The 56,639-nt window shown below is 43.7% G+C and carries 57 protein-coding genes, 1 tRNA gene, 1 pseudogene and 1 riboswitch (1 of these 60 running past the window's edge); of the genes and pseudogenes, 31 read left to right on the plus strand and 28 right to left on the minus strand.

The window, feature by feature from the left end:
* Positions 1-53 precede the first annotated feature (53 nt).
* Positions 54-302, minus strand: a pseudogene (locus tag AB6C75_RS08715) (peptide-methionine (S)-S-oxide reductase); the annotation flags it as partial.
* Positions 303-514: 212 nt separating this feature from the next.
* Between AB6C75_RS08715 and AB6C75_RS08720 the strand changes: the two are divergent.
* From AB6C75_RS08720 to AB6C75_RS08730, 3 genes are read left to right on the plus strand one after another with little or no spacing between them, the layout of a single operon-like run.
* Positions 515-2,227, plus strand: coding sequence for an autotransporter assembly complex family protein (locus AB6C75_RS08720; protein ID WP_372107577.1), 1,713 nt, complete (start codon positions 515-517; stop codon positions 2,225-2,227).
* Positions 2,224-5,982 carry a translocation/assembly module TamB domain-containing protein gene (locus AB6C75_RS08725; RefSeq protein WP_372107578.1) on the plus strand — a complete coding sequence of 1,253 codons (3,759 nt, stop codon included), beginning with the start codon at positions 2,224-2,226 and terminating at the stop codon, positions 5,980-5,982. The genes AB6C75_RS08720 and AB6C75_RS08725 overlap by 4 nt, the downstream gene beginning before the upstream one ends.
* A gap of 48 nt (positions 5,983-6,030) precedes the next feature.
* Positions 6,031-6,384: a gamma-glutamylcyclotransferase gene (locus tag AB6C75_RS08730; RefSeq protein ID WP_372048558.1), complete on the plus strand. Its 354-nt coding sequence runs from the start codon at positions 6,031-6,033 to the stop codon at positions 6,382-6,384.
* Positions 6,385-6,490: 106 nt separating this feature from the next.
* On the opposite strand, the gene fbp is transcribed toward AB6C75_RS08730, so the two are convergent.
* A complete protein-coding gene (gene fbp, locus AB6C75_RS08735; protein WP_009847754.1) occupies positions 6,491-7,501 on the minus strand; it encodes a class 1 fructose-bisphosphatase in 1,011 nt (336 codons plus the stop codon).
* Between the two features lie 268 nt (positions 7,502-7,769).
* Here fbp and mpl point away from each other — a divergent pair, with 268 nt between their 5' ends.
* From mpl to thiQ, 5 genes are all read left to right on the plus strand, one after another.
* The gene (gene mpl / locus AB6C75_RS08740) at positions 7,770-9,128 is read left to right on the plus strand and encodes a UDP-N-acetylmuramate:L-alanyl-gamma-D-glutamyl-meso-diaminopimelate ligase (protein WP_372067245.1); all 1,359 of its coding nucleotides are present in this window, start codon (positions 7,770-7,772) and stop codon (positions 9,126-9,128) included.
* A gap of 37 nt (positions 9,129-9,165) precedes the next feature.
* Positions 9,166-9,789 carry a flavin prenyltransferase UbiX gene (locus tag AB6C75_RS08745; RefSeq protein WP_009847752.1) on the plus strand — a complete coding sequence of 208 codons (624 nt, stop codon included), beginning with the start codon at positions 9,166-9,168 and terminating at the stop codon, positions 9,787-9,789.
* A 43-nt stretch (positions 9,790-9,832) separates the two neighbouring features.
* A riboswitch (TPP riboswitch) is annotated at positions 9,833-9,952 on the plus strand.
* Between the two features lie 53 nt (positions 9,953-10,005).
* Entirely contained in the window at positions 10,006-10,998 is a 993-nt protein-coding gene (thiB, locus tag AB6C75_RS08750) for a thiamine ABC transporter substrate binding subunit (protein ID WP_009847751.1), read from the plus strand.
* 125 nt (positions 10,999-11,123) lie between these two features.
* The gene (gene thiP / locus AB6C75_RS08755; RefSeq protein WP_372107579.1) at positions 11,124-12,737 is read left to right on the plus strand and encodes a thiamine/thiamine pyrophosphate ABC transporter permease ThiP; all 1,614 of its coding nucleotides are present in this window, start codon (positions 11,124-11,126) and stop codon (positions 12,735-12,737) included.
* Positions 12,737-13,441 (plus strand): thiamine ABC transporter ATP-binding protein, encoded by a 705-nt coding sequence (thiQ, locus tag AB6C75_RS08760; RefSeq protein ID WP_372048564.1) that lies wholly within the window; start codon positions 12,737-12,739, stop codon positions 13,439-13,441. The genes thiP and thiQ overlap by 1 nt, the downstream gene beginning before the upstream one ends.
* 143 nt (positions 13,442-13,584) lie before the next feature.
* Here the strand turns inward: thiQ and yjgA are convergent, their stop codons facing one another.
* On the minus strand, positions 13,585-14,109 hold the full coding sequence (gene yjgA, locus AB6C75_RS08765; RefSeq protein ID WP_009847748.1) for a ribosome biogenesis factor YjgA: 525 nt from the start codon (positions 14,107-14,109) through the stop codon (positions 13,585-13,587).
* Between the two features lie 118 nt (positions 14,110-14,227).
* Here yjgA and pmbA point away from each other — a divergent pair, with 118 nt between their 5' ends.
* Positions 14,228-15,571 (plus strand): metalloprotease PmbA, encoded by a 1,344-nt coding sequence (pmbA, locus tag AB6C75_RS08770; RefSeq protein WP_372107580.1) that lies wholly within the window; start codon positions 14,228-14,230, stop codon positions 15,569-15,571.
* A 97-nt stretch (positions 15,572-15,668) separates the two neighbouring features.
* Here pmbA and mgtE read toward each other — a convergent pair whose 3' ends face one another.
* The 12 genes from mgtE to AB6C75_RS08830 form a co-directional block, all read right to left on the minus strand.
* Positions 15,669-17,024 carry a magnesium transporter gene (gene mgtE / locus AB6C75_RS08775; protein WP_012604872.1) on the minus strand — a complete coding sequence of 452 codons (1,356 nt, stop codon included), beginning with the start codon at positions 17,022-17,024 and terminating at the stop codon, positions 15,669-15,671.
* Positions 17,025-17,172: 148 nt separating this feature from the next.
* Positions 17,173-17,448, minus strand: coding sequence for an HPr family phosphocarrier protein (locus AB6C75_RS08780; RefSeq protein ID WP_009847745.1), 276 nt, complete (start codon positions 17,446-17,448; stop codon positions 17,173-17,175).
* Between the two features lie 2 nt (positions 17,449-17,450).
* Positions 17,451-18,320 carry an RNase adapter RapZ gene (gene rapZ, locus AB6C75_RS08785; RefSeq protein WP_017097544.1) on the minus strand — a complete coding sequence of 290 codons (870 nt, stop codon included), beginning with the start codon at positions 18,318-18,320 and terminating at the stop codon, positions 17,451-17,453.
* Positions 18,321-18,324: 4 nt separating this feature from the next.
* Complete coding sequence (ptsN, locus tag AB6C75_RS08790) at positions 18,325-18,783, minus strand: PTS IIA-like nitrogen regulatory protein PtsN (protein ID WP_009847743.1); 459 nt, start codon at positions 18,781-18,783, stop codon at positions 18,325-18,327.
* Between the two features lies 1 nt (position 18,784).
* The gene (gene hpf, locus AB6C75_RS08795) at positions 18,785-19,072 is read right to left on the minus strand and encodes a ribosome hibernation promoting factor (protein WP_009847742.1); all 288 of its coding nucleotides are present in this window, start codon (positions 19,070-19,072) and stop codon (positions 18,785-18,787) included.
* A 90-nt stretch (positions 19,073-19,162) separates the two neighbouring features.
* Positions 19,163-20,623, minus strand: coding sequence for an RNA polymerase factor sigma-54 (locus AB6C75_RS08800; RefSeq protein ID WP_009847741.1), 1,461 nt, complete (start codon positions 20,621-20,623; stop codon positions 19,163-19,165).
* A gap of 54 nt (positions 20,624-20,677) precedes the next feature.
* On the minus strand, positions 20,678-21,403 hold the full coding sequence (lptB, locus tag AB6C75_RS08805; protein WP_009847740.1) for an LPS export ABC transporter ATP-binding protein: 726 nt from the start codon (positions 21,401-21,403) through the stop codon (positions 20,678-20,680).
* A 2-nt stretch (positions 21,404-21,405) separates the two neighbouring features.
* On the minus strand, positions 21,406-21,900 hold the full coding sequence (gene lptA, locus AB6C75_RS08810) for a lipopolysaccharide transport periplasmic protein LptA (RefSeq protein WP_009847739.1): 495 nt from the start codon (positions 21,898-21,900) through the stop codon (positions 21,406-21,408).
* Positions 21,881-22,444 carry an LPS export ABC transporter periplasmic protein LptC gene (lptC, locus tag AB6C75_RS08815; protein WP_139685427.1) on the minus strand — a complete coding sequence of 188 codons (564 nt, stop codon included), beginning with the start codon at positions 22,442-22,444 and terminating at the stop codon, positions 21,881-21,883. Before lptC ends, lptA begins: the two co-directional genes overlap by 20 nt.
* Complete coding sequence (gene kdsC, locus AB6C75_RS08820; protein WP_135384607.1) at positions 22,441-22,998, minus strand: 3-deoxy-manno-octulosonate-8-phosphatase KdsC; 558 nt, start codon at positions 22,996-22,998, stop codon at positions 22,441-22,443. Before kdsC ends, lptC begins: the two co-directional genes overlap by 4 nt.
* Positions 22,998-23,969, minus strand: a complete 972-nt coding sequence (kdsD, locus tag AB6C75_RS08825) for an arabinose-5-phosphate isomerase KdsD (RefSeq protein WP_009847736.1) — start codon at positions 23,967-23,969, stop codon at positions 22,998-23,000. The genes kdsC and kdsD overlap by 1 nt, the downstream gene beginning before the upstream one ends.
* A gap of 34 nt (positions 23,970-24,003) precedes the next feature.
* On the minus strand, positions 24,004-24,969 hold the full coding sequence (locus tag AB6C75_RS08830; RefSeq protein WP_009847735.1) for a calcium/sodium antiporter: 966 nt from the start codon (positions 24,967-24,969) through the stop codon (positions 24,004-24,006).
* Positions 24,970-25,232: 263 nt separating this feature from the next.
* On the opposite strand from AB6C75_RS08830, the gene mlaF reads away from it, so the two are divergent.
* The 8 genes from mlaF to AB6C75_RS08870 all read left to right on the plus strand — a co-directional run bounded on the left by mlaF (position 25,233) and on the right by AB6C75_RS08870 (position 30,710).
* Positions 25,233-26,039 carry a phospholipid ABC transporter ATP-binding protein MlaF gene (mlaF, locus tag AB6C75_RS08835; RefSeq protein ID WP_372107581.1) on the plus strand — a complete coding sequence of 269 codons (807 nt, stop codon included), beginning with the start codon at positions 25,233-25,235 and terminating at the stop codon, positions 26,037-26,039.
* Positions 26,029-26,808: a lipid asymmetry maintenance ABC transporter permease subunit MlaE gene (mlaE, locus tag AB6C75_RS08840; RefSeq protein WP_009847733.1), complete on the plus strand. Its 780-nt coding sequence runs from the start codon at positions 26,029-26,031 to the stop codon at positions 26,806-26,808. Before mlaF ends, mlaE begins: the two co-directional genes overlap by 11 nt.
* 2 nt (positions 26,809-26,810) lie before the next feature.
* Complete coding sequence (gene mlaD / locus AB6C75_RS08845) at positions 26,811-27,302, plus strand: outer membrane lipid asymmetry maintenance protein MlaD (protein ID WP_009847732.1); 492 nt, start codon at positions 26,811-26,813, stop codon at positions 27,300-27,302.
* A gap of 4 nt (positions 27,303-27,306) precedes the next feature.
* Positions 27,307-27,984 (plus strand): phospholipid-binding protein MlaC, encoded by a 678-nt coding sequence (locus AB6C75_RS08850; RefSeq protein ID WP_009847731.1) that lies wholly within the window; start codon positions 27,307-27,309, stop codon positions 27,982-27,984.
* Positions 27,984-28,292: a lipid asymmetry maintenance protein MlaB gene (locus tag AB6C75_RS08855; RefSeq protein WP_372107582.1), complete on the plus strand. Its 309-nt coding sequence runs from the start codon at positions 27,984-27,986 to the stop codon at positions 28,290-28,292. The genes AB6C75_RS08850 and AB6C75_RS08855 overlap by 1 nt, the downstream gene beginning before the upstream one ends.
* A gap of 13 nt (positions 28,293-28,305) precedes the next feature.
* Positions 28,306-28,560, plus strand: a complete 255-nt coding sequence (gene ibaG, locus AB6C75_RS08860; protein ID WP_004738686.1) for a BolA family iron metabolism protein IbaG — start codon at positions 28,306-28,308, stop codon at positions 28,558-28,560.
* A gap of 8 nt (positions 28,561-28,568) precedes the next feature.
* Entirely contained in the window at positions 28,569-29,834 is a 1,266-nt protein-coding gene (murA, locus tag AB6C75_RS08865) for a UDP-N-acetylglucosamine 1-carboxyvinyltransferase (protein WP_371709901.1), read from the plus strand.
* A gap of 150 nt (positions 29,835-29,984) precedes the next feature.
* On the plus strand, positions 29,985-30,710 hold the full coding sequence (locus AB6C75_RS08870; protein ID WP_004735318.1) for a 1-acylglycerol-3-phosphate O-acyltransferase: 726 nt from the start codon (positions 29,985-29,987) through the stop codon (positions 30,708-30,710).
* Between the two features lie 124 nt (positions 30,711-30,834).
* Here the strand turns inward: AB6C75_RS08870 and AB6C75_RS08875 are convergent, their stop codons facing one another.
* The 5 genes from AB6C75_RS08875 to arcA all read right to left on the minus strand — a co-directional run bounded on the left by AB6C75_RS08875 (position 30,835) and on the right by arcA (position 35,432).
* Complete coding sequence (locus tag AB6C75_RS08875; RefSeq protein ID WP_004735319.1) at positions 30,835-31,224, minus strand: RidA family protein; 390 nt, start codon at positions 31,222-31,224, stop codon at positions 30,835-30,837.
* A 135-nt stretch (positions 31,225-31,359) separates the two neighbouring features.
* Positions 31,360-31,821, minus strand: coding sequence for an aspartate carbamoyltransferase regulatory subunit (pyrI, locus tag AB6C75_RS08880; RefSeq protein ID WP_372107583.1), 462 nt, complete (start codon positions 31,819-31,821; stop codon positions 31,360-31,362).
* A gap of 12 nt (positions 31,822-31,833) precedes the next feature.
* Positions 31,834-32,763 carry an aspartate carbamoyltransferase gene (pyrB, locus tag AB6C75_RS08885; RefSeq protein ID WP_372107584.1) on the minus strand — a complete coding sequence of 310 codons (930 nt, stop codon included), beginning with the start codon at positions 32,761-32,763 and terminating at the stop codon, positions 31,834-31,836.
* Between the two features lie 287 nt (positions 32,764-33,050).
* Entirely contained in the window at positions 33,051-34,055 is a 1,005-nt protein-coding gene (locus AB6C75_RS08890; RefSeq protein ID WP_004735322.1) for an ornithine carbamoyltransferase, read from the minus strand.
* 156 nt (positions 34,056-34,211) lie between these two features.
* A complete protein-coding gene (gene arcA, locus AB6C75_RS08895) occupies positions 34,212-35,432 on the minus strand; it encodes an arginine deiminase (RefSeq protein WP_009847726.1) in 1,221 nt (406 codons plus the stop codon).
* A gap of 577 nt (positions 35,433-36,009) precedes the next feature.
* Here arcA and rraB point away from each other — a divergent pair.
* Both rraB and AB6C75_RS08905 read left to right on the plus strand, forming a co-directional pair.
* Complete coding sequence (gene rraB, locus AB6C75_RS08900; protein ID WP_004735324.1) at positions 36,010-36,426, plus strand: ribonuclease E inhibitor RraB; 417 nt, start codon at positions 36,010-36,012, stop codon at positions 36,424-36,426.
* Between the two features lie 124 nt (positions 36,427-36,550).
* The gene (locus AB6C75_RS08905; RefSeq protein WP_102249063.1) at positions 36,551-37,348 is read left to right on the plus strand and encodes a glycosyl hydrolase 2 galactose-binding domain-containing protein; all 798 of its coding nucleotides are present in this window, start codon (positions 36,551-36,553) and stop codon (positions 37,346-37,348) included.
* A gap of 88 nt (positions 37,349-37,436) precedes the next feature.
* Here the strand turns inward: AB6C75_RS08905 and AB6C75_RS08910 are convergent, their stop codons facing one another.
* The 5 genes from AB6C75_RS08910 to pepA all read right to left on the minus strand — a co-directional run bounded on the left by AB6C75_RS08910 (position 37,437) and on the right by pepA (position 43,658).
* A complete protein-coding gene (locus AB6C75_RS08910) occupies positions 37,437-37,931 on the minus strand; it encodes a GNAT family N-acetyltransferase (RefSeq protein WP_102280901.1) in 495 nt (164 codons plus the stop codon).
* Between the two features lie 48 nt (positions 37,932-37,979).
* Positions 37,980-38,384 (minus strand): DUF2061 domain-containing protein, encoded by a 405-nt coding sequence (locus tag AB6C75_RS08915; RefSeq protein ID WP_371709898.1) that lies wholly within the window; start codon positions 38,382-38,384, stop codon positions 37,980-37,982.
* 220 nt (positions 38,385-38,604) lie between these two features.
* The gene (locus AB6C75_RS08920) at positions 38,605-41,478 is read right to left on the minus strand and encodes a valine--tRNA ligase (protein WP_372107585.1); all 2,874 of its coding nucleotides are present in this window, start codon (positions 41,476-41,478) and stop codon (positions 38,605-38,607) included.
* A 103-nt stretch (positions 41,479-41,581) separates the two neighbouring features.
* Positions 41,582-42,031, minus strand: a complete 450-nt coding sequence (locus AB6C75_RS08925; RefSeq protein WP_102504218.1) for a DNA polymerase III subunit chi — start codon at positions 42,029-42,031, stop codon at positions 41,582-41,584.
* Positions 42,032-42,137: 106 nt separating this feature from the next.
* Positions 42,138-43,658: a leucyl aminopeptidase gene (gene pepA, locus AB6C75_RS08930; protein WP_102504219.1), complete on the minus strand. Its 1,521-nt coding sequence runs from the start codon at positions 43,656-43,658 to the stop codon at positions 42,138-42,140.
* Between the two features lie 191 nt (positions 43,659-43,849).
* On the opposite strand from pepA, the gene lptF reads away from it, so the two are divergent.
* Together lptF and lptG are read left to right on the plus strand one after the other, a co-directional pair.
* Positions 43,850-44,950, plus strand: a complete 1,101-nt coding sequence (lptF, locus tag AB6C75_RS08935; protein ID WP_009847716.1) for an LPS export ABC transporter permease LptF — start codon at positions 43,850-43,852, stop codon at positions 44,948-44,950.
* Positions 44,951-44,953: 3 nt separating this feature from the next.
* Positions 44,954-46,024 carry an LPS export ABC transporter permease LptG gene (gene lptG / locus AB6C75_RS08940; RefSeq protein ID WP_017097528.1) on the plus strand — a complete coding sequence of 357 codons (1,071 nt, stop codon included), beginning with the start codon at positions 44,954-44,956 and terminating at the stop codon, positions 46,022-46,024.
* A 63-nt stretch (positions 46,025-46,087) separates the two neighbouring features.
* Here the strand turns inward: lptG and AB6C75_RS08945 are convergent, their stop codons facing one another.
* Entirely contained in the window at positions 46,088-46,564 is a 477-nt protein-coding gene (locus AB6C75_RS08945; RefSeq protein ID WP_017097527.1) for an RDD family protein, read from the minus strand.
* A 195-nt stretch (positions 46,565-46,759) separates the two neighbouring features.
* Here AB6C75_RS08945 and AB6C75_RS08950 point away from each other — a divergent pair.
* The 7 genes from AB6C75_RS08950 to AB6C75_RS08980 all read left to right on the plus strand — a co-directional run bounded on the left by AB6C75_RS08950 (position 46,760) and on the right by AB6C75_RS08980 (position 51,970).
* Positions 46,760-46,844, plus strand: a tRNA-Leu gene (locus AB6C75_RS08950).
* Positions 46,845-47,361: 517 nt separating this feature from the next.
* Positions 47,362-47,682 (plus strand): hypothetical protein, encoded by a 321-nt coding sequence (locus tag AB6C75_RS08955; protein WP_102459214.1) that lies wholly within the window; start codon positions 47,362-47,364, stop codon positions 47,680-47,682.
* Positions 47,683-48,056: 374 nt separating this feature from the next.
* On the plus strand, positions 48,057-49,103 hold the full coding sequence (locus AB6C75_RS08960; RefSeq protein ID WP_198597149.1) for a hypothetical protein: 1,047 nt from the start codon (positions 48,057-48,059) through the stop codon (positions 49,101-49,103).
* 75 nt (positions 49,104-49,178) lie between these two features.
* A complete protein-coding gene (locus AB6C75_RS08965; RefSeq protein WP_372107586.1) occupies positions 49,179-50,414 on the plus strand; it encodes a tyrosine-type recombinase/integrase in 1,236 nt (411 codons plus the stop codon).
* 92 nt (positions 50,415-50,506) lie between these two features.
* Positions 50,507-50,890, plus strand: coding sequence for a hypothetical protein (locus AB6C75_RS08970; RefSeq protein ID WP_372010500.1), 384 nt, complete (start codon positions 50,507-50,509; stop codon positions 50,888-50,890).
* Between the two features lie 45 nt (positions 50,891-50,935).
* Positions 50,936-51,436, plus strand: coding sequence for a hypothetical protein (locus AB6C75_RS08975; RefSeq protein ID WP_372107587.1), 501 nt, complete (start codon positions 50,936-50,938; stop codon positions 51,434-51,436).
* 102 nt (positions 51,437-51,538) lie between these two features.
* A complete protein-coding gene (locus tag AB6C75_RS08980) occupies positions 51,539-51,970 on the plus strand; it encodes a DUF2787 family protein (protein ID WP_372107588.1) in 432 nt (143 codons plus the stop codon).
* Between the two features lie 689 nt (positions 51,971-52,659).
* On the opposite strand, the gene AB6C75_RS08985 is transcribed toward AB6C75_RS08980, so the two are convergent.
* Positions 52,660-53,541 carry a helix-turn-helix transcriptional regulator gene (locus AB6C75_RS08985; protein WP_372107595.1) on the minus strand — a complete coding sequence of 294 codons (882 nt, stop codon included), beginning with the start codon at positions 53,539-53,541 and terminating at the stop codon, positions 52,660-52,662.
* Between the two features lie 267 nt (positions 53,542-53,808).
* Between AB6C75_RS08985 and AB6C75_RS08990 the strand changes: the two genes are divergently transcribed.
* Both AB6C75_RS08990 and AB6C75_RS08995 read left to right on the plus strand, forming a co-directional pair.
* Entirely contained in the window at positions 53,809-54,075 is a 267-nt protein-coding gene (locus AB6C75_RS08990; protein ID WP_372107589.1) for a hypothetical protein, read from the plus strand.
* A 172-nt stretch (positions 54,076-54,247) separates the two neighbouring features.
* Positions 54,248-54,472 (plus strand): hypothetical protein, encoded by a 225-nt coding sequence (locus AB6C75_RS08995; protein WP_016797467.1) that lies wholly within the window; start codon positions 54,248-54,250, stop codon positions 54,470-54,472.
* A gap of 115 nt (positions 54,473-54,587) precedes the next feature.
* On the opposite strand, the gene AB6C75_RS09000 is transcribed toward AB6C75_RS08995, so the two are convergent.
* Positions 54,588-55,892, minus strand: a complete 1,305-nt coding sequence (locus AB6C75_RS09000; protein ID WP_372107590.1) for a hypothetical protein — start codon at positions 55,890-55,892, stop codon at positions 54,588-54,590.
* 257 nt (positions 55,893-56,149) lie between these two features.
* On the opposite strand from AB6C75_RS09000, the gene AB6C75_RS09005 reads away from it, so the two are divergent.
* A protein-coding gene (locus AB6C75_RS09005) for a tyrosine-type recombinase/integrase (RefSeq protein WP_372107591.1) crosses the window boundary here: on the plus strand, positions 56,150-56,639 show its start. 662 nt of this gene lie beyond the right edge of the window; the window shows 490 of its 1,152 coding nt (coding positions 1-490); its start codon is at positions 56,150-56,152; its stop codon lies beyond the right edge, outside the window.

Here is a 56,639-nt window from a genome sequence, read left to right on the forward strand (position 1 = left end):
TAGTAAGACTCGCTACACTGTGCGATCTAAACACCTTAAATGATAGGTGTTGGCTCATAAGTGGGGTTAATCGTGTATCCACCAGCGTAGCCAACAGATGTTGAAATAACGCCGTTCAACTGCCAGAACAAACGCTCAGCTCCCCAGAAGCATCCCATACCAAGTAGGACTTCTTGTTGAGAACCCGTAGGTGTATTGAGCAAGTCAGTTTGATTGACGAAATGGCGCTCAGTGATTCGGATTGGGTCAGCATTTCCCGGTAATGCGGTTGCTGCGGAAACCAGTTGTTGTTTGTTTAGCATGTTATATTCCTTTTCGCATACGTTTACCGCGTTAGTTAACATTAGATCTAGGTTTATATTAACTGGAGGCTCATATTAACGGCTGGTTAATATTGATTAAGTCTTTACATTAGACCGTGTTATTACCAGATTTGTTACAGACTCAATGCCTTTTTAGCGGTATGATTTCTTTTCACTTATTAACGTATTGATAACTTCTTCACCAATTAAACATGATAAGAAAAACTTTACCAGTTCTGATTGGCACTCTACTGTCATCGACATTCGCTTTCGCTGACGTTTCCCTTGATATTAAAGGGTTGGATGGCGCGCTTGCAGATAATGTGGATGCTTATCTGAGTGCGATTCCTGAAGAAGAGTATTCGGTCTCATTAAGATTTCAATCTCGCTTGGAGTCGATGATCAAAGAAGCGTTGAATGCATTAGGCTACTACCAACCTAATATCACATTTACTCATTCTGAAGATGATACCGAATTGACTGTTACGGTTGAGCCGGGAGAGCCCGTTGTTATTTATGCTTCAGATATTGTTCTGACTGGTGAAGCCAAAGATGATCCTGATTTTTTGGCCTTGATAGCTAAGAGCAAGTTGTCTAAAGGTTCGATTTTGAATCATGGTAATTATGACTCTTTAAAATCATCGATCCGCAACCTTGGATTAGCGAAAGGTTACTTCGATGGAGCGTATGATCTTAGCAAACTAGAAGTCGCTCCTGAATTAAACCGCGCTTATGTCCGCCTTCATTATAACAGTGGTATTCGTTATCACTTTGGCTCTACTCAGGTTACTGGTAGCCAAATAGAAGAAGAGAAGGTGCAGTCACTTAAACCATTTGAAGATGGCGAACCTTACTCGATAACCAAAGTTGGCGAATACAACCAAAACCTTTCCAATACGGATTGGTTCTCTTCAGTCTTTGTTGAGCCTGATTTAAGTCAATTGGGTGAAGGTCGAGAAATTCCGATGAAGGTAAGCCTTGCTCCGCAAGCGCGGAACCAAATTGAAACGGGTATCGGTGTATCAACAGACTTGGGTGTAAAAGGTACCCTTAAATGGAAGAAACCTTGGGTTAACGAGAAAGGTCATAGTTTTAATAGTAGTTTATCGATCTCAAAGCCCGAGCAGACGATTACCGCGGCTTATAAAATCCCTTTGGATGACGTGCTTAATGACTACTATCAAATTAAGTACGGTATGAAGAACTTGGATAACCGAGATACCAAAAGTTTGGAGTCAAACTTAGCCTTAGAAAGGTACTGGCGTCTAGACAATGGTTGGCAACGCACGGTATTCATTCGATACCTAGTCGAAAACTATAAACAAGGTTTACAAGACGATTTGGCGCAGTTTGTGTTGCCAGGTGTCTCTTTCTCACGCACTCGAACCCGAGGCGGTTCAATGCCGATGTGGGGCGATAAACAAACCATCATGGTTGAAGCGGCTGATGATACCTTGTTATCTGAAACCCAAGTCGTACGTTTTCAAGGGCAAACCGCATGGATTCGAAGCATTGGTAATAACCACCGAGGTTTAACCCGCCTTCAATTCGGCGGAAACTTTGCGGACGAATTTGATAAGTTATCTCCTTCTTTAAGATTTTTTGCGGGTGGTGATAATAGCATCCGTGGTTATGGCTATGAGTCTATCTCTCCTCGAGATGAAAGTGGCGCACTAACGGGGGCGAAATTCATTGCAACCAGTTCGTTTGAATACCAATATCGCTTAGTTGGGAATTGGTGGGGAGCGGCTTTCTACGATATTGGTGATGCATTCAATGACACGCCAGAGTGGAAACATGGTACTGGTGTCGGGATTCGTTGGGCGTCCCCCGTCGGTCCTGTGAGTTTAGATTTTGCTTGGGGTCTAGATGCGAAAAAAGGTGACGAGTTCCAACTGCACTTTAGTTTAGGGCCTGAATTATGATCAAAGTGGTGGGTAAGTGTATCAAGTGGGCGTCGATTTCATTGACGTCGATTTTGCTATTGTTAATCGCCCTACTAGGTTTTGTTTTGTTCACCAATTCGGGGTTGAATACTGTGTTGTGGGGCGCCGAAAAAGCATTGCCACAACTGAAAGTGGAAAGTACTAAAGGCGCTCTTTTCCCAAGCTTTACGCTTAACAATGTTCAGTTTAAAGATGATAGCCTACATATCGATACCAAGGTTGAAAATTTGGCATTGGCTATCAATCCGCGCTGTCTGCTCGACCCTCAAGTGTGTGTTGACCGCTTAGCGATTCAAGGGCTGGATTTCGCACTTACTGAATTGCCACTAGCTTCTACAGAAGAGGCAGAACCTACTCCGCCCGTAACATCGGTAAAAACACCACTACCAATCGTCATTAATCGAATCGCTTTATCTGATATCAAACTGAATATCTTAGGTCATGAAATTGAATGGGGTTTGTTCTCTACTGCCCTGAGTATGCAGGGGGAAAAGCTGACAGTATCGCCAACTTTATTCAATGATCTTAAGGTTAAACTTGCAGAGTCTACTGAAGATCCACAATCAGAAATAGTCGAGCCAGATACTGCAACTAAGACAGCTATCGAGTTGCCTGAAGTTTGGATTCCTTTGCAGGTTGTACTTGAGCGTTTTGATCTCAACCGTTTCACTCTAGAACAAGAAGCGCCAATTGTTGTGAATCACCTCGGGTTAGAAGCTCGCGCGGGTAAACACACGGTTGACGTTTCCAGTCTCGAACTCGATATGCCACAAGCAAGCGCGAACCTAACGACGAAGGTTGAGCTCAAGGGCGGCTATCCGCTAGAGCTTTCTTTGGGTGCGTTGGTGAAAGAAACCGATCTTGCTGGTCAGAAACTGTCTCTGAAAGCACAAGGCAGCGTGGCTAAGTTAAGCCTAGAGTCTCAGTTCTCCGAATTGATTGAGGCAAAGTTGTCTGGGGATATTCAACCCTTAGAACCGACTCTGCCATTTGACCTTCTTTTAGAGGGAGGTAAAGCGCAATGGCCTTTGACAGGTAAAAGTGACTACCAAGCTGCAATTGAGAAATTCAAAGCCGATGGTTCATTAGATGGTTTTAATGTGCAGCTTAAAGCTGAAGCCGATGGTAAGGAGATACCTGCCTTAACAATAGATCTACAAGGTAAAGGCACCACGGAACAGATTGAACTTGAACGCTTGAAACTGAATACCTTGGGTGGCGAACTAAATGGTGTAGTTAAAGCTAACTGGAAGAAGCTCGTTAATTGGCAAGCCGATGTGACGCTCAAAGACATACAACCGGGTCTGCAGTGGCCAGAAGCCGAGGGTAACGTTAGCGGAAGCATCGTCACTTCGGGTGAACTGACACAAGCGGGTGGTTGGGCGATTGAACTGCCTAAGCTCGATATTGAGGGGATCCTACGTGAATACCCTCTGGATATCGAAGGGCAGTTGTCAGCGTCAGATCGCAGCGCGAGCGGTGAACCTAAACTGAAAACCAGTGGTTTGAGCTTGGCTCACGGTGTTAATTCGATTAAGGCTCAAGGGCAACTGGATAAGCAATGGGGCATGGGCGTTGCGATTAATTTCCCACAGTTAGATATGAGTGTTCCAGAGCTGACGGGTAAAGTTGTGGGTAATATCCAGCTTAGTGGCCCAACGAAAGAGCCAAAGGTCGATCTCGCGCTTAATGTTGATAAGGTCGATTGGAATAACGAAGCAACACTAGAATCCTTATCGCTTAATGGCTCGGTGGTTCCCCTGCCATTGCCTGAAGCTCAAGCCAATCTTGTATTAAAAGCTAAGAACTTGAGTTATCAAGAACAAAATGTGGAAAGCATTGATTTAACCGTGAATGGCGGTGAGAAGCAGCATACCGTAACACTTGATGTGATATCCGACATCGTGTCGACCAGTTTGGCTATCTCTGGAGAATTGATTCAGAAGCCTTCTCTTATTTGGGATGGGTCGTTAGACAGAGTCAGAATTACCACTCAACAGGGACCTTGGGTATTAGACCAACCCGTTGCGATTAAGGCGGATGTCGATAAGCAGTATGCCGACGTTCAAGCGCACTGTTGGAAGCAATCGGGTTCGAGCGTGTGTCTGGATGAGGATATCCGCGCTGGAAAGTCAGGTGAGGCCAAACTGGGCGTTAACCAATTCGACTTTGAGCAGATCCAAGCCCTCATGCCTAAAGAAACGCAATTACAGGGTTTAGTCAATGCGACCGCTCATGCCAAATGGTCGGAACAAGGTGAACCTGAGGTGACGGTAAGCGTCGATATGCCGAAAGGTCAGGCTGTTCAACAAGTTGGTGAGCCAATCACACTCGGTTGGGAAAGAGTTGCATTGAATGCACAGTTGAAAGACAACCAACTGAACGCCGACTTTAAACTGGATGTTTCCGACAATGGTGACCTGTCTGGCACGGTGTCGTTACCAGACATTCTCGCAGAAGACAAAATGGTCGATGCGGCAATTAAGCTGACAACCTTCCATCTGGACTTCTTACAGCCAATCCTCGGCGAATACAGCCTGTTGAAGGCCGATCTTGAGAGTGACCTACAGGTAAAAGGCTCTTTGATGCATCCTCAAGTCTTTGGTCAATTCTCTGTTGATGGTATTCAAGTCAAAGGCGATGTCACACCTGTCGATATTAAAGATGGTCGTATTGACCTCGATTTTGACGGCTACAGCGCGAAGTTAGAGGCCAATGTTGAAACACCCGATGGTCACCTTGATATCGAAGGCTCCGGGGATTGGCAGGATCTTAAAGCATGGCACTCTAACGTTAGAGTTTTTGCTGATGAGTTGATGGTTGATATTCCGCCTATGGTTAAGGTGAAGGTCGTGCCTGACATGACCATTGATGTCACGCCAGAGCTTGCAAAAATTACGGGTGATATCGCATTACCGTGGGGGCGTATCGTTGTCGAAGACTTACCACCGTCAGCGGTCGGTGTCTCTTCTGATCAAGTGATCTTGAATAAAGATCTTGAGCCAGAGAGCGAAGACACGATTCCATTCAATGTGATGACCAATATTAATATCTCCATTGGCGATGACTTTAAACTGTCTGCTTTTGGTCTTGAAGGTGATTTGGTCGGCAAGCTCAACGTGGCTCAAAAAGACCAAGGTCCTTTTATCACAGGTGAGGTAAATATCGTCGATGGTACTTACCAATCCTTTGGACAAGATCTCTTGATCAAAGAAGGTAAGATTCTAATGAATGGGCCTCCGGATCAGCCATATGTAGCGATCAATGCGATACGTAACCCTGATAATACTCAGGATGATGTGACAGCTGGTATTCGAGTGACAGGCCCGGCGACAGAGCCGACCATCGAAATTTATTCTGATCCTGCGATGCCGCAAGCCAACGCGTTGTCTTATATTTTGCGTGGTCAAGATATTGATGGTGAGTCGAATGGTTCAATGACAACGACCTTAATAGGCTTAAGCTTAGCGAAGAGCGGTAAGGTTGTCGGCGAAATTGGTGAGGCTTTTGGCGTGCAGGACTTGCAACTGGATACTGCAGGCTCAGGAGATGACTCCCAGGTTACGGTCAGCGGCTACATTCTCCCTGGTTTACAGGTGAAGTATGGCGTAGGTATCTTTAACTCGTTAGGTGAGTTTACTGTTCGTTATCGATTGATGCAGGATCTCTATGTTGAAGCCGTATCGGGGCTAGACAGTGCCGTGGATCTTCTCTATCAATTTGAATTCGAGTAACACTTGAGTCGTGATTGATTAGCGGATGACGAATGCTGAGGAGGGGTTATGCAGCAACTTGTTTTTGTTTATGGAACCTTGAGGCAAGGTCAGTCCAACCACCACTATTTGCAGCAGTGTGAGTGCTTAGGAAGGTTTGACACCCCTGAGGAATTCGCTCTTTTTGATTTAGGTGCCTATCCGGCGATGATTTCTGGAAAGAAAAATGTCGTTGGCGAGGTCTATATCATTAACGACGAAGTTTTGGCTTCGCTCGATCGGCTAGAAGATGTTCCTGTTGAGTATCGTCGCGAACAAATAGAGACTATATTTGGATTAGCATGGGTATATTTGTATCAGCTTGATCTAACAGCTAATAAAGAAATACTTTCGGGTGACTGGTGTAAGCGGGACAATTCGTAATAGTTATCTATCCGTAACATCTATGTATTCTGAGTTGTCGAACAAAAAGCCAGCATGTAAATGCTGGCTTTTTTAATGGCGTTAATTTGAGAAATAAGCGAGATGATTAGTCTCGGTTAAGTTCAAGGAACTCTTCTACTTTTTTCACCATGTTCTTAGAACCGACAAAGAAAGGCACACGTTGGTGCAGTTCTGTTGGTTTTATATCCATGATGCGTTGGGCGCCATCGGAGGCAATACCGCCAGCTTGCTCCATGATGAAGGCTATTGGGTTGCACTCGTACAGCAGACGCAGTTTACCCTGAGGGTGGCTTTGCGTACTCGGGTATAAGTAGATACCGCCTTTCAGAAGATTACGGTGGAAATCTGATACTAGAGAACCGATGTAACGTGATGTGTAAGGGCGGTTGTCGCTTGGCTCATTTTCTTGGCAGTACTTGATGTACTTTTTAACACCCGTAGGGAAGCGAATATAGTTACCTTCGTTGATGGAATAAATCTTACCTTCATCAGGGATCATCATGTTTTCATGAGACAGACAGAAGGTGCCCAGAGATGGGTCGTAGGTGAAGCCATTTACACCTGCACCAGTTGTGTAAACAAGCATAGTTGAAGAGCCGTAAATTACGTACCCCGCGGCTACTTGCTTGTGTCCTGGCTGTAGGAAGTCTTCTTGTGTTGGTGGGGTACCAACAGGCGATACTCGACGATAGATAGAGAAGATTGTACCAACAGATACATTGACATCGATGTTTGAAGAACCATCAAGTGGGTCCATCAGAACGACGTATTTTGCGTTTTTGTTGAGCTCTTTATTGAAGGCGACAGCTTCGTCTTCTTCTTCACTTGCAACACCACAAACTTGATCACGAGCTTCTAGAGCCGCTTTAAACTTGTCGTTCGCGTAAAGGTCTAGCTTTTGCTGTTCTTCACCTTGAACGTTGTCTGTACCAACAGCGCCAGTGATGTCGACTAGACCAGCCTTGTTGATCTCACGGTTAACAATTTTTGCAGCAAGTCGAATAGACGACAAAAGGGATGATAGATCACCGCTTGCATGGGGGAAGTCACTCTGTTTCTCAACAATGAACTCACCAAGGGTGCGCATCTCAGACATGTTATTTCCTTAAACTTCTCTCAATATTAGGGGGATTTGAGCACTATAGAATTTGCCTCTTACTCGGGCTTTATTCATCTAGACGCCTACTTAAATTCTAAAGGTTAGATCTTTTTAATGGTAATGAACTAAGCGACGCAGATCTCACTTACTATGTCGACTAAATTTGTTTTGCATTGCTACTCGCTTTTAATCGTCATTTAATGATAATGAGTGCAGTAGTTTGATTTAGACATGGTTCATTTAGCCAAGCGTTTGGAAGCAATTTATGCATATTCATATCTTAGGAATTTGTGGCACCTTCATGGGAGGTGCTGCGGTATTGGCTCGTCAATTAGGTCACAAGGTTACCGGTAGTGACGCGAATGTTTATCCACCAATGAGCACTTTGTTGGAGTCTCAAGGGATTGAAATTATTGAAGGGTTTGACCCAAGCCAGTTAGAACCAAGGCCAGATCTCGTGGTGATTGGTAATGCGATGAGTCGTGGCAACCCGTGTGTTGAGTATGTATTGGATAACAACCTTAGATACACTTCAGGGCCGCAATGGTTGCAAGAGTTCTTGTTGCATGATCGTTGGGTATTAGCGGTATCGGGAACGCATGGCAAGACAACGACATCGAGCATGCTGGCTTGGATTTTAGAAGACTGTGGCTATGCGCCTGGCTTCTTAGTGGGCGGCGTGTTGGGTAACTTTGGTATCTCTGCTCGCCTTGGTGAAAGCATGTTCTTCGTGGTCGAAGCCGACGAATACGACAGTGCTTTTTTTGATAAACGATCTAAGTTCGTTCACTACCACCCAAGAACCTTGGTAATGAATAACCTCGAGTTCGATCATGCTGACATCTTCGATGATCTTGAGGCGATTAAGCGTCAGTTCCACCACTTAGTGCGCACTGTGCCAGGTAATGGCCGAATTTTCTCTCCTAAAGAAGATACGGCGATTCAAGATGTTTTATCTCGCGGATGCTGGAGTGAGACAGAATCGAGTGGTGAACAAGGTGATTGGGATGCCAAGAAGCTGGTTAAAGACGGGTCTCAATTTGGAGTGTACTTCCAAGGCGAATGCGTAGGAACTGTCGACTGGAATTTGGTTGGCGACCATAACGTCAATAATGCTTTGATGGCGATTGCAGCTGCGCGACATGTAGGGGTGACACCTGATTTAGCGTGTGAATCGTTGGCGAAGTTCATCAACACCAAACGTCGTCTAGAGTTTAAAGGCGAAGTGGCAGGCGTTTCTGTCTATGACGATTTTGCTCATCACCCAACGGCAATTGAACTTACGCTGAGCGGTTTACGTAATAAGGTCGACACGAAAAAAATAATTGCCGTTTTAGAGCCTCGTTCTGCCACAATGAAACGTGGAGTGCACAAAGAAACGCTGGCTGATTCGTTGAAGCAAGCGGATTCTACTTACTTATTCCAACCCGATAACATTGATTGGTCAGTACAAGACGTCGCCGATGCGTGTCACCAACCCGCGCACGTGAGTGATAACATGGATGCATTCGTTGCTAAAATTGTCTCTGAGGCACAAGCGGGTGACCAAATCTTGGTAATGAGTAATGGTGGCTTTGGTGGTATTCACCAGAAACTGTTGGATGGATTGGCACTCAAAGGCTAACGCATCCTCGACCTTATAATTTGAAGTAATTGAGAACATGACAAAACACGATAAAGCGATAACTCTGGCTTTCACTGGCGCATCCGGTGCGCCTTATGGCCTGCGTTTACTTGAATGCCTTTTGGCCGCCGATTATCAGGTCTACTTGCTGATATCATCGGCAGCGCGAGTGGTGTTGGCGACCGAGCATGAACTTAAGTTACCTGCTGGGCCAGATGCTGCGAAACAAGCTTTGGTTAAGCATTTAGATTGCGACCCAGAAAAGCTGGTGGTGTGTGGCAAAGATGATTGGTTCTCACCGGTTGCCTCTGGTTCAGCAGCACCGAAGCAGATGGTGGTGTGTCCATGCTCTGCGGGAAGCTTGGCATCGATTGCTCATGGCCTATCAGATAACTTGATCGAGCGTGCAGCAGACGTGGTTATGAAAGAGCGAGGACAGTTGTTGTTGGTGGTTCGTGAGACGCCATTTTCTACGTTGCATTTAGAGAATATGCACAAACTCTCGACCATGGGCGTGACGATTATGCCTGCAGCTCCGGGTTTTTATCATCAACCTAAGTCGATTGAAGACCTGGTCGACTTTATGGTGGCACGCATTCTAGACCATCTTGGTATCGAGCAAGGTTTAGTGCCACGTTGGGGTTACGATCAACGTAATTGATCCAAACTTGATGGCTTATTGTTAAAAATCAAATTACAATCCTGAACACTCATCGGGGAGCGAACCATTCAAATAATGAATGCGAGCTGAGATCAAGCAGACACTTGGGACCCGTAAACCTGAACCAGATAATGCTGGCGTAGGAATTGAGTTAGGAACAACCTCTACCGTTCTCCTCCCTCAAACCTGTGCCGCTCAGACCATGGAGAGCGTCCAGTGAAATTAACATTAACAACTCTTGCTGTTACTACAGCCATCTCTTTTTCTGCCTTCGCAGCAGACAACACCTTAACGGTTTACACTTACGACTCTTTTGCTGCGGATTGGGGCCCTCGTCCTGCCGTTGAAAAAGCATTCGAAGAAAAGTGTGGTTGTGATGTGAATTTTGTCGCGTTAGAAGATGGTGTGTCTATTCTAAACCGCTTACGTCTTGAAGGTGGCAACAGCAAAGCTGACATCATCTTAGGCCTAGATAATAATCTCATGGCTGAAGCGAAATCTACAGGCTTATTGGCTGAGCACAGTGTTGATACATCATCTGTGACGCTTCCTAACGGTTGGAACGACAGTACCTTTGTTCCTTATGATTTTGGTTACTTTGCGTTTATCTATAACAAAGAGAAGCTAGCAAACCCGCCAAAAAGCCTGAAAGAACTGGTTGAGCAACGTGACGATCTTAAGGTTATCTATCAAGATCCACGTACATCAACACCAGGCCAAGGCATGATGCTATGGATGAAGTCGGTTTACGGTGATGAAGCAACTGCAGCATGGAAGAAGCTTGCTCAGAAAACGGTGACTGTGACTAAAGGTTGGTCTGAAGCTTACTCTATGTTCCTAGAAGGCGAGTCTGATTTAGTGTTGTCTTACACAACTTCTCCGGCTTATCACATCATTGCAGAAAGTGATTCTAAGTACGCAGCTGCAAGCTTTGAAGAAGGTCATTACACTCAAGTGGAAGTGGCAGCGAAGGTTAAAGGTAGCAAGAACGAAAAGCTTGCCGATGAGTTTATGGCATTTATCTTAAGTGATGAGTTCCAATCGGCGATGCCTACTGGCAACTGGATGTACCCAGTGACCGATGTTGAGCTACCAAAAGGGTTCGAGCAACTTACGGTTCCTCAGAAAGCGCTAAGCTTCACACCAGAAGAGATCGCCGAGAAGCGTAAGCCTTGGATTCGTGAATGGCAGAGTGCACTTACTTTTTAACTTACTATTTAACTTATTATTTAAGAAAATGAGTTTTCTAACGTACTTTTAAAAAACTAGCTTTCTGTATTTAAAGGTTCATTCGTTATGTTTGGAGTGAACCATTTACGGTAAAAAATCAATTTATGATAAAGAAAACACCTAAGGTCGGGGTTTGGGTTGCGATACTCATTACCGCCTTCGTGGTTTCAGCAGTTGGGGCATTGCTTAGCAATGCCCCTTCTCTTGATATCAGCCAAGTATGGTCCGATCCTTACTATTGGCATGTAACGAAATTCAGTTTCTATCAAGCGACACTCTCAACGATGCTGAGTGTTGGCTTTGCTATACCTATTGCTCATGCTCTGTGTCGCAGACAATTTTTTGGACGGACCTTGTTGTTAAGGCTGTTTGCTTCGACCTTGGTTTTACCCGTATTAGTTGGCGTATTTGGTTTGCTAGCTATTTATGGTAACAGTGGTTGGTTAGCTAAATTTCTGGCGAACTTCGATATTAAACTGCCATTCTCGATCTATGGGTTGAATGGTATTTTGCTCGCACATGTCTTCTTTAACCTGCCTTATGCTAGCCGTTTACTTTTACAAGCTTTAGATACCGTACCTGCCGAGCAGCATAAGCTTTGTGCTCATTTGGGTATGAGTCATTGGAACAAATTTAGATGGGTTGAATGGCCTCGTTTAAGACAGCAACTGCCACATGTGTGTGGTTTGGTCTTTATGCTGTGTTTTACCAGCTTTGCTACCGTGATGGCACTAGGCGGTGGACCTAAATCAACCACTATCGAACTCGCTATTTATCAGGCGATTAAATTCGACTTTGACCTGCAGGCTGGTGCCTTGCTCGCGATATGGCAAATGCTGCTGTGTGGTGTGCTAGCTGTGAGCATTCAACGCCTATCGAAACCTATTTCAGTGACAGCCAGTCAATTGTCGGAAGAGAAATATTTGGTTAAGGATAGCTGGTGGTCAAAAGCTTGGGATAGCTTTTGGATCATCACCGTCTCAATGCTGGTACTGCCGCCATTAGCTATGGTTATCGTCAGTGGCATTAACCCGCAGGCATTAATCGTACTGAGCAGCGAGCCGTTTTGGGCTGCGTTAATGACCTCGGTTAAAGTCGCGTCATTAGCAAGTGTTATCGCGGTTGGTATTGGTATCGCAATACTGCTGACTAGTCGAGCATGGCGCTTGCAGAATAAGAATTTTCGAGCAGATAAAATCGAGCTGATTGGCACTATTATCTTAGTGACTCCCGGGCTTGTGATCAGTACGGGTCTCTTCTTATTACTGCGTTCATTCACCGATGTTTTCAGCTTAGCTTTCTTTATCGTGATTGCAGTAAACAGTTTAATGGCGCTTCCTTACGTAATTAAAACCTTGGCTCAACCTATGCTGCATTTGTCTCAGCAGTATCAGTATGTGTGCGCAAGTTTGGGAATGACTGGTTTCACGCGTTTTAGGCTAGTGGAGTGGCGCGCATTGCGTAAACCGATGGCACAAGCCTTCTCGATCAGCTTTATGTTAGCAATGGGTGACTTAAGTGCGATTGCTTTGTTTGGTAGCCAAGATTTTAGAACTCTGCCTTTGTACCTATTCCAATTATTAGGCAGCTATCAAATGGAAGCCGCAGCTGTGGTTTCCGTGAGCTTACTGTTACTGAGTGTTGGCAGCTTTAGCCTGATTGAATTTTTATTTACTCGAAGATCTAAGCTCGATGCTAAAGAGTTGAGGAACCGATGATGTTAGTGATGAAAGATGTGGACTACCACTATCACAGAGAGTTGTTTTGCTTTGATTTTCAAGCTGAGCAGGGCGATATTGTTGCGCTGATGGGGCCAAGTGGCGCAGGTAAATCAACGCTGTTGGCATTGGTTGCTGGGTTTATTGAGCCCACTTCGGGTGAGATCTCTGTAGCGGGACAGTCACTGATTGGCAAAGAAGCACATCAGCGTCCATTAGCGATGTTGTTTCAAGAGCACAACCTGTTTGCCCATCTCACCGTACGTGAAAATATTGGCTTAGGCTTGCATCCAGGGTTAAAGCTTACGGCAACTCAAAAGCACGAAGTCGAACAGGCCGCTGCACAAGTGGGTGTCGCTGAGTATTTAGATAGACTGCCTGAGCACTTATCGGGCGGTCAACGTCAGCGTGTCGCGTTAGCTCGATGCTTTGTTCAGCCTCATGATATTTGGTTGCTTGATGAGCCTTTCTCTGCGCTTGACCCTTTGCTTCGTGAGGAAATGCTTAACCTTGTTAGGCGATTAGCCGCCGAGCGAAACATTACGGTATTGATGGTTACTCACCACTTAGGTGATGCACGCAGTATCGCAAATAAGTTCGTTTTTGTAGAGCTAGGTAAGGTGTTGGTTGCAGACTCGATAGAGACACTGACGGCTGAACATCCACAGCAAGAGCTAAGCTCGTTTGTTAAAGCGGGTGAATGATAATTTTTTCACTCCTGTGAGTACTTCTTAATATTGAGTACTTATTGATATTGAGAGCTTCTTGATATCGAGTGCGTCAAAAACAAAAAGACCTAGCATGCGCTAGGTCTTTTATTATCTTTCTGATTAAAGGGCGGCGAAGATTAGTCGCCTAGCTTTAGCTCTTTTAAGATTTGGAATATTTCACGAGAAGACTTAGCCGGTTTATTTGCCGCTTTCTCTTTGTTAGCTTGACGAGCGAGCTGACGAAGACGTTGACGGTCAGCTTCCGGGTACATTTCCATAACGTCTGAAATGGCCGCATCGCCTTCTGCAACAACACGATCACGCAGTTGTTCTAGTTTGTGCAGTTCAACTGTTGCTTGAGAGTGTTTGTTGCGAATCTTATCTAAAGCCGCTTGAATTGGCTCTGGATCGACACTGCGCATTACTTTACCAATGTATTGAAGTTGACGGCGCTTCGCTTCATTTTTAAAGCGTTGTGCATCTTTAATCGCTTGTGCCAAATCTTCAGACAGCGGAAATTTGTCTAATACAGAAGGCTTTAGGTCAACAAGCTCTTCTCCCAGCTTTTGCAGGGCGTCCATGTCCGTTTTCATTTCTGTCTTACTTACCCAGATGATTTCTTCTTCTGGTTCCCATGGGGCTTTTTGGTTTTTGCGAGCCATCTTTTCTGCCTATGTCACTATCTCAAACGAATATATTGCCTATTTTAGCAAGAATCTTGGGGAGAAAGCGAAATTCTTGTTATCCTACGTAATATTGACCTAAAAAATTAGAATAGATATGGATGTAAAACAGCAAGTCGCCCAACAACGAGTTGAGCTAGAAGCCGCAGTAGCTAAAGCGTTGGATATGGCATCAGTGAGTGCAGATGCCGCTGAGGTTGCTATTACTAAGTCAACGGGTTTAAGTGTTTCAACACGTATGTGTGAAGTGGAAAACGTTGAATTTAATAGTGATGGTGCTCTAGGTATTACTGTTTACCGCGGCCAGACAAAAGGCAGCGCATCTACATCTGATCTGAGTGAAAAGGCAATTGCTCAAACAGTCGCGGCTGCGCTTGATATCGCTCAGTACACTTCTGAAGACCCATTTGCAGGTCCTGCCGCAAAAGAATACATGGTAAAAGAAATTCCAGATTTGGGTCTTTTCCACCCTGATGAACCAAACCCTGACTATGCCGCTGAGATTGCAATTGCTGCTGAGAAGCAAGCGCTAGCTTATAGCGACAAGATCAAACAGAGTGATGGCGCAAGCTACGACAGCCATTATGGCGTTAAGGTTTATGGTAACAGCCATGGCTTACTAGCCAGCTACGCTTCAAGTCGCCATAGCACGAGCTGCTGTGTGATTGGACAAGGCGCTAACGGTGAGATGGAGCGAGACTACAGCTACACCGTTGCACGTCACCGTGATGAGCTATGGACGCCTGAGCGCGTAGGTCAAGAAGCTGCAGAAAAGACCATTAGCCGTTTGGATGCGAAAAAGCTACCAACAGGCCAATACCCAATAATGTTCGCTAACGATGTCGCTACTGGCTTGATTGGCCACCTTGTGATGGCGATCAGTGGTGGTAACCTATACCGTAAGTCATCGTTCTTATTGGATCACCTAGGTCAGAAAATTCTACCTGATTGGTTTAACATTTCTGAGCGTCCTCATATCTTACGTGGTTTGGCTTCAAGCCCATTCGATAGCGAAGGTGTGTTCACTCAAGATCGTGAAATCATCACCGACGGTGTGTTAGCAACTTACCTGCTAACGAGCTATGCCGCACGTAAAATGGATATGACGCCAACAGGCCATGCGGGTGGTATTCATAACTGGTTTGTTAAATCGACCGGTCAAAACTTTGAGCAGATGCTAAAAGAGTTAGGCACAGGCTTCCTTGTGACTGAAGTGATGGGGCAAGGCGTTAATACCGTGACCGGTGATTATTCTCGTGGTGCTGCAGGTTTCTGGGTTGAGAGCGGAGAGATCCAATACCCAGTATCGGAAGTGACGATCGCGGGCAATCTAAAAGATATGTTCACTCAGATTGTTGCGGTTGGTAACGATGTTGAAACGCGTTCACAAATTCAAACGGGTTCTATCTTGCTTGAGTCGATGAAAGTCGCGGGTGAGTAATGAAGTTAGCGCCAATATGATGAATTAAAAAAGGGAGCCGATGGCTCCTTTTTTGTTTTCTGTATTTCGCCAAAAATTAGCTAGCTGCTTATGATAACTAGATCAGTATGGTTGCTAAGCCTAAGAACACCGATAGGCCAATAACATCGGTTACTGTGGTCAGTGCCATACCGCCTGCCAATGCCGGGTCGATATTCATCTTTTTCAGCATTACCGGGATGGTTACACCGGCGATACCAGCGACAATCAAGTTGGTCATCATCGCTGCTGAGATGATGCCTCCCAGTATCCAGTTACCTTTCCAAGCAACCACAATACCACCAATGATAACAGCCCATAACACGCCGTTTAGGAAGCCGATGGCCGCCTCTTTGAGTAGTAGTTCGCGTTTGTTACTGTCACCGATATGACCGAGTGCTAAACCACGAATCACAAGTGCAACGGTTTGGTTACCAGCAACCCCGCCCATTGAAGGTACGATAGTCATTAGAACCGCAATCGCTGCCATTTGGTCGAGTGTTGCTTCAAACATATTGGATACAGATGCAGCAGCAAGTGCTGCGAGTACGTTAGCACCCAACCAGACACTACGACGACGAGCAGATTTTACGACTGGAGCGAAGGTATCTTCGTCATCGTCCATACCCGCCATGCTCATCATTGAGTGCTCGGCGTCTTCACGGATAACATCAACCACGTCATCGATAGTGATACGACCAACAAGATGCTGGTTACTATCAACAACGGGTGCAGAAACCCAATTACGACGTTCGAACAGACTGGCGATATCGGAAGCACTGGTTTCAACCGCGATCGCTTCGTCAGCATCTTCCATCACTTCGGAAACCGGAACATCGGGCTGAGTCGTTACTAGTGTGGTAAGCGATAGGTTACCGATCAGACGTTCTTCTTCATCAATAACATACAGAGCATCGGTTGCGTCGGGCAATTCGCCACGCATACGCATATAGCGCAATACAACGTCGACATCGACGTCGCCACGAATCGTGATTACGTCGGTATTCATGATCGCACCCGCTGAATCTTCTGGGTACGAAAGGGCGGTTTCTACTAATGCACGATCGACGGAGTCCATTTGAGAAAGGACTTCGCGAGAAACATCGTCGGGTAGGCTTCGAAGTACGTACGCGACGTCATCGGTTTCCATACCTTCTGTTGCTTCTGCCAAGGTTTCTGGTGCCATTTTCGACACAAGCGCATCTTTGACGTCTTCGTTTAGTTCATCAAGAATTTCACCGTAGTCTTCTGGATCGGTGAGTTGCCAGAGTACGTCACGACTTTTGCGAGGGGAGGCTTCTAAAAGGTGTGCAATATCTTCAGGTTCCATGTCCTGAAGTTGTCGACGTACGTGAACAAATCGGCCGTTTTCTAGGGCTTCGCTGACTTCTTGGAGGGTTTGGTGAGCTTGGTCGAATTCTAATTGCTCTGCCATATTTTCCTCCTATTTCATTATTCTAACAATGCTTGGAATAGTAACTTAATTCTGGGGCTTATTTAAATCATAAACTTAGCTAGAACTAAGATTTAATACTGGTTGGTTCGAAGTTTGAGTCTTCAGTGTTGTGAGTGACTCGTTTTCGCTACTCACCCTCATCAAACTTGTCTTCAATGAGGTGGCAAACAGCATCCAGTGCTTGTTGTGAATCGGTGCCTGTAGCTTGGATCGTGATGTGTTGCCCTTGCGCTGATTCCAGCATAAGCAAACCCATCACACTGTCTGCAGTTGCGATTTTATCTTCTTCGCTATGGATAGTGATAGTTGCATCAAAACTTTGGGCAAGCTCAACCAATTTTACGGCTGCTCTAGCGTGAAGACCCAAGCGATTTTGGATCAGTACAGTTCGAGTTAATTCCATGGTTAGCCCTGTTGGTGCTTCTCTAGGGAGGCATGTCTGATTTGAACTTGATGACCGAGTTGTTCGAAGTATTCACCAATTTTCTGAGTTAGATAAACTGAGCGGTGTTTGCCGCCAGTGCAACCAATCGCGACCGTTAGGTAACTGCGATTATTCTTCTCTAACATGGGTAACCACTGCTCAACAAAGCCTTGAATTTGTTGCTTGAGTTCAAGAACTTCAGCGTGTTTCTCTAGGAAAGAGTGAATTGGAGCATCAAGTCCCGTCAATGGTCGTAGTGCCGGTTCCCAGTGAGGGTTTGGCAGAAATCGAACATCAAACACATAATCGGCATCACTTGGTAGGCCGAACTTAAAGCCGAAAGACTGAAAAACGATAATGAGTTCTTGTTTTTCTTTGCCCTCAACTTTGAAACGAACCTGTTCACTCAATTCGTAGAGGTTACAGTCACTGCTATCAATCACAATGCTGGCTTGTTCTACAAGAGGAGTCAGAAGTGTTTTTTCTAAATCAATAGCTTGTTCAAGAGAAAGTTTTTCTTGGCCGATCGATAAAGGATGAATTCTGCGTGTTTCGCTGTAGCGCTTGAGTAGCGTCTGTTTACTCGCATCTAGAAATAAGACGTTTAGGTCTATATCTGTGGCGGCTTCTAGCTGGTCTAGCGTTTCAGTAACTAACTGAGGCTCTTTTGGTAGGTTACGAATATCAATGCTAACAGCGACGTTTTGATTGATCTCGCGTACCGATTCGACGAAGTCGTTGAGCAGGTTTACTGGTAGGTTATCAACACAGTAATACCCCAAGTCTTCAAGAACTCGTAGCGCAACACTTTTCCCAGCTCCTGACTGGCCACTAACAACGATTAATCGCATGTTATTACTCGCAAGTTGGCACTTGAATCATGATGTCGTAAAGCTCTTGATCGCTTTGAGCATTACGCAACTGTTTAAGAGTCTGCTTGTCGTTAAGTCGCTCTGCCATACAAGAAAGGGTTTTCAGATGCTCTTTACATTGTTCACTAGGAACAAGTAGAGCAAACAGTAGATCAACTGGGCGGTTATCGATAGCATCAAATTCGATTGGGTCTTGGCATTGTATTAATACAGCAATCGCTTTATCACTGACATTCATGCGTGCATGGGGAATCGCGATACCGTTACCGATACCTGTACTGCCCATTTTTTCACGGCTCAGCATGCACTCAAACAGTTCTGTTGAATCTTGACCGCAGCTTTCTGCTGCGATTTGACTGATCAGCTCAAGGGCTCTTTTTTTGCTTGTGCATTGGACCGCACTTTTAGTGCAGTCCAATGAAAGTACTTCGCTTAATTGCATGTTAGTGACTACTTAGTTTTTCTTTGTGCTTGTTGAGTTGGCGAACAAGTTTATCAACCAATGAATCAATCGCGGCATACATGCTTTCATCTGTTGCTGTCGCATGAATTTCCCCTTGATTTATATGCAGGGTAGCTTCTGCGATTTGATTGATTTTCTCAACTTTTAAAACAACTTGAACACTATTGATATGATCAAAGAAGCGCTCAAGTTTGTCGAATTTGGTGTGAACATAGTCTTGCATTGAATCGGTAAGATCAACGTGATGGCCTTGAATATTGATTTGCATAGACTTTCCTTTTCAGTTGGTTGCCAGGTTACAACTAAATTAATAGTTAACTAATCAATCGTTAATGAATAAAGAGCTAACTAGTTTAGTTTATAGCAGGCGTTTACGCTGACTCGATGGGGCAATGCCCAGAGATTCACGGTATTTCGCTATGGTACGTCTAGCTACCTGAATTCCTTGGTCAGCCAGTAAAGCAGCAATCTTACTATCACTTAGAGGCTTTGCGGTATTTTCCGCTGCGACAAGCTTCTTAATGAGTGCGCGAATTGCTGTAGATGAACATTCACCGCCATTGTCAGTGCTGACATGGCTTGAGAAAAAGTACTTGAGTTCGAAGATGCCACGCGGTGTGTGCATGAATTTTTGAGTCGTCACACGAGAGATCGTGGATTCGTGCATATCAACAGCTAAAGCCACATCATTTAGTACCATCGGCTTCATGGCTTCTGCGCCATGTTCGAAGAAACCGCGTTGATGTTCAACAATACACCGAGCGACTTTTAGTAGCGTTTCATTTCGGCTCTCTAGGCTTTTAATTAGCCATTTTGCTTCTTGCAAATTTGAGCGGATAAATTGGTTGTCAGCGCTACTGCCTTTACTACTAAGGGCTGCGTATTGTTGATTCACTTTTAGTTTTGGCACGCTATCTGGATTGATGGTGACCAACCATTTCCCAAGCTCTTTGAAGACGGATACGTCAGGAACCACATACTCGGTTTCGTCTGGCGTGATCTTACTGCCAGGGCGAGGGTCCAGCTGTTGGATTAGTTGCAAAACTTCGCGTAGTTCCGCTTCTTTCAGTTTGGTTTCTTTGATGACTAATTTGTAATCGCGGTTACCTAGCTGGTCGATATGGCTAGTAAGTACTAACTTAGCTTCGTTAAGCCAAGGGGTATCTTGTGGGAAGGTCGCCAATTGCAGTAACAAGCAATCTTGCAGATTCACAGAACCGACGCCTAGCGGATCAAACTGCTGAATTCGTTTACGAACGGCTTCAATTTCATCAAGCTCGATCTCTTCGTTGTCGAAGTTCTCAAGGATGTCTTCACAAGATACGGTAAGGTAACCGCGGTCATCGATAGCATCAATTAGCGCAAAAGCTATGCTGCGGTCAGTTTCAGTGAATGGTGTTAAATCGAGTTGCCAGAGCAGGTAATCGTATAGACTTTGTGTGGTTTCGCCTTGATAAACGGGCATGTCGTCATCAATCGCAATGCCTGTGTTACCTGTGTTTGCGCTGTAAACGTCTTCCCAAGTTGTATCGATTTCTAGTTCGTTGCCGATCTCTGATTTTTCGATCAAATCGGAGCTATCAGGTAAGTCTTGTTCTACTGTTTCAACTGTTTCTTTCTCGTCACTGCTAGGTTTTTCTTCCGATGTTGGCGTGTCTTCATTGCCATCTTCGACATCGAGTAGTGGGTTCGATTCAAGTGCTTCTTGAATCTCTTGTTGCAAATCCAAAGTAGACAATTGCAACAAACGAATCGCTTGTTGCAATTGAGGAGTCATTGCTAACTGTTGGCCTAGCTTAAGTTGTAATGAGGGTTTCATTCAGTGTTACTTACCTAGTTATTATTCTAAGAACTCTCGATACTCTCTATCTAATCATAGACGGAATTGTTCGCCTAGATAAACTTGTTTAACTTGTTCGTTATTGAGAACATCTTCAGGAGTTCCCTCAGCTATTAGATGCCCTTGACTTACGATGTAAGCTTTTTCACACACGTCTAATGTTTCACGAACGTTGTGGTCGGTAATCAAAACGCCTAAGCCGCGATCGCGTAAGTGAACAATGATTTTTTTGATATCGATAACCGATATAGGGTCAACACCTGCAAAAGGTTCGTCCAGGAGAATGAATTGAGGGTTTGCTGCTAGTGCGCGAGCAATCTCAACACGGCGACGCTCACCACCTGACAAAGCCATACCATTACTCGCTCGAATATGTTGGATGTGGAACTCTTCGAGAAGATCTTCCAGCTTATCTTGACGTTGTGCGTTAGTCATCTCATCGCGCGTTTGCAAAACAGCCATGATGTTGTCTTCAACTGACAATTTACGAAAAATGGATGCTTCTTGAGGAAGGTAACCGATACCAAGACGAGAACGACTGTGCATTGGTAAGATACTGATGTCTCGGTCGTCAATGCTGATAGTACCTTCATCACGCGCAACCAGACCCACTATCATATAGAAAGAGGTGGTTTTACCTGCACCGTTTGGGCCAAGTAGCCCGACGATCTGACCTGACTCTACTTGCAAGCTTACGTCTGTTACAACTTTACGTTTTCCGTAGGTCTTCGCTAGGTTCTTTGCTGTAAGGACTGCCATGATTACTTATTCACTTCCGCTGGTTGTAAAACCGTTGATACTCGCTCACTGCTATCACTATCGGCAACCAATTTTTGAGAGGTGATCTGATAGGTAATCTTAGAGCCACGAATGATACTGCCATCTTGAGATAGCATCGCGTTCTTAGTCATGATCAATCTATCGGCAATCAGCTGGTAATGTAAATCGTCAGCTTCACCATAGAGTGTTTTCCCATCGTCAGTAAGTTGAGAAAAGGTTGCGGGCTTTCCGAAACCTTGTATTTCTTCAATTTCACCGTTGACGGCATTACGTGTAACAATGACCTTATCGGCATTGATATTGATGCTACCTTGCTTAAGGTTTACATCACCAAGAAAGGTAACTTGATTGCTTTTCATATCCAATTGCTGACTGTCTGAATCAATATAGACAGGCTGCTCGCTATCCGAAGATAGAGCATAGACATTAGACGCCGCAAGGGTCAAAGCCAATAAACTAAGGTGTGAGAGTTTCATATCTACCCTGAACAGAATTAAAGAGAGTCGCATTGTTGGTACCGAAGTTCCCTTTCATTGCTTGCCCCTCATTTTCAAAAAATGTACCGATCATATGGACCGGAGTGTCTGAATAAAAATCTCGGCTAGTCAGTTCAACAACCATTTTATCTGTGGTCATTGTATCGAAGCTAGCATCTGGCAACAGGTTTTTCGCCACAACATTGTCATAAAAAGTGATGACTTGATTTTCATCCATAATTGCGCGATCAGCGGTCACTCGCCATTCTATCGTATGCCCTTCACGGAATACTGAAAGAATAGGGTCTTGAAAGTGCGTATCGCCAACGACCGAGTAGTGCTCTAGATGAGTTGATTCAACTCGGTAGCTACGAATACCGCTCTCGCCATAGCTAATGTTATCAAGATTCTTGCCACTAAACGCAGGCAGTTCCAAGTTTGGATCTACTTGTATCGTCGAAGTTTGCTCTTTGTCGTACAAGTAATAGGCCGACCAAGAGGCAATAAAGATGAGTATTAAGTAGATAATACGATTAAAACTCATATGCTTAAACCTTTGTGCACGTCGAGTTCGTTTCTTGCTTGTAAAATAAGGTCGCAGACTTCACGTACTGCACCGTAACCGCCGTTAATGGTTGTTACGTAGTTGGCTCTTTGTGCAAGCAATGGGTGACCGTCTGCCACACATACCTTCAAGCCAACCTTTTCCATTACAGGCCAGTCGATTAAATCGTCTCCGATATAACCTGTGTTTTCAGGATTAACTGAAAGTTTATCGCAAATATCTTGGTAGGCTTTAACTTTATCATCCTGACCTTGATAAATTAGCTTAATACCGAGAGCGGTCATTCGATTTTCAACAATTTTAGATTTACGGCCAGTGATGATCGCGATTTCAACGCCTGCGTTCATCAACGATTTAATGCCGTAACCGTCGCGCGTATGGAAAGTTTTTAACTCTTCACCATTGTTACCCATGTAGATGCGACCATCTGAGAACACGCCATCGACATCGCAAATAAGCAATTTGATCTCTTTTGCTACGGCAAACACTTCTGAATCTACCGTGCCGTATAGAGTTTCGACTGTTTGTGACATTACATTACTCCTGCTTTCAGTAAGTCATGCATATTTAAAGCGCCTACTAATTTGCCATTATCACACAACATCAGGCCATTGATGCTCTTAGCTTGCATCAAATTTAAGCCCTCAACTGCGAGCATATTTGGTTCTGCTACCGTTGGGTTCAGTGTCATCACATCGCCGATCTGCGTGTTATGAATATCAATACGTTTATCTAAGATACGGCGTAAATCACCATCGGTAAAAATGCCCTTCATTTGGCCATCTTCACCGACGATTGCCGTCATGCCCAAGCCTTTTTGAGATATCTCTAACAGGGCATCTCGAACTAGTGCATCCGGAGCAACAGTTGGGAGTGCATCGCCGGTGTGCATGATGTCGTCTAGTTTCAACAGCAGTTGACGGCCTAAAGCACCACCAGGATGAGACAGTGCAAAATCTTGAGCGGTAAAACCTCTTGCCTGTAAAAGTGCAACGGCTAATGCATCACCCATAACCAAGGTAGCGGTAGTACTGGTTGTTGGTGCTAAACCAAGGGGACACGCTTCTTCGGGTACTGAAATCTGTAAATGAATATCAGATAAAGTCGCCATGTTTGATGCTGGCTTGCCAGTCATGCTGATAATCTTAATGTTTAAACGCTTTAATACTGGGAATAGGCTGAGGATTTCTCCTGATTCACCTGAGTTGGATATTGCTATCACAATATCGCCAGGTTCGATCATGCCTAAATCACCATGCGCCGCTTCACCTGGGTGTACAAAGAAAGCCGATGTACCAGTACTTGCCAGTGTAGCTGCTATTTTGTTACCAATGTGGCCTGATTTGCCCATGCCCATTACTACGACTTTGCCTTTGTTGTTCAGGATTAGGTCGCAAGCTTTGCTAAAATCATCATTAAAATATTGGTCTAATTGCGTGAGACCTGCAACTTCAGTTTCCAAAACTTGTTTTGCAACGCTGCAATAATCAAATGGCTGAGACATCAAATACTCCAAGTACGGGAAGTTAAATCAACAATTAAGCTGACATGTTCATTAGTAGGTAACTTTGATATGCCACAAACGTCACGATTAACACGCCGCCTTCGATACGATTCACGCTACGAGATTTTCCTAGTGCCATGATAACAAGAAGTAGTGATACGCCTAGCATTACCCAGAAGTCACGACCCATTGCAAACTCGCTCAAGATTGAAGGGTTTAGGATGCCTGGGATACCCATCACGGCAAGGATGTTGAATACGTTTGAGCCAATGATATTACCCACAGCCATATCATCTTCACCTTTCATAACACCAGCTAGTGATGCTGCAAGTTCAGGTAAACTTGTGCCAACGGCAATAATGGTTAAACCAATCACAAGGTCGCTCATACCAAAGAACTTCGCGATTACAACCGCGTTATCAACCAACATGTTGGCCGCTAGAGGTAGAATAATCAGGCCAACCACCACCCACATTGCGGCTTTGGGGTTGCTCACGCCTTCAGGAACTTCAGATTCTTGTTCGTCAAGAAAGGCATCACCGTTCTTTTTCTCACTACGGCTGATTTGCAGCATCGCAAATAAGAAAGCGGCAAAAAGAACAAACAACAACACACCTTCATAGAAACCTAAGTGATTATCCCAAAGCAGTGCGCCCGCTAATAGAGTGACACCTATCATTAAAGGTAGTTCACGACGAATCACACCAGAGCTAATCGATAATGGCTTGATAAGGGCTGTAATACCTAAAATCAGCGCGATGTTAGCGATGTTTGAGCCTAATACGTTACCTACCGCCGTATCTGTTTTACCATCAAGGGCTGCTGTCGCAGAAACCATCATTTCAGGGGCTGAAGATCCCATTGCTAAGATTGTCATACCGATAACTAGTGGTGAAATACCGAAGTTGCGAGCAAGAGCTGCGGCACCGTATACCAGCTTATCTGCACTCCACACCAAAAAACCTAGACCGATAATAAGAAACGCAATCGCTTCAAGCATGATGATTCCTAAAAATTAATAAAAAACGGAGAATTAACCGCTAATTTTGACTTGTTGCTAGATAAAAGGGAAGTCACTCGACAAATTAATTGCTAGTTAGTGGTAAAGAAATGTTGATGAGGAATGAATTTCTCAATGCTTTCAAATCCCTGCCTTTGTTTTCTGTTTTTAATAATTAATTGAACAGCGCTTTTAATTCTAAAGTAGACTCATTATTATTGCAGCCATAATTGGCGTTTTTAAAGCAAGGAAACAACAAAAGTATGTTGAACACTGAGCTTGTGAAAGTTAAGAATCTCAGCTTCTCACGCGGTGAGCGAATTATCTTTGATGACATCAGTTTAGAGGTTCCTCAAGGAAAAATAACCGCGATCATGGGGCCGTCAGGGATCGGTAAAACAACCTTATTACGTCTGATCGGTGGACAATTACCACCAGATGAAGGTGAAATTTGGTTTGATGGCGACAACATCCCTGCATTGCCACGTCGAAAGCTATATCAAGCACGCAAGAAAATGAGCATGCTTTTCCAATCGGGGGCACTTTTCACGGATCTGAATGTCTTTGATAATGTGGCGTTTCCTTTGCGAGAGCACACTGAACTTAACGAAAAATTCATTCGTACCATTGTATTGCTTAAGCTTGAGGCGGTAGGGTTGCGAGGCGCGGAGCAATTAATGCCGAGTGAGTTGTCTGGTGGTATGGCGAGACGATCGGCGTTGGCCCGTGCGATCGCATTGGACCCAGAACTTATTATGTATGATGAGCCTTTTGTTGGCCAAGACCCAATCACCATGGGTGTTTTGGTTGAGTTGATTCGTAACCTCAATCAAGCCTTGGGTTTAACCTCGATTGTCGTTTCTCATGATGTCCCTGAGGTGATGAGCATTGCTGATTGGGTTTATTTGATGGCTGATGGGAAAATTATTGCTGCAGGTTCTCCTGATGAGTTGTACAACAACAGCGACCCAAGAGTGCAGCAATTTTTGCAAGGTGAATCGGATGGCCCTGTGCCATTTAGGTTTCCTGCAAATAGCTTAGAAAAGGATTTGTTTGAATATGATTGCTAAAACTATTGCGGGTGTCGGTAAGCGCGCACTTGCGATCTGTGAGTCATTTGGTCGAGCAAGCCTAATGCTATTTGGGGCTTTGTTTGGCATCCCGAAACTAAAAAACTTCCCTCTATTAGTTAAACAATTTTATAGCGTTGGCGTTCAGTCATTGGCTATCATTTTAGTTTCAGGCTTGTTTATTGGCATGGTACTCAGTCTGCAGGGCTATGTCGTATTAATCGACTATGGCGCAGAGGGTAACCTTGGGCAAATGGTCGCGCTCTCGTTGTTACGGGAATTGGGCCCTGTGGTGACAGCACTTCTGTTTGCTGGCCGTGCGGGTTCAGCATTAACGGCTGAGATCGGCTTAATGAAAGCAACGGAACAGATCTCTAGCCTTGAGATGATGGCGGTTGATCCTCTAAAACGCATTATTGCGCCACGTCTCTGGGCCGGCCTTATTTCTATGCCACTGCTCGCTATGATCTTTATGGCGGTCGGGATTTGGGGTGCTCAGTTAGTTGGTGTGGATTGGAAAGGTATTGACCACGGCAGTTTCTGGTCTGCGATGCAGTCTTCCGTTGAGCTTGGCCGTGATATTGGTAACAGCATGATCAAATGCATGGTCTTCGCTATCACCGTAACTTGGATCGCACTTTTTAATGGTTATGATGCAGTACCGACATCCGAAGGTATTAGTCAGGCAACCACACGCACAGTAGTACACTCTTCTCTAGCGGTATTAGGGCTAGATTTTGTTCTTACCGCATTGATGTTTGGGAATTAATCATGCAACAAACTCGAAAATTAGAATTATGGGTCGGCACCTTTGTTATTGCCGGAATTTGCGCAATCTTAATCATGATCTTTCAAGTCGCTGACGTAAAAGGTATAGGTTCAAACCATACTTATAACCTAAAAGCGACCTTTGACAATATTGGCAGCCTAAAGGTTCGCTCACCAGTAAAGGTGGGGGGCGTCGTTGTTGGTCGAGTTCAAAGTATTGAACTTGATACTGAGAGCTACCTTCCTGTGGTTGAACTGTCTATTGATGCGAAGTACTCACAATTTCCTGATACCTCTAGTGCTCAAATCTTAACGTCGGGCTTGATCGGTGAGCAGTACATCAGCTTAGTTCCAGGCTTCATCTTTGAAGATGAAGAGATGTTGGTTGATGGTGATTCTATCGAAGACACCAAGTCGGCATTAGTATTAGAAGATTTGATTGGCCAAGTGCTGTATAGCGTCGGTGGTTCTGATAATAGCGAAGCTAAGGAGTAGGCTCATGTTAAAGACGAATAATTTATTGAAGACTAATTACTTATTGAAAAGACTGCTTCTGACAGCTGTCGCTTTGCTGATGTCGACTCCAGCTTTTTCGGCAAAACCGATTGACCGAACTCAGCCTTATCAGATGATGACTCAAGTTGCAGAAGAGGCTTTCGCCCGTTTGAAGAACGAGCAAGAGAATATCCAACAAGATCCAGAGTTACTGAAGGTCATCGTGGAAGAAGAGTTGATGCCTTATGTGAATGCTCAATATGCGGCGCTGAAGTTGCTAGGGCCGAACTTGAAAGGTGCTGATAGAGGAGACGTGCGCGTATTTATTGATGCATTTCGTAAATATCTCGTTTCTTCTTATGCTCAAGTGTTAACTCAATATACAGATCAGACGATTAAATTTGGTCCAGAACCAACAATTAAAACAGATAGCCGTATTACCAGTATTAAGGTTGATATCATTGATACGCCTCGACCAAACATTAACCTTGAGTTTAAACTGCGCAAAGATAAGAAGTCAGGTGAGTGGAAGGCATTTGATATGGTTGCCGAAGGTATAAGCCTGCTATCAAGCAAGAAGTCTGAGTGGAACACTAAGATTCGTCAAGAAGGCATCTTACAAGTAGCTGACGAACTCGAGAAACTGGCTTCTCAACCGATTCGTTTTGAGAGTAATAAATAATGAGCCATTCTCAATGGCAAGCGCTAAGCTCTAAAGAATATCAACTTCTTGGTGATATAGCTCGAGATAGTGTACCTGCAATCTGGCGTATATTGGAAAAGTGGCAAACGACGGAATCGAGCGTTGAAATTGACCTTAGCCATATAAATCGAGTCGATTCAGCAGGAATGGTGATGCTAATTCACTTATTAGAGCATGCAAAAAATCAAAACTGTCATATAATGCTCAGTTTCGTGCCAGAACAATTACGAACGTTGTTCCAATTGAGCAATATCCAGCCAATGATGGCAGAACACATAAAAAATTAGGCAGGAGCTATTTGTGGACAGCACAAAAGTACAAGAATTATTAGCAGAGGCTCTGAACCTTCAGGAAATTATCGTGAAGGGTGAAGGCAGTCATTACGAAGTTGTTGCGGTTGATCCATGTTTTGACGGCATGAATCGAGTTAAGAAGCAGCAACTAATCTACGGCCCACTAATGGAATACATTCAACGCAATGATATCCATGCTCTTTCTATTAAGGCTTTCACGCCGGAAGAGTGGGAACGTGATAAGAAACTGATGTCACTTTAAGGTTTATGATGGAAAAGTTTCGAGTTATTGGATCGGATAAGCCGCTAAGCGGTGAAGTGACGATCTCAGGCGCAAAAAATGCAGCCCTACCAATCCTATTTGCTTCAATTCTAGCTGAAGAGCCGGTTGAAGTGAGTAATGTTCCTCACCTACGTGACATCGATACTACGATGGAATTGCTTAAGCGTTTAGGCGCAAAAGTATCACGCAATGGTAGTGTTCATGTTGATGGCAGCGAAATTAATGAATTTTGTGCACCTTACGATTTAGTAAAAACAATGCGTGCTTCTATTTGGGCTTTAGGTCCTTTAGTCGCTCGTTTTGGTGAAGGCCAAGTGTCACTTCCGGGCGGTTGTGCAATTGGTGCTCGACCTGTTGATTTACATATCCATGGCCTAGAGCAACTAGGTGCGACTATTAAGTTGGAAGATGGTTATGTAAAAGCAAGTGTTGACGGCCGTTTGAAAGGCGCGCACATCGTGATGGATAAAGTAAGTGTGGGTGCCACCATTACTATCATGTGTGCAGCAACGCTAGCGGAAGGTACAACTGTGTTAGATAATTCAGCGCGTGAGCCTGAGATTGTTGATACGGCTGATTTCCTAAACAAACTAGGTGCTAAAATTTCTGGTGCAGGTACAGATACGATTACTATCGAAGGCGTTGAGCGTCTTGGTGGTGGCCAACACTCTGTGGTTGCAGACCGTATTGAAACGGGTACCTTCCTGGTTGCTGCTGCGGTTTCTGGCGGTAAAGTGGTTTGTCGCAACACCAACGCTCATCTTCTTGAAGCTGCCTTAGCGAAGCTTGAAGAAGCGGGAGCGAAGGTTGAAACGGGCGAAGGTTGGATCAGCCTTGATATGACTGATCGTGAGTTGAAAGCGGTGAAAATCGTAACGGCACCTCACCCAGGCTTCCCAACCGACATGCAAGCACAGTTTACCCTGCTTAACATGATGGCGAAGGGCAGTGGTGTAATCACTGAGACTATCTTTGAAAACCGCTTTATGCACATTCCTGAACTACAGCGAATGGGAGCAAAAGCGGAAATAGAAGGCAACACTGCTATTTGTGGTGAAACCAAAAAATTGAGCGGCGCTCAAGTAATGGCAACGGACCTTCGCGCATCTGCGAGCCTTGTTATTGCTGGTTGTATCGCTCAAGGTGAAACCATCGTTGACCGTATTTATCACATCGATCGTGGCTACGATAAGATTGAAGATAAATTGTCAGCCTTAGGCGCAAACATTACACGGTTTAGCGAGTCGAACTAACTTAGGTTAGTGAGTTCATGAATCAGTAAGATGAAAACAGAAAAGTCGGAACCTTGGTTTCGGCTTTTTTATAGTTGTATTTACCGCCAGTGAATCTATTGCCTATTTTGTGCAAATAGATGAATCAACTTGGTGGTTGTGAGGAACAAAATGATAGCAATATTACGTATTTTCGCAGTGGCGATATTTGCGATTCTTATGTTTGTATTTGGGTGTGGTTACTGTTTACTCAGCCCACGCAACCCGAAACACGTATTTACCTTTGGTCGTTATTTCGGTCGCATGTCGAAAATCTTTGGTATGAAGTTAGAGCTTCGTATCCCGGAAGATGCTTACTCTCGTGGCCAACATGTTTACGTTGCAAACCACCAAAATAGCTGGGATCTATTCACGATTTCATCTGCGGTAACACCTAAGGTTGTGACTGTTGGTAAGAAGAGCCTAGCGTGGATGCCTCTTTTTGGTCAGCTGTACTGGTTGACGGGTAATATCCTAATCGACCGGGCTAACCGCAGCAAAGCGGTAGGTACGATCGATCAAGTGGTTACTAGCCTTAAAGAGAGTGATGTTTCAGTATGGATGTTCCCTGAGGGGACTCGTTCTCGTGGTCGTGGTTTGTTGCCATTCAAAACGGGTGCTTTCCATGCTGCGATTGGCGCTGGCTTACCTATTATCCCTATCGTGTGTAGCTCAACAGGTGGCGTGAAGCTGAACCGTTGGAACAATGGTCATGTGATTGTTGAAATGCTGCCACCAATCAGCACTGAAGATTACGATAAGTCTAATGTTCGTCAACTGGCTAACCTAGCTCGTGAGCAGATGGCTGCGAAGCTTGAAGAGTTAGACAAAGAAGTGGTTGAGCTTAATAAGAAGTAATCATCTAAGCGAAACGATGAACAAGAAAAAAGGTTGCCAATTGGGCAACCTTTTTTGTATCTGATAAACGCTCAGTATTATGCCAACTTGTTTACTAGAAACCGTTTATTCTAGATATTAAAACCTATTTGCGAACCGCAATAGCTTCGATCTCGATACCTACATCTTTTGGCAGACGCGCTACTTCAACACATGAACGTGCAGGGTAGTTTGCAACACCGTGCTCATCAAAGAACTTACCGTAAACTTCGTTTACTGTGCCGAAGTCGTTTAGGTCTTTAACGAATACCGTTAGTTTTACGATGTCTTTTACAGTCAGGCCAGAAGCTTCAACAACCGCTTGAACGTTGTCTAGAGATTGGCGAGCTTGCTCTGCGATATCAGCAGATACTTCACCAGTTGCTGGGTTTACTGGGATTTGACCAGAAGTCAGAACCATATTGCCAAGGTCAACACCTTGTACGTATGGGCCGATTGCAGCTGGAGCAGATTCTGTGTGAAGTACTTTAGTCATTGGTTATTCCGTCAGTTATTGGATAAAAAGCAATTTTTAGTGTGCCTTCAAACTCAGGATAGGTAAAGAGCAAAATACCCCGTACAGGCGAGGTATTGAATAGTTTTTGCGTTCGATCGGCGTTGCCGTATGACGTTATCTTTCTGTCACGATCTCACGAGAGAATACTTTTTCGCAGTACTTACACTTCAATCGAATATCTTCTTTCTTTTCAAAGATCTTAAAGCTGCTTTCTACGGGCTCATTGTGAGTAATACAGTTGGTGTTTGGACACTCAAACACATCATTGATTTGCTCAGGAAGTTCTAGTGGTAGCTTCTTAACCACTTCGTAACCTTCGATTTGGTTTACCGTTGCGTGAGGTGCGTAAAGTGCTAACTTGCTCGCCTGTTCTTCAGTGATAAAAACATTCTCTATCTTGAGTAAGTCTTTGCCGCCTAGAGCAGAAGATGGCAGGTTTAGGCCAATCGTTACTCGCTGATTTGAGTTATGCATGTCGAACAGTTTGAGTACCTTGATCCCGATGTTGGCTGGGATATGGTCGATAACCGTTCCGTTCTTGATTGCTTCAACTTTTAATTGAGTCTCTTTAGACATGATATCTCTCCTCTACAGCGTTTCGTTAAGAACAAGGGCTAGCAGTGCTTCACGTGCGTAAACACCGTTCTCTGCTTGCTGGAAGTAGTAAGCGTAAGGTGTTTTATCGACATCGACAGTAATTTCATCAACACGAGGAAGAGGGTGAAGAACCTTTAGGTTATCACGTGCATTTTCCAGCATCGGAGCCGTCAGGATGTACGCTGATTTGATGTGCGCGTATTCCGATTCATCAAAACGTTCTTTTTGAACTCGAGTCATGTACAGAACATCCAACTCTGGAATCACATCTTCCATGTCTGTCAGCAGTTGATACTTGATACCCGCTTCATCAAGTTCTTCGCAAATGTAGTCTGGCATCGCCAGTGCTTCAGGTGCTACGAAGTAGAAACAGATGTTATCGAACTTCGCTAGCGCTTGAGTCAACGAGTGAACCGTACGGCCGTACTTAAGGTCACCAACGAATGCAACGTTGAGTTTGTCTAGGCGACCTTGAGTTTCGGCGATAGAGAACAGGTCTAATAGCGTTTGTGTTGGGTGTTGGTTTGCGCCGTCACCTGCGTTAATAACCGGTACACCGTTAGAAAACTCAGAAGCCAGACGCGCAGCACCTTCTTGAGGATGACGCATTACGTAAGCATCAACGTATGAAGAGATAACCTGTACCGAGTCTGCTAGCGTTTCGCCTTTCTTCGCTAGTGACGTGTTACCACCACTGTCGAAACCAATCACATCACCACCTATGCGTTGAATAGCCGTTTCAAAAGAGAGACGAGTTCGCGTTGAAGGTTCGAAGAAGCAGCTGGCAACAACTTTGTTCTTGATGAGTTCTGGGTTTGGTTCAGCCTTTAGCTGACCTGCCGTTTGAACAATTAATTCTAGCTCTTCACGAGAAAGCTCTGGAATTGAGATGATGTGCTTTTGATAGAGCGAATTCGCCATGATCTTCTTCCCCACAATAATGTATTGGCCATAAAAAAGCCCCCCATAATGGGAGGCTTTAAAAAAGTGCTGAAAAGCAGAATAGACGGCCTGGCAAGCATGCTAGCTTGCGAGCAATATTTGGTGTTTTCACAATTTTATTATGTGTTTTCACAATATCATTATGTTTTATCACAACATTGCTTGGCGTCATTTTCACTACTCTCAGACAAATTGCCGAGAATTATACGCTTTCAATTTGTGAGCGCAAGCGATTACATCAAGCTTTTGTTTACTTTCATTATTCTCTATTGGCCAAGTGTCGCGACCATTACCGCTTTGATGGTATGCATGCGATTCTCTGCTTCATCAAACACAATCGAGTAGTCGGACTCAAATACTTCGTCTGTTACTTCCAAACCGTTCATTCCATATTTGTCTGCGACTTGCTGGCCGATCACGGTTTCATTGTTGTGGAAAGCTGGCAGGCAATGCATGAACTTCACTTGTGGGTTACCTGTGAGCTTTATGACATCCATATTCACTTGGTAAGGTGTCATTACAGCAACACGTTCGTCCCAAGCTTCTGGCGCTTCACCCATAGAAACCCAAACATCGGTATAAAGGAAATCACAGCCTTTCACACCTTCGGCAACGTCTTCTGTCAGCGTGATTTTTGCACCTGTACTTTGCGCGATAGCTTGGCACTCTTCGACAAGGTGCTCTTCTGGCCAAAATGCTTTTGGCGCGACAAGGCGAATATCCATGCCCATTTTCGCGGCACCCACTAACAGAGAGTTACCCATGTTATTACGTGCATCACCAAGGTAAGCAAAGCTGATTTGGTGCAGATGTTTACCACGACCATGCTCAAGCATAGTGAGGAAATCAGCCAAGATCTGAGTAGGGTGGAACTCATCGGTTAAGCCATTCCAAACCGGTACACCAGCATAAGCGCCTAGGTCTTCGACAATGCTTTGGCCAAACCCTCGGTATTCAATGCCATCGTACATGCGACCTAATACACGCGCCGTATCTTTCATTGATTCTTTCTGACCAATCTGAGAACCAGAAGGGCCTAAATAAGAGACTTGAGCGCCTTGATCAAAAGCAGCTACCTCAAAAGCACATCGAGTTCGAGTGGATGCTTTTTCAAAGATCAAAGCGATGTTTTTACCGTTAAGCTTTTTCTGCTCTGTACCTGCATACTTAGCTTTTTTAAGGTCGGCAGACAGGTCGAGTAAAAACTGAATCTCTTTAGGAGTAAAGTCGAGAAGTTTTAGAAAGTTACGATTGCGAAGATTAAAGGCCATCTCTCGCTCCTTGCGTATATAGGATCAATGAAGAACTCAGTTAAACATAAAAATGCTATATTTGTGAATATTTATTTTATTAATTTGATAAAAAAGGCCAGTACAATGGTACTGGCCTAGATAAGTTAGTGTGTTCGCTTTATTGAGTTTTGTGGCTTAGATACCGTCTCTTTCGATAGGACAACTCATACAGCGAGCGCCACCTCGGCCACGACCTAGCTCATTGCCCGGAATCGTCAGAACTTCGATACCTGCTTTGTCGTATTTTTCATTGGTGTAAACATTACGCTCATAGCCGATAACCGTACCCGGTTTCACCGTCAGTACGTTGTTAGCGTCATTCCACTGCTCACGTTCAGCTTCGTAGTTATCACCACCGGTTGTGATGATCTTCAGTTGATCGAGATCCAGTGCGCCTTCAATCGCTGTTAGGTAGTTTTCAGCTTTCTCTACTCGCATTTCGCCATTTTCTTTTGGCGTTAAGCGCCAAGTATCTAGGTCTTTACGAACGATCTCTGGATAGACTGAGAATGTGTCGATATCCATGTGTGTCATTACCGTATCAAGGTGCATACAAGAGCGGTGCTTCGGTAAATCAATCGCAATCACTTCTTTAGCTTGACCTGACTTGAATAAACTCGCAGCTAGGTTTTCGACACCTTGTGGCTTGGTACGCTCTGAAATACCGATAAGAACAGCGCCTTTACCGATTACCAGTACATCACCACCTTCAATATTGGCGTTGTCGTAATGAAGATCTTCATCACCGAAGTACTTTATGAAATCTTGCCCCGCGAATACAGGGTGCCAGCGATATATTGCTCGCAAGTGATTCGTTTCTCGTTGACGAGCAGGCATCATCATCGGGTTAAGAGAGACACCGCCATAAACCCAGCAAGAAGTATCGCGGGTAAATAGATGGTTAGGTAGCGGCTCAATAACGAAATCAAGTGGGCGGTGCATCTTCGGTAGCATTGAAGAAGATTTAATAGGAAGCTCAGAGTAGGCTAAACCACCAAGTAGGATCGTCGCCAAGTGCTCATTGTCCATTTGAGCAAGGTACTCTCTTAAATCACGTGCGAATGTAGGGCCGTAACGGAAATCAGAGATTTGAGTATTAAGCAGCCACTCACGAGCTTGTGCTACAGCGAGTGTCTCAACCAGTAGATCATGCAGTAATAACACTTCAACGTCTTGGTTACGAAGTGTTGTCGCAAAGGCATCGTGTTCTTCACCTGCTGCTTCTACTGCAAGTACATCATCAAAGAGTAGCTCATGACAGTTAGAAGGGGTGAGGTGGGTGAGTGCCCTTTCAGGCCTATTTAGGAGAACTCGTCTTAATTGACCGACTTCGGAGCCAACGTACAGCTTACTCATTTTGCATCCTTACTATTAATCCAGCGTCTATTTATGACAAGCTTGTTCGTAATATGCAAGTTTTGAAACTTGTGTAAAGGTTATGTTATTTTGATATTTTTGGTTTTAAATGCTGAGTTGTTTGTGATTGTTAATATTAAAATCCAACTGAAAGGCTGAGTTCTGGAACAAACTTTTTGCGGATCTATGCTCTAATTTCAGTGATTTGATAATCCACTTTGCTTGGTGAACGTGATTTTTCATTCAAAATTTATGCAGTTACTTACTTATAAGTGAGGTTTTATGCATCGATGAAGTGTTCGGCAGTATGCATCTGATATGACTAACCACTCAATTTTGAAGGAGTAAGGCTAAAAGTAACAATAAAAATGAAATGCTAAAACACACGATAGTTAATAATATGTTGAAAATTTGTTTCTGTGATTTTGATTTCACTTTTTAATTGATATCCCTTCTGTTATCTAGCGATAAACTTGCTCTTCTACACCTGATCTAGGTGGCTTTTCTAGACGATCCGTGCCATATTTCGTGGCAATCAAATTTGATCTTTTCATAGTCAACACTCTGGAGCAGACACATGTCTCACGAAGATGAATATCTATCAGTAGCGGAATTAATTGAATTTCAAAAAGGCGAGACTCGCGATATCATTGAAGCACTAATCGAAGATGGTAGCGATCCTGAAGCTCTATACGATATCGAGCATCACCTATTCGCTGAAGATTTCGCAGTACTTGAGAAAGCCGTTGTTGAAGCATTCAAAATGGGCTTTGAAGTGCTTGAAGCTGAAGAGACAGAAGACGAAGATGGCAACAAGTTACTTTGTTGTGATGCAACGATGCAGTGTACTCTGAACGCAGAAGCGATTGATGAGCAAGTTGAAAAGCTTGTAAATCTTGCAGAGAAGTTTGACATTATCTACGACGGTTGGGGCACTTACTACGAAGGTGAGGATGCTATCTACCCTGACGAAGATGATGAAGACGAAGAGTAATCTCTCCCAGTTTTAAAAAATGCCAGCCTTGAGCTGGCATTTTTTTGTCCTCAGAAAAATAAATGTCTTTATATGCATTCATTCATTATAATGCGGTCAAAATTGATCTAGCTCAAGGAATGGCATGCGGCTACCTCTCGATGGTCTTTGGCAAATTTCGCCACTGACGGATCTCTCTATCCCACAAGATGACATTACCTTTCCTGCTCCATTAAGCTCAAAGCTCCCTAATAGCTTGAGTGAAGAGGAAATCGCAGAGCAAGAATGGCACCTGATGCATGACATCGAAGTGGATGATGCCATGTTGGCATGCCCATTTGTTGAGCTAGTCGTCGCAGGCGTTGACTACTTTGCAGAAGTGCGACTCAATGGCGTTGCCGTGTTTGACTGTGATGGCAGCGAAGCCGAATATCGCAAGGACATTCGTCCTTATATGCAGCCTGGTCGAAATCGTTTTGAGATCCTTTTCCTTGAAGAAGAGGAGAGCCTGTTGCTTGAAGAGGATATGGATGACTCTATCCCTTTACAGGTCGTCGCTAAATCAGATTCTCGTATCGGAATCTGGCAAGCTCCATATCTGCAGTTCGTTCGTAACGTCAAGCTTGAGCAAGTTGTCACCGAGCAAATCTGGCATCACGGTGGTGGCTGTGAGTTTAAAGTAGATGTTATCTATCAAACGCTAAAGCCGGGGTTAATATCGGCATCAATCAAATTTAATGGTATGACTCTCGTGATGCCGATTGATGTGCGAGCAGAACATACGGGTGTTGTGTTTCAGGTTGAGGCTCCAATGGTATTTAACCTTGAGAAGCCCAACCCTAAGCATTTATATCAATTAGAAGTGGAACTCGATGGGCAAAAAGAGAGTTCTTTCGTAGCCTTGAATCCAGCCTCTTGCGTGAGTAACTTTTTGCGTAACTAGCGGTTATTCAATTAGCCCGTTACGTAATGAATCAATTTGCTCACTCGCTTGTCATCTAATGAACTGCTAACCCTATTTCAAAAACACATTATAGCGTTTTGGCCATGACAACCTCACAAGCGTCATGGCCTGTTTCTCCCCAAGCTGAATCAAGGTGTTCAAAGCCCAATTTTTCGTAAAGTTTAACGGCTGCATTAAGGCATTCGGTCGTTTCTAGATACATATGTTGATAACCCAGTTCCTTAGCTTTCTCCATCGACATATTAACCAACTTCTTCGCTAAGCCTTTGCCTCTGGTTTCTGGCAAGAAGTACATCTTTTGCAGTTCACAGACTTCTGGCATACCTGCTAGTGGTGCAAATCCACCACCACCAACAACCTTTCCATCAAGTTCAATCACCCAATATTGAGATCTTTCATTGTTATATACACTGAACATGTCTTCTAAGGTGGGATCAGCCACACCATAACCTTTATCTTCAGTTAGCCCGTTTTCATAAGAGACTTGGCGAATTACGTTAGCAATGCTTGGATTATCTTCTAATTCAATTGAGCGAATGGTGATGTTAGCAATCTGTTCCATGTTCTGCCTATAAAATGGGTTACTCATCAGTGACCCAATATATTGTGATTAAGCATGTTGGTGCAAACAAAACAGTGGTTGTGCTGCTTGGCTTTCCGCTTTTCGTAACCAAACTTTCTCATGGAAGTAGTAAGCCACGGTGTTCAAAGCAGGTTCTAACGTTGCCATCACACCACCAACAAAGGCATCGCCAGTCAATAAGTAGACAACGGTAAAGGCAACACTAAAGTGGATAGTAGCGAAGCTTGCTGTTTTTAACTTTGTCATCCACTGACGAGCTTTAAGCGCTGGAACTTGAGCCCACGCCTTTTCATGAAAATAGAAGGCGACGGTATTCACAGAAGGCTCAATCATAGCGATTAAGCTACCAATTAAGATGTCGCCAGTTAGTACGTAAGCGACACTAAATGCGATAGTAAAATGTAATGCAGCAAAGGTTAGTGTCTTTTTCATGATAATTACTCAGTCGTTGTGTTGTTTCGATAGAACTATTATTGAGAATTATTATCATTAAATCTAATGGGAAGTTAAGATTGTTTTGATAGGCGAAAGCTATCAATAAGCTGGAGTGAGGTTGATTGGACTGGAACTTAGGGCACAAAAAAAGGCTGACCATGAAGGCCAACCTTTTTGTCTAGAGCGGGAGGTTCGAAACCTCCTCGTTCATTCAGTTTTAAAGAGCAGCGATTGTCGCTTTTTGCTCTTCTAGCTTAACAAGAGTTTCTTGGTAGCCTTCAAGCTTTTCACGCTCTTTCGCGATAACCGCTTCTGGTGCTTTAGCAACAAAACCTTCGTTACCTAGCTTACCTTCGATACGCTTAATCTCACCGTGAGTCTTCGCTACTTCTTTATCTAGACGAGCAAGCTCAGCATCTTTGTCGATAAGACCCGCCATTGGGATCATCAGCTCAGATTTGCCAACAAGTTTAGTTGCACAAGCTGGAGTCGCTTCGCCGTCTGCTAGAACTTTAATATCGTCTAGCTTAGCTAGAGAAGTAAGAACGATCTTATTTGCTTCGATACGAGCTGCATCTTTCTCATCAGCGACTTTGATCATTACTTCTAAGCCTTGGCTTGGTGCAATGTCGTATTCCGCACGTAGGTTACGGATAGCTGTGATGAAAGTTTTAACCCATTCGATGTCGTCAACGATCTCAGCATTGAAGTTAGCTTCATTAAACTGAGGAAGCGCTTGAGTCATGATGGTCTCGCCTTCAACGCCGTCTACTAGCGGCTTAACGCTTTGCCAGATAGATTCAGTGATGTAAGGAAGAACAGGGTGAGCAAGACGCAGAGTCTTCTCTAGAACCGTGATAAGCGTGTAACGAGTCGCTTGTTGTTGAGCTTCAGTACCCTTCCAAAGAACAGGTTTCGTTAGCTCTAGGTACCAGTCACAGAATTGGTTCCAGATGAATTCGTAAAGCGTGTTTGCTGCCATGTCTAGACGGTAGTTGTCTAGATGAGCGTTAAATTCTTTCGCTGCAACTTCAAACTGAGATTCAATCCACTTGTCTGCTAGAGAGAATTCCATGTTTGCACGGTCTTTAACAGACAGTGACATGCCACAATCGTGCTCTTCTGTGTTCATCAGTACGTAACGGCTTGCGTTCCATAGCTTGTTACAGAAGTTACGGTAACCTTCAAGACGCTTCATGTCCCAGTTGATGTCACGGCCAGTTGAAGCCATAGCAGCAAGAGTGAAACGCAGTGCATCAGTACCGTATGGTTCGATACCATCTTCGAAAGTCTTACGTGTTGCTTTTTCGATCTTAGCAGCCAGTTTAGGTTGCATCATGTTGCCACAACGCTTTTCTACTAGCTCTTCAAGGCTGATGCCGTCAATCATATCGATAGGGTCAAGTACGTTACCTTTCGATTTAGACATCTTGTCGCCGTTTTCATCACGGATAAGGCCCGTCATGTAAACTGTTTTGAAAGGTACTTGAGCCTTGCCGTCTTCGTCTTTCACGAAGTGCATGGTCATCATGATCATACGAGCAACCCAGAAGAAGATAATATCAAAACCAGATACTAGTACTTCTGATGGGTGGAATGTTTTCATTGCTTCAGTATCTTCAGGCCAGCCTTGTGTGCCGAACGTCCAAAGTGCAGAAGAGAACCATGTATCAAGAACGTCGTTGTCTTGCTTAAGAACAATTACCGGTGAAAGGTTGTTCTTTTCACGAACTTCTTCTTCAGTGCGACCTACGTAAACTTTACCATCGTTGTCGTACCATGCTGGGATACGGTGACCCCACCAAAGTTGACGAGAGATACACCAGTCTTGCACGTCACGCATCCACGCGAAGTACATGTTTTCGTACTGCTTAGGTACGAATTGGATCTCACCATCTTCAACGGCTTTAACAGCAGGCGCAGCAAGAGGCGCTGTGCGCACGTACCATTGGTCCGTCAGCATTGGTTCGATAACCACACCACCACGGTCACCGTAAGGAACGGTTAGGTCGTGATCTTTGATTTCTTCAAGTAGGCCTAGCTCTTCAAATTCAGCAACCGTTGCACGACGAGCGGCAAAACGCTCCATACCTTGGTATTTAACTGGAAGATCTGTTGAGTACACATCGCTTTCTTCACCGTTCGTTGTGAAGATTTCTGCCGCGTCACGGATATCACCGTTGAACGTTAGGATGTTGATCATTGGTAGGCTATGGCGCTTGCCCACTTCGTAATCGTTAAAGTCATGAGCTGGCGTGATTTTCACACAACCCGTACCTTTATCCATGTCAGCGTGCTCATCACCTACGATAGGGATAAGACGATTTACGATAGGAAGCAGGATTTCTTTGCCGATAAGATCTTTGTAGCGAGGATCTTCAGGGTTAACTGCAACGCCTGTATCACCAAGCATAGTTTCAGGACGTGTAGTCGCAACGACGATGTAGTCTTTGCCATCAGCCGTTTTTACACCGTTCGCTAGTGGGTAGCGGACGTGCCACATAAAACCTTTTTTGTCTTTGTTTTCAACTTCAAGATCAGAAATAGCAGTGTGCAGTTTAGGATCCCAGTTTACTAGACGTTTACCACGGTAGATTAGGTCTTCTTCGTATAGACGAACAAACACTTCTTGAGTCGCAGCCGATAGGCCGTCATCCATAGTGAATCGCTCACGCTCCCAATCTACAGAAGCACCAAGACGACGAAGTTGTTGAGTGATCGTGCCACCTGATTCGCCTTTCCATTCCCAGATCTTGTCGATGAAAGCTTCACGGCCGTAGTCGTGTTTTGTTTTGCCTTCTTCAGCGGCGATCTTACGCTCAACAACCATTTGAGTGGCGATACCAGCGTGGTCAGTACCCACTTGCCAAAGAGTATTTTTGCCTTTCATACGTTGAGCACGGATAAGCGTATCCATGATCGTATCTTGGAACGCGTGACCCATGTGTAGGCTACCAGTGACGTTCGGTGGCGGGATCATGATGCTGTAAGCTTCTTTTGATGTGTCACCGTGTGGCTTAAAGTAGCCTTTCTCTTCCCAAGTCTTATACAGAGCTTGTTCGATTAATGTTGGGTTGTATGTCTTTTCCATAGTGCTCTTATAACGGATACTGTGAATGGTTAATCGTGGTCAAACTTCATAAGTGAAGCTTCTTGAATCTAAATCCAAAGATAGCTTTAACTATGAGGTTTGACTATGGATGTTGAATCTCGATAGTTTGTAGCTGATATCCAGCCTGACGGTAAATTTTATACCTTTCTCGAGCGAGTTGCTTAGCTTTTTCTTCGCAAGGAACGAAGTCTATCACCTGAGCAAAGGCGTTCGCAAAGGTTGTATTATTATCGGCCAGATTTATTACCAGTTGGCGATTCCAATTATGTTTTACGCCTTGATAGCCAATTTCGATGTTGGTTGAATACTTTGGGCCTTCGCCAACTAAGTTATGTGCAATAAATTCATTGGGTTCGACCTGCCAGAAAACCTCAGCGATACGTTCGGCATGTTCTTTGTCATTGCAGTTGAGATAAAGTTTAGCGCCTTGTTTAGCAAAGTGCTGAGCAAGAAACAGCACATAGTAAGCAAAACCATCTTCGCAGGCTTGCGGGCTGTCTGAAGGCACAATGTAAAACGTGGCAGTCTGCATACTTAACACTCGAAACTTGAACTGAAAATCGTGGATATCAATATTACTTGGTTAACAGGGTCTAACAAATAGCGCTTATTAAAAAAGGGCCCGTAGGCCCTTTTCATTATTTTGAAGATTGCTCTTCAGTCTCTTGGCCGCTGCGGTTCAATAAGAATTGGACGAGCATTGAGACAGGACGACCTGTCGAGCCTTTCGCTGCACCTGACTTCCACGCAGTACCTGCACTGTCGATGTGAGCCCAGTGGTACTTCTTAGTGAATTTAGACAGGAAGCAACCTGCGGTGATAGTACCGCCAGGGCGGCCACCTATGTTTGCCATATCAGCAAACGGACTGTTCAGCTGCTCATGGTACTCGTCTGCCATAGGTAGACGCCATGCGCGATCACTTGCTTGCTCTGAAGCATTAACAAGTTCATGGGACAGTGGGTTGTGGTTAGATAGAACGCCACTGATGTGGTGACCTAGAGCGATAACACATGCGCCAGTTAGTGTAGCAACATCGACAACACAATCTGGTTCAAAGCGCTCAACGTAAGTTAGGGCATCACATAGAACCAAACGACCTTCTGCATCAGTATTTAATACTTCAACGGTTTGGCCTGACATGGTTGTTAGAATGTCACCTGGGCGGTAAGCATTGCTACCTGGCATGTTTTCACAGCCTGCAAGGATACCTACAACGTTGATTGGCAAGTTAAGTTTCGCCAGTGCTTTCATTGTGCCGAATACAGATGCGGCACCACACATGTCGTACTTCATCTCATCCATGCCGTCACCTGGCTTAAGCGAGATACCGCCTGAATCGAAAGTAAGACCTTTACCGACTAGAACGATAGGTTTTGCATTTGGGTCAGCAGCGCCTTTGTATTCCATGATAGACATCATAGATTCGTTCTTAGAACCACGGCCTACCGCTAAGTATGAAGTCATACCCAGCTTTTCCATCTCTTCTTCGCCAATGATCTTAGTTTTCACTGTCTCGTAATCATCGGCCAAGCGACGAGCTTGAGAAGCAAGGTAAGCAGGATTTGCGATGTTAGGTGGCATGTTGCCTAGATCTTTAGACGCTTTCACACCTGAAGCAATCGCAAGACCGTGAGAGATTGCTTTCTCACCAAGGCTCAATTCACGACGAGTTGGTACGTTGAATACCAGTTTACGTAGTGGACGACGAGTCTCTGGTTTATTACTCTTGAATTGATCAAAAGTGTAAAGGCCATCTTTAGTCGCTTCTACTGCTTGGCGAACTTTCCAGTAAGTATCACGACCTTTAACGTGCAGTTCAGTCAGGAAACATACTGCTTCCATAGAACCCGTTTCGTTTAGTGTGCTGATGGTTTTTTGGATAATTTCTTTATATTGACGCTCGCCTAGCTCACGTTCTTTACCGCAGCCTACAAGCAGAACACGTTCTGAAAGTACACCAGGTACTTGATGCAGTAGTAGCATCTGGCCAGGTTTACCCTCTAGATCACCGCGACGAAGCAGTGAACTAATATAGCCATCGCTAATCTTATCTAACTGCTCGGCTACTGGAGAAAGGCGGCGCGGTTCGAATACACCGACAACGATACATGCGCTGCGCTGTTTCTCTGGGCTGCCACTTTTTACACTGAACTCCATGCGTACTCCTACATCCTGAAGACAAATCGAACTAAATGTTGGATAATGGGTTCTTACTTGTTGGATCCTATAATGGAACTGACCTTAAAGAAGAACGTTAACACTTAGCTAAAAATTTAAAAAATAAAAGGTTCAACGGGAAATTATAGTGATTCAATCAAAAAAACAAGTTTTGTATAGGTAATTTGAGCGTGATTATTGTTAGATATTTGATCCGAGAGACAATCAAGAGCCAATTTGCGATATTTTTTGTTCTCTTTCTCGTGTTTCTCAGCCAAAAGTTCATCAGTGTTTTAGCCGACGCCTCTGATGGTGATATTCCAGCAAGCCTTGTATTATCGATCGTGGGTCTAAATATGCCAGCGATGGGGCTCTTGATGCTTCCACTTAGTATCTATATTGGCATTTTGCTGACTTTTGGCCGCCTTTATGCCGAAAGTGAGATTGTGGTGATGAATGCTACGGGTATTGGCAATAAATTCCTCATCCAATCAGCACTTTATCTGGCGTTGATTACCGCAACTGTCGCTGCTTTTAACTCCTTTTGGCTGTCTCCGTGGTCACAAGATAAAGTAGAACAAATGTATGAGGAAGTGGCTGCAGAGAACAGCGTCGATTTACTACCCAAAGGCAAATTTGCAAGGACTCCCGATGGTTCTTCTGTTGTGTTTATCGAGGGTATCGATGGTAATCAATTAGACAATGTGTTCGTTTCTCAAATGCGACCTCGTGATTCAGTGCTTCCTAGTGTGATGTTCTCTAAGTCGGGAGACGTAAAAGAATTGAGCGATGGCCGCCAAGTTATTGTGATGTACGATGGTACTCGTCATGAAGGAGTGCCTTCTCGCCTTGATTATAGAGTGACGCACTTTGAAGAGTATGAAGGCTTAATTGGTCAGCGTGAAGTAGAGAAGAAAGGTCGAGAGTGGGAAGCGATTCCAACTATTGATCTTATTGGAAATCAAGATAATCGTGCCAAGGCTGAATTGCAGTGGCGCATGTCACTGGTGTTGTGTATCCCATTGTTGACTATGCTCGTTGTACCGCTGTCAGCAGTTAATCCACGACAAGGTCGTTTTGCAAAAATAGGTCCGGCAATCCTGATTTATTTGACTTACTTCTTGGCAATCAGTGCAACCAAATCTTCAATTGAAGAAGGGGACATTCCTGCTGCAATAGGCATGTGGCCAATCAATGCATTATTATTGTTTGTCGCGATTGGTGCCAACTTTATGGATAGTGTGCCTGTTAGGCGTTTGAAAGAAAAATTCAAGAATAAGAGGTTGGCTTAAGCCGTGTTTAAGATTCTCGATTTATATATAGGCAGAACCATCATCGCGACCACGTCACTGGTATTGGTGACGTTTGTCGGTCTCTCTGGAATTATCAAGTACGTTGAGCAATTGCGGAAGGTAGGTCGTGGTACATACGATCTATTACAAGCGTTGTATTTCGTTTTATTGAGTATTCCTCGTGATATCGAAATGTTCTTCCCAATGGCGGCATTGCTTGGTGCATTGATTGGGCTTGGTATGCTTGCTGCGAGTTCTGAGCTTGTGGTTATGCAAGCCGCGGGTTTCTCTAAGTTAGATATTGGTTTATCGGTACTTAAGACTGCGATTCCGTTAATGGTGATAGTGACATTACTTGGGCAGTGGGGAGCTCCGCAAGCGCAGAAGATGGCTCGTGACTTAAGAACCATCTCGGTTGCTGGTGGTAGTATTATCTCTACTCAAAGCGGTGTTTGGGCTCGAGATGCCAATGACTTCATTTTCATTGTTAAAATAGACGATGATAAGCTCTATGGTTTGAACATGTGGCGCTATGATGAGAACAAGGCTCTGAAAACGGCCATATATTCAAAAGAAGTCGATTACGTTGGAAACAACGTTTGGACAATGCGCGATGTTGAGGTCACCTCTTTTGAGAATGATATTCAGGTCACTAAAGAGAGTTTACCGACTTTTTCTTGGGAAACATCGTTAGCTCCAGACAAACTCGCGATAGTGACGGTGAAACCGGAGGAGCTGTCGTTAAGTGGGCTGTATGACTATGTTTCTTATCTCAAAGCATCAGAACAAGATGCAGCACGTTATGAGCTAGCATTGTGGCGAAAGATAACTCAACCTATTTCGATAGCGGTCATGATGTTGATGGCATTGTCGTTTATCTTTGGTCCTTTACGTAGCGTGACCATGGGAGCAAGGATTCTCTCTGGTGTGATTGCTGGTTTTACTTTCTATATATCCAGCGAGTTCTTTGGGCCAATCAGCTTGGTTTACCAAATACCACCTGCTTTTGGTGCGATAGCCCCTAGCGTGGTGTTCTTCGGAATTGCCATTATGCTTTTGAGGCGGAAACTATAAATAGAAGAAAGGAAGGCATTGCGCCTTCCTTTTTTGATCTTGCTTTAAGTTCGCTTAATAGCGTTATTGTGCTTTTGGCAACACAACGACTTCGGTCTTTGCCCAGATATCGTGAAAGCCACGTTTCTGAGGATCGAATGGAACACATAAGTTTGCAAGTCCAAACCCCGATGTACCTAAACGTATTAGCGCTTGAGTTATTGTGATCGCAGAGCCATCTTTGTTTTGAACTCGTAGCTTCCAAGCTCTCATCCCCAGAGTTTGACCTGCTCTGGTCCAGAAGAATACAAAGAAGTAAACCCAAACGACGACTAAGTAAAAAGTATACGCAGGGCTCCAAATCGGATGATTAGTCAAGAAGTCACTGACATCGGCATACCCGCTATGGTTAAAAATACCAAGAGCCATGAGTGCGTGCAGTAGAGCAACAATGATGCCGGCAGCCATCATTTCAATAGCGATTACAATGAGTGCGTCATAGAACAAGGCACCAAATCGGCGCATTACCCCAGCTGGTGGCAGAGTGTTTGTTGATGTCATGGTGTTATTACTTCTTTAAAAATTGAGGCGTCAGAATATAGTTTAAGGCTTGGCCTGAAAAGAGACATGACGCACAGCTTATGACTTAGTGGCGAAATTATCGGCAAACACACATGAATTCAAGTTTTTATACTTGCCACATCAGTTCGCATACGTATAATGCCAAACATCGACAGGGCAATGCCCCAAGATAATGCCGGTATGGTGAAATTGGTATACACGACGGATTCAAAATCCGTTGCCTTCGGGCGTGGCGGTTCAAGTCCGCCTACCGGTACCATATTTAAATGACAAAGCCTCGACGAAAGTCGGGGCTTTGTTGTATCTAGGCTAATCAAAAGCTTAGCTCAGTTTTCCTTTTCTGTTATCTACACTTTTCTCCCTCAATAGACTCACTTTATCAGCCTTGAATTTTCTTCCATGGTGCATCTATGGTTCATCACATGTCGATTCTGTGCTCAAGGGAATCCTAGTAAATCCAACAAATGTAAACTTCTGCAATCTCGCAAGCCAGTATTACCAAGGGCTGTAGAGTCAGAGAACCATGGTACGACCATGGCGACTTTACGGTGCTATAGGGTTTTGGTTTAGTCTTTGTGAGGTAACTTTTCGTTTTGATGAATAGCGGAAAAGTCGGTTTGAGATAGGTGGTTTTAAGGTGTGTGTATTAAGGTCGTTGGGGATATACATTAACAATCAATCACACCCTGAAAATTAATTAGCATTCATATCTTTTGAGTTAATATTGACTCCCTGCTACTCTTTTTGAGTTAATAATAACTCAGGTTTTTTATCTCATGAAAATATCTTTCTATCATCCAACTACTAAGAAAAGAACTTCGGTAACAATCAATGATTCACTAGTCTGGTTATGCGCGACGACTAACGGTTGGCTTGAACTGCCAATGTTATCGACTACTTCTAGCCCTGATTTAAGTTATTTAGATGATGACAAAGTCCGCTCTGGAATGTTTAGTTTTGTCTCTGTGTGTGCTCTTGAGTATGTAAATGGTGATTTTGGGTTCAAAACTTTTGTTAGCTATGTAGAGCACCGTATCGCGTTAGAAGCTGACTATATGATCAAGCATTTGTGGTTAAAGCGGGCTAAGGCTGATTGAAAATTTTAGTATGAAGTCGTTGTTGCTGTTACTGCTATCACTCACCATCAGTGGGTGAATATCACTGTTGTAATCTGTGTGGGTGTCAATTTGATAGTTTTCCTGCGAGTACTGTGCGCGATCACTGAGCTGGGAATCATCGCAGAACTTGAACTATGGTGCTGGTGGAAATGTTATGCGTGATATGGGTTTTGATTGAGGTGGTGGTATCGGTGGCTAGTTGATTGTATGAATGTGGTGGGATGAATTGAGAGCTAGGTTTCGGATAGAGTATTGATATTAAATATATAATAACCAGTACAACAGCGGCCTACGGCAAGCTGTTGTACTGGTTATTATTAATGCTATTTTAGTGGTTCTGGTGGTGAAATTTAGTGGGGTGGATTTTGGGGAGAAAGTATTGGCAACAAGCAGCCGGAGACAGTGATCGCAATTATGCAGATATTTGTTTGAAGTGGGATGTGATTTTAAATGGTCCTGGTTATGCAGGTGCTTTTCCATCATGTGTCGAGATGTTGAGGAACGATGATTGGTCTTCTCGGAAAATTACCGACTTGAAGCGGTTTGCTGTAGGTATATCTTCAGGGGATATCGTTGTTTTGAGGTTGGGTACAGCAACAGTTGTGGGTGTCGGTGTTGTTGTGGGGGATTATGAATGGTCTGAACTGTTTGATGATGTGGATGGTTGGGACTTGCAGCATGTTCGTCGCGTCAAATGGTTATGGAAAGGTATAGAATCACCTAAAGTTTTCCCTACATATACATTGAAGCAAGGCGATACTACCCAAGAGTTGAGTTCTTTAGTTGTAAAGGAGTGGGTTTCTAGTTTGAATCTTGATTTTGAGAACCATGATTTACTAAAAATGATGCCTTTACATAATGTGGAGAAAGTTGACTTTGAACATATTTCTGAAGCTTTGTATGACTACGGAGTTGCGAATGCATCTATCGAGGCTCTGGGCAAGGAGATTGATGAATTAATACGTATTGCTAAGTGGTATCAAAAGTTCGAAAATCCTTCTGAATTTGAAACTGTCGCATACTTGGCTGTTCCTATGTTAAGAGCTCTTGGGTGGACGCCACAAAAAATGGCAATTGAATGGAATAATGTGGATGTTGCTCTATTTCAAAAGCTCCCTCGAAACAATGAACATTTAGCTGTAGTTGTCGAAGCTAAAAAGAAAGGTAATTCGTGTTTGACCGCTTTATCCCAAGCTCAAGCCTACGCAGAAGGTAGAGGTAATTGTCAGCGATTAATTGTTACCGATGGGCTTCGTTATGGTGTGTTTATAAAGAAAGAAGGAAGCTTTGAGCTTTATGCTTACTTTAATATTACCGATTTAAAAAGCTACTACCCTATTCATGAGTGTTTTGGCGTCTCTGAGGCTCTAATTGCAATGACTCCAGAATGGTCATATTGATCTCCTATACGACCGAAACAAAACCTCTTTGAAGCATTTAATAATATTAAGAATAACTGCTTTAAGGAGGTTTGAATGAGCAAATCACAACGACTCACCACCACTTTCCTCAACAATTTAAAACCCAATCCCACAACTGCAAAATCCACCGATTACGAAGTCAATCTATCCGCTATGAAAGACTCCGGTTTACCTACTGGTGTTCGCTGCTTAGTCGGTAAGTCTGGCGGCAAGCGGTTCCTGCTTCGATATACAAGCCCTGTTACTGGTAAGAAGGCGTCGGTAGGTTTAGGAAAGCACCCTGAAACCTGCATCATTACCCTGCGTAAAATTGCTAAGGAATACCGTCAGCAGATTCTTGAGGGTATTGATCCGAAGATCGAGCGTGATACTGAAAAGACTGATTCGTCTATGACCCTTGAACGGTTTTTCAATGAGGTCTATCTTCCTCTTCAAAAACAACGTCGTACATGGAAAGATGATGTCGCACGATTCCGTCATGCTAAGTCTATCCATCATGTTCCGATTAATGAACTAACCGCTGCGCATATCGTGAAAGTGCAGATGGAAATGCAAAGTAAGATCAGCAAAACCACTGGTAAGCCTTACGCAACCGCCAGTATTTGCCGGGTATTAGCACTTCTCAAGTCGATAAATAAACATGCATACCGTCTTATGGATTGCCCGTTGGTTGCAGATAAAGTCAGCTTACCGAAGTTGGATAATATCCGCACAGGATACCTCACCGAAAATCAACTGAAGGACTTTGTTCGTCATGCTTTGGAGTATCCAGATAAACACACAGGATCGTTCTTAGCGTTGCTGTTTTTGACTGGATTAAGGGATCGTGAATTAAGGTATTTAAAGCACGAATCGATAAATTGGGAACAGAAAACTCTGTATATAAATCGAACAAAAAATGGTCGTGACCACATTATTTATGCAAGTGATTACATGCTCTCTATTTTGAAGTCGATACCTAAAGTGACGAATAATCCTTATATCTTTGCTGGACGTCGAAAGTGTAAACCTATCAGCCCTGCTAGACACGCATTGAAAGTTATCAAGGAGAAGATGGGACTGCCTGATATACCAGGAGATAAAGCCAATATAACCCTGCACAGTGCCAGACATACACTTGGAACTTTGCTTGCGGCAAAAGGAGTGCCTTTACATGATATTGCTAAACAATTGAATCACTCCGAGATAGGTATAACGAGTAAGTATTATGCCAAGCATACCGTTGGTCGTAGGCGTAAAATTGGCTCACATCTATCGGATATGGTTAGTGGTGATATTCCACTTGAATAGACTGAGTAATACTTAAAACAAATCATTTGAAAAAGCCCTCGTACAGCGACTAGCTGGACGAGGGCTTTTTCATTATTAGAAGGAAATTCACGATGAAAACAGTAAACAATTTTGAAGAAATTCAATCACTGCCAATGCCTGATGATGTGAAAGTAAAACTACTCGAACATTTGATAGAGCCATTCGGTGATGAAGAAAGTACGAAAGCGTTCTGGGATGAGGTTGGCACCACTTTGTATTTGATTGAAGCCGACGATACCGATGAAACCTTGAGTAAAGAACCGGAAGGCGATCAAAGCTTTCTACGCTTTGTCACTAACTACCCTGAATGGGTTCTGTTACTAAACGACGATGAATGCCCTTGGCTACTTGCTGTTGCCATTGTTACTACGGCAGGTAGTGGGGTGTATTGCTGTGCTCCAATGAACAGTCCAACATTCCCTGTCGTCAAGCTTGCTGATCAAGCTGAAGTTTAACTCTGAATCTAATCTTAAAAGTCACTAATAGTATGGAGGTGCCCCATGGCACGTAAAACCAATCAAAAAGAAGAAGTTGTTCAACCTGAGGTTGTAGAGGGTAATGAACTGGCTACGGTTGTTAAAGATGTACCTGTAGACCATTTCGCTAATATCGTACTCGATGGTAAAGCGAAAAAATTATCACCGAAAACTCAGAATCATGTGTTCTATGAGCTTTCGGTACATGATGATCTAAATACTCTATTCCTTAGGCTTTCGGGTAATGAAGGTGGCGGTCTTCATAGCAAAGAGTGGGTAGCCTTTGAAGATATTGTCGCTGTGTTAAATGAGCAAGATGATAAGCCGTTTAAAAGCACTGTGCTTAAATCTGTGTTCAAAGGTGGGTCTGCTAATAATGCTGGATTTATGGCGGCGACACTGCGTGGGTTATTACTTATCCTGCCGTCAGAGAAATCGGTGTTTCTCCACGTTCTTGCGCCTGACTACGAGCAACGTCGTGATGAACTCATGTCATTAGTGGACGGTGAAACCGAAGCTAAATAACTTCGAATTTCTGATCAATCCTTACCGACTAAACCTCTTCCCAATTTTCATACCGCACACTACTCAAGAGTGCATCCCTACCAAACTAAACGAGATTTTATTATGAAACTATGCTTTTCAAAGAATAAGCTGACTTTACCTATCAGTGTCGATCTTCAAGATACTTTAAACGGAGTGATCAGCGAATCAGGCAAATGGACATCCATGATCCAATCGGTCGTGATTAACTTCCGAGATAAAAGCTACACCTCTGAGGACGGCGGTTTTCATCCTGTTGAAATCAGGCTTGTTCGACTCTATGACCAATGGGTATTTGATTACATCACTGACTTTGCGTATTGCGGTGGTCCCTATCCCGAATTGGTTAAAGAGGTGGATTTCAACTTTGGATGTGGGACAGCGAGTTTTTCCTATGTTCCAGAGCTACCAATAACAAGTAGTGAGGTAATGGAGTTCTATTCGATGTGGGAATCCAACTTTCTAAGCTACATCGGAATGGACTGCTTTGATGAGATAAAAGTCACCGTGGATTAGTTCATCAGTAGCAAACCAAGTTGAAAGCACCATGTATGAACCATAAAACTGCTGTGTCACTTCCTAGTGAAATCAAGGCTTCCTATTGTGCCATGCTTGTCATGGTGTGATGGGAAGCCTTTTTCATTGGAGTAAGTTTCTACAACGTTTTGCCAATCCGTTGAGTTCAGGGTTCAGAGAAGATGAAGTGACTGGCTTATTATGGGCGGTGGAAACACCAAGGAAAAGAACTCTAATTTTAACGGGGTTACTATCTTCTTGCTGGTGTTTTGACATTAATGACTCCCATTACTATTTTGAAGTAATGGGAGCGTTTTTATAGACTAAAACCTAGAACTGGTATGGCTTCCTTGCCTAACCTGAGCTGAAAGTCCTTATAATTAATTTAATAATATAAATATATTAAACTTAGCTAAAAGCTCTGTTCTAATCTATTAAAGTGTTAATTTTCGCGGAGTAAAAATAGGGCATTTAACACTTTTCCTTACCCTGTATCGATTGGCCATTTCATCAAATCAATCGCTGTGCTTGTTACGAATCGACAGGTTTAATTTAGGTGCATAGTGGTAAGTTTAAGCTTAGGGCTTGGTTGGTGATTGTCGGGTGACTTCATTATGTCAGGCGCTGATACAGAGAGTGACTCAACCAGAAGTTTGCAACACATCACCTTTCAGCTCTCCGTGTGGTTTCTACTTGGCTACGTCTAGATAGGTTTGTAACTCCTGCTTCAACTTGTATCTAACCCAATCAGGTGACAGCACTTCGACATCAGGAAGCCACGCTTTGAGTAAGCGGAGTAATGCTTGAATGTTTCTAGTCGTATAGCTTACCAATACATCACCTGAACCTAGCTCTGTTAATACTCGAAAGACATTGGGATTATTTTCTTTGAAGAAGGTTTCGCTGACTCTTCCGCTAATTTGTATAACCACCTCAACGGGATGTGGCAACTCATCTTCATATCCTCGACCAGTGAGCTTGTGTTCAACATTTAGGTCAGGTGAGTATTTATCCTCGTATCGCACTAACTCACGAATCTTCGCCACTCTGAGAGACTCCAGGTGGTTTCTGTGTGTTCCGGCTAAGTACCATTGACCACGGTCATTCAAAAGTTTGTAGCTGTGGAACTCATCGTAGGTTTTCCCATGGCAACTAAAGCTAATCACGTTCCGGCGTTGTATCGATTCGATAAGTTTCTCGAACACCGAAACATTTTTACTGATGTCTTCGATTTGCGGATTCTTGAATAGAAAGGGCGGAGTACTCTTGTTGTTCAGTACGCCATTACTTAGGTAGTGCTTACCGGAAAACAACGTATCGAATCCCATTTTCATCAGTAGCAATGACACTTCATTATTGCTCTGCCTACCTAGAGTTTGTGGGTCAAGAAAGTAACAAGCACCGTCACGCTGGATGGGTAAGTAATTTAACCGTTCGTTGAAGTCCCGTTGAAGCGTTCTTTCACTCACCCTAAATTCCCGGCTCAACTCTTCCAGATACAGTTTCTCACCCGTATTTAAACGGGTCAGGATGATGGCAAGTCGTTTCGCTAGTTTGTCATGCTCTTTCATTCTACGCATTGTAGATAGGTCGCTCGTCAGGTGGTGTCGTGGTCGGAAAGAACCTGATTATTTCTAGCGAATTTTCATAAGGTTACTGATATTGCTATAGCTTTCATTAGTTATCTCAAGGTATGTCTTACAAGGCATTCATCAATCATTTCAATATTTCTACATCTGAGCGACACACCCTGTCGTTCACCCTCTTTAAACTGATCATCAATCACGTTAACGCCGTCTCTTATAAGCGGCGTCATTGCGTATTTAAGGAAAACAAAAATGAAAAAATCAATTGTCCTGCTAGGTCTAACTTCGCTTTTCGCATCTTCAGTATTTGCAGGTGGCACGTTCGGCGGTAATCCGGGCGATATCTCGAAAATGAAAGAACTGCTAGAGCCACAATGGAATGGTAAAGCAGGCATTCAGAATACAGCGTCTTACGGAGTTATCGTGCAATGGAAAGCGGATGTCTGTGGAACCATGAATGGTCATGTTACTGATGCGACTTTATGCGGTTCAGATAGCCCGAAAGGCAAAGCACAATAAGGTTTGTTGTATTGGTCAATTTAGCTCGACGTTGGTGTAAGACTTGGAACTCTCGACATTAACACTGGACTAGGTTGAACGGTATAACATCACTAAGGGTCATGTTCTTCATTGAGCATGGCCCTTTCTTTGTTTGTAGCAATGAAAATTGCAGAGAAATAGAGGTAATACAATGATGAATTTATTAACACTGGGGCAATCATCGCTACCGATGAAAGCGATTGAAATTGAGCGTGAGTATCCAACGACTAAGGTGAAAATTCGCCCTAGTACATCAGGTGCTATGAAGGGTTTGGCGATAGGGGCTAGTATCGGCCGCACGTGTGGAGCCGAAGCCGCTGTAGTCGGAGCTGTAATTGGTGGCTGCGTGGGAGCATGTGTCGGCCCTGAAGATTAAAGGGGTTGGAGTAAGTGAGAGCTGTGGCTCTCACTTCTTCGTAATTAGGATTTTGCTTTAATGCTTATGACATGAGGTCTGAAGGTGTGTATGTCTTTAGTCAGTAGGGGATTAATTATATATGGTTCGGGTTGTTTTTTAGGAAGTACGATGGCATACGTTTTTTAGTATCTAGCTCTAGATATCGAAGCACTTTTTTATCTACAACAACCTTCGCGTTTTGTTTTCCTCTTACTTTATGAGCTTGGAAAAGACATGATTGGTATTCCGATGTGCTGAGTTCGGACAAAATATGATGAAGTGAGTCCAAGGTTTTTATAATACCTTGATGGTTGTAGCTATTTGTATTCGTGCTTAAGCGGTAAACACTATTGTTAAGTGGTTTGTTTTTTTGGATGGTGAAGTTTCCATCCATGCAATCTAAGTTAAAAGGTTGGTGTAAATTTTGTCGTTCCCCTTTTGAGGTTACGACTTGGTATCTGATCTTTGTATAGAGTGCTAGCAATGATGTACTAGCTTGATTTGTTGTCGAATTTTTAGTGCTTATTACTAGCTGGATTAGAATGATGTTACTTTGCTTTTTTACATTAATTGTATAAATGAGATTTGAGTGTGTTTTCATCACTTCTGCAAGTTCATGGGCTGCATTTGGTGACAACTTGATTGGAGTGTATCCAGTACAATCATGTGACTTTATAGCCATAAAAAGTATTGGCTTTTGGTCCACTTCTGTTTCTTCTTTTTCTGGTCTTTCCAGTATGAATATTTCAGCTTGCAATGGTGTTGAATAAATAGCCCATTCTGAAATAGGGTGGCTTAATTTTCGATATATATTCTTCCTATACCATGAGACAGAATCGTCAAAGTTAATCTTCTCATTTTTGAAAGAAGCATTTTTTATAGCTTCGACAATTCTACCTATAGCGGCTTTATAATGGTTAGAGTCATTATTGATGAAAGCGCTGAATGCTCTTATAAATCCTATGTTTCTCTCGTGCCATGGTGGTACATCACGGTCATTGATTTTTAGGTAGGTACTTGCGAATCTAGATTCTCCTTCCGGTCTTCCTTCTTTCAAACAAGATTTTTCAATTGTTAGGTGGCAGTCGTATACATTGACCCCTTTCTTTAATGCTAGAAACTTAACGGCGTTCTCATATTTATCTTTCTTTTCAGGTGCGTCAGCTTCTTTATATTTCTTTAAGTAGGTCGAGAACGCTGATTGATTTGGGAGTGTAAGAAGGTCCGAAGTTGCTTCTCTTAAAGTCAGAATGGCTTCCCGTTGGCTTATTTTAAAATGAAAAATTATCGTAGCGATTAGCTGGTGTTTTACACGCGTATCAATATGTTTTTCATCAATATTAGCTTTAACGTATAACGTTAGGCGGCGATGTGTATAGGTGGCTTGTTTTCTAGGCATTCTTTGTTCCAAACTTTAAGTCAATCCGCAGTAGGATATCAGCCTCCTAATACTCAATCAAATATGTACCCATCTCTGAATTCAATCAAATTTGTACCTATCTTCATTTCTGTTTTGTCGCTTAAGTGTCTGTTTTTATTTATTTCTGTATGGGTTGTGACATGCGTTGCCTCGCTTGAGCTGACTTTTCCTCTATGAGCGGTTTATTTAGATATACGTAAAAATGGCCCCATCGATTCAACAACAGAGTGATTTAGATGGATTCTCTCAGATTTTCCAAAGCAGTACTGGATAACTTGCCCCGCCCCTCAAAAGGTGAGCAGGCTATAGAGTACCGAAGTGATGCCAACTCTCGTCTTCGTTTACTCGTAACTGCATCAAGTAAACGCTGGATAGTTCGCTTTGGTTGGAAAGGTCAACGGTACTACGAGTCGTTTGGTACCTACCCTGAAATGAAGTTTGCTGACTTTGAGAAGTTGGCTTACCAGTTTATTGCTGATGTTCAGTCTGGTGCCTACCGCAAAGGTAGTCGCCTGACTGTTCAGCAGTTCTTTGATGAAGTACTCGTGCCTTTCAGTCGACGTCACCACCGTGATCATAAAACTTTTCAGTCTCGTGCTAAACGTGTCATGGCGGCTATAGGTAATAAACGTATTGCTGATGTAACTCGTCGTGATGTGGAGAAATTTCTTCATTCATTAACAGACCTATCGCCAGCCACGGTGAACCGCTACCAAGCATTTTTAT

Source organism: Vibrio sp. 10N.237.312.B06 (assembly GCF_041464685.1).
Classification (GTDB): Bacteria; Pseudomonadota; Gammaproteobacteria; order Enterobacterales; family Vibrionaceae; genus Vibrio; species Vibrio tasmaniensis_A.

Excerpts from the sequence above, each read along its gene's own strand:
- AB6C75_RS08720 (WP_372107577.1), top strand. The coding sequence starts at position 515 with ATGATAAGAAAAACTTTACCAGTTCTGATTGGCACTCTACTGTCATCG.
- AB6C75_RS08725 (WP_372107578.1), top strand. The coding sequence starts at position 2,224 with ATGATCAAAGTGGTGGGTAAGTGTATCAAGTGGGCGTCGATTTCATTG.
- AB6C75_RS08730 (WP_372048558.1), top strand. The coding sequence starts at position 6,031 with ATGCAGCAACTTGTTTTTGTTTATGGAACCTTGAGGCAAGGTCAGTCC.
- fbp (WP_009847754.1), bottom strand. The coding sequence starts at position 7,501 with ATGTCTGAGATGCGCACCCTTGGTGAGTTCATTGTTGAGAAACAGAGT.
- mpl (WP_372067245.1), top strand. The coding sequence starts at position 7,770 with ATGCATATTCATATCTTAGGAATTTGTGGCACCTTCATGGGAGGTGCT.
- AB6C75_RS08745 (WP_009847752.1), top strand. The coding sequence starts at position 9,166 with ATGACAAAACACGATAAAGCGATAACTCTGGCTTTCACTGGCGCATCC.
- thiP (WP_372107579.1), top strand. The coding sequence starts at position 11,124 with ATGATAAAGAAAACACCTAAGGTCGGGGTTTGGGTTGCGATACTCATT.
- thiQ (WP_372048564.1), top strand. The coding sequence starts at position 12,737 with ATGTTAGTGATGAAAGATGTGGACTACCACTATCACAGAGAGTTGTTT.
- yjgA (WP_009847748.1), bottom strand. The coding sequence starts at position 14,109 with ATGGCTCGCAAAAACCAAAAAGCCCCATGGGAACCAGAAGAAGAAATC.
- pmbA (WP_372107580.1), top strand. The coding sequence starts at position 14,228 with ATGGATGTAAAACAGCAAGTCGCCCAACAACGAGTTGAGCTAGAAGCC.
- mgtE (WP_012604872.1), bottom strand. The coding sequence starts at position 17,024 with ATGGCAGAGCAATTAGAATTCGACCAAGCTCACCAAACCCTCCAAGAA.
- AB6C75_RS08780 (WP_009847745.1), bottom strand. The coding sequence starts at position 17,448 with ATGGAATTAACTCGAACTGTACTGATCCAAAATCGCTTGGGTCTTCAC.
- rapZ (WP_017097544.1), bottom strand. The coding sequence starts at position 18,320 with ATGCGATTAATCGTTGTTAGTGGCCAGTCAGGAGCTGGGAAAAGTGTT.
- ptsN (WP_009847743.1), bottom strand. The coding sequence starts at position 18,783 with ATGCAATTAAGCGAAGTACTTTCATTGGACTGCACTAAAAGTGCGGTC.
- hpf (WP_009847742.1), bottom strand. The coding sequence starts at position 19,072 with ATGCAAATCAATATTCAAGGCCATCACGTTGATCTTACCGATTCAATG.
- AB6C75_RS08800 (WP_009847741.1), bottom strand. The coding sequence starts at position 20,623 with ATGAAACCCTCATTACAACTTAAGCTAGGCCAACAGTTAGCAATGACT.
- lptB (WP_009847740.1), bottom strand. The coding sequence starts at position 21,403 with ATGGCAGTCCTTACAGCAAAGAACCTAGCGAAGACCTACGGAAAACGT.
- lptA (WP_009847739.1), bottom strand. The coding sequence starts at position 21,900 with ATGAAACTCTCACACCTTAGTTTATTGGCTTTGACCCTTGCGGCGTCT.
- lptC (WP_139685427.1), bottom strand. The coding sequence starts at position 22,444 with ATGAGTTTTAATCGTATTATCTACTTAATACTCATCTTTATTGCCTCT.
- kdsC (WP_135384607.1), bottom strand. The coding sequence starts at position 22,998 with ATGTCACAAACAGTCGAAACTCTATACGGCACGGTAGATTCAGAAGTG.
- kdsD (WP_009847736.1), bottom strand. The coding sequence starts at position 23,969 with ATGTCTCAGCCATTTGATTATTGCAGCGTTGCAAAACAAGTTTTGGAA.
- AB6C75_RS08830 (WP_009847735.1), bottom strand. The coding sequence starts at position 24,969 with ATGCTTGAAGCGATTGCGTTTCTTATTATCGGTCTAGGTTTTTTGGTG.
- mlaF (WP_372107581.1), top strand. The coding sequence starts at position 25,233 with ATGTTGAACACTGAGCTTGTGAAAGTTAAGAATCTCAGCTTCTCACGC.
- mlaE (WP_009847733.1), top strand. The coding sequence starts at position 26,029 with ATGATTGCTAAAACTATTGCGGGTGTCGGTAAGCGCGCACTTGCGATC.
- mlaD (WP_009847732.1), top strand. The coding sequence starts at position 26,811 with ATGCAACAAACTCGAAAATTAGAATTATGGGTCGGCACCTTTGTTATT.
- AB6C75_RS08850 (WP_009847731.1), top strand. The coding sequence starts at position 27,307 with ATGTTAAAGACGAATAATTTATTGAAGACTAATTACTTATTGAAAAGA.
- AB6C75_RS08855 (WP_372107582.1), top strand. The coding sequence starts at position 27,984 with ATGAGCCATTCTCAATGGCAAGCGCTAAGCTCTAAAGAATATCAACTT.
- murA (WP_371709901.1), top strand. The coding sequence starts at position 28,569 with ATGGAAAAGTTTCGAGTTATTGGATCGGATAAGCCGCTAAGCGGTGAA.
- AB6C75_RS08870 (WP_004735318.1), top strand. The coding sequence starts at position 29,985 with ATGATAGCAATATTACGTATTTTCGCAGTGGCGATATTTGCGATTCTT.
- AB6C75_RS08875 (WP_004735319.1), bottom strand. The coding sequence starts at position 31,224 with ATGACTAAAGTACTTCACACAGAATCTGCTCCAGCTGCAATCGGCCCA.
- pyrI (WP_372107583.1), bottom strand. The coding sequence starts at position 31,821 with ATGTCTAAAGAGACTCAATTAAAAGTTGAAGCAATCAAGAACGGAACG.
- pyrB (WP_372107584.1), bottom strand. The coding sequence starts at position 32,763 with ATGGCGAATTCGCTCTATCAAAAGCACATCATCTCAATTCCAGAGCTT.
- AB6C75_RS08890 (WP_004735322.1), bottom strand. The coding sequence starts at position 34,055 with ATGGCCTTTAATCTTCGCAATCGTAACTTTCTAAAACTTCTCGACTTT.
- arcA (WP_009847726.1), bottom strand. The coding sequence starts at position 35,432 with ATGAGTAAGCTGTACGTTGGCTCCGAAGTCGGTCAATTAAGACGAGTT.
- rraB (WP_004735324.1), top strand. The coding sequence starts at position 36,010 with ATGTCTCACGAAGATGAATATCTATCAGTAGCGGAATTAATTGAATTT.
- AB6C75_RS08905 (WP_102249063.1), top strand. The coding sequence starts at position 36,551 with ATGCGGCTACCTCTCGATGGTCTTTGGCAAATTTCGCCACTGACGGAT.
- AB6C75_RS08910 (WP_102280901.1), bottom strand. The coding sequence starts at position 37,931 with ATGGAACAGATTGCTAACATCACCATTCGCTCAATTGAATTAGAAGAT.
- AB6C75_RS08915 (WP_371709898.1), bottom strand. The coding sequence starts at position 38,384 with ATGAAAAAGACACTAACCTTTGCTGCATTACATTTTACTATCGCATTT.
- AB6C75_RS08920 (WP_372107585.1), bottom strand. The coding sequence starts at position 41,478 with ATGGAAAAGACATACAACCCAACATTAATCGAACAAGCTCTGTATAAG.
- AB6C75_RS08925 (WP_102504218.1), bottom strand. The coding sequence starts at position 42,031 with ATGCAGACTGCCACGTTTTACATTGTGCCTTCAGACAGCCCGCAAGCC.
- pepA (WP_102504219.1), bottom strand. The coding sequence starts at position 43,658 with ATGGAGTTCAGTGTAAAAAGTGGCAGCCCAGAGAAACAGCGCAGCGCA.
- AB6C75_RS08945 (WP_017097527.1), bottom strand. The coding sequence starts at position 46,564 with ATGACATCAACAAACACTCTGCCACCAGCTGGGGTAATGCGCCGATTT.
- AB6C75_RS08955 (WP_102459214.1), top strand. The coding sequence starts at position 47,362 with ATGAAAATATCTTTCTATCATCCAACTACTAAGAAAAGAACTTCGGTA.
- AB6C75_RS08965 (WP_372107586.1), top strand. The coding sequence starts at position 49,179 with ATGAGCAAATCACAACGACTCACCACCACTTTCCTCAACAATTTAAAA.
- AB6C75_RS08970 (WP_372010500.1), top strand. The coding sequence starts at position 50,507 with ATGAAAACAGTAAACAATTTTGAAGAAATTCAATCACTGCCAATGCCT.
- AB6C75_RS08975 (WP_372107587.1), top strand. The coding sequence starts at position 50,936 with ATGGCACGTAAAACCAATCAAAAAGAAGAAGTTGTTCAACCTGAGGTT.
- AB6C75_RS08980 (WP_372107588.1), top strand. The coding sequence starts at position 51,539 with ATGAAACTATGCTTTTCAAAGAATAAGCTGACTTTACCTATCAGTGTC.
- AB6C75_RS08985 (WP_372107595.1), bottom strand. The coding sequence starts at position 53,541 with ATGAAAGAGCATGACAAACTAGCGAAACGACTTGCCATCATCCTGACC.
- AB6C75_RS08990 (WP_372107589.1), top strand. The coding sequence starts at position 53,809 with ATGAAAAAATCAATTGTCCTGCTAGGTCTAACTTCGCTTTTCGCATCT.
- AB6C75_RS08995 (WP_016797467.1), top strand. The coding sequence starts at position 54,248 with ATGATGAATTTATTAACACTGGGGCAATCATCGCTACCGATGAAAGCG.
- AB6C75_RS09000 (WP_372107590.1), bottom strand. The coding sequence starts at position 55,892 with ATGCCTAGAAAACAAGCCACCTATACACATCGCCGCCTAACGTTATAC.